Source organism: Maritimimonas sp. 2210JD6-3 (assembly GCF_056591795.1).
This window is the reverse complement of record NZ_JBWQOJ010000022.1, coordinates 1-56926: the sequence shown is the minus strand read 5'-3', so window position 1 is coordinate 56926 and position 56926 is coordinate 1. Positions and strand designations below refer to the sequence as shown.

The following is a 56926-nucleotide window of genomic DNA, read 5'->3' as shown; positions in this document are numbered from 1 at the left end:
ATTAACTTAGTTATTTGAATAAAAAATTGCTTCTAAAAATTGTATATGAAAAATGCAACTAAAAAAATTCGGTTAGAACGATTAAAAAAAGGGTATTCTCAAGAATTTATAGCCAACGAAATTGGTACAAGTCAACGTGCAATACAGTAAACTAGAAAATAATCATACAGAACTTACTTTAAATAGACTCAATGCTATTTGTAAAGTTTTAGATCTAGCTATTGTAGATTTAATAACTTAAAAGTAAGATTGTTTCACTAAGTTCCCAATAAGATTTTAATTCTCAATTTTTATATGCAACTCCTCCCACTCCTCCATCAACTTCTCTATCTTATCTTTTTTAGCCTGATATTTGGTAAAAAAATCGGGATCTGAAGTGAGTTCTTCATATTTTGTAGCATCTAATAAGTCAATATCTAATTGTTTTACTTCTTTCTCTAAATCTGAAATTTGTGTTTCAAGTTTCGTTAATTTATTTTGAAGTTTCTTCTGTTGTTTTTCATCTTGATATGACAACTTACTGTCTATTTCTTTCACCGCTTTCTTAACCTCAGTTTTTGATCGTTTTTCAACTTCTCGTAAATTCTCAAGATTATGCTCTTCTAGGTAATAATCGATATCGCCTAAATATTCTTTTATTCGGCTATCTTTAAACTCATAGACAGTCTTCGACAATCCTTGTAAAAAATCTCTATCGTGCGATACTAATATTAAGGTACCTTCAAAATTATTAAGGGCTTCTTTTAATACATTTTTTGAAGCGATATCTAAATGATTTGTAGGTTCATCCATCACTAATACATTAAAAGGAGACAGCAGCATTTTACATAAAGCCAATCGATTACGTTCACCTCCTGACAATACTTTAACTTTCTTTTCAACATCACTGCCGCTAAATAAAAATCCGCCTAACATATCACGTACTTTTATACGATTGCTATCGTTAGAAGCATCTTCCATAGTTTGGAGTAAAGTCTTATTTCCGTCAAGGTATTCAGCTTGATTTTGAGCGAAATATCCTATTTGCACATTGTGCCCTAACTTTAAACTTCCTTCATATTCAATTTCACCGACTATAATCTTAGCCAATGTTGATTTTCCCTGTCCATTTTGTCCTACAAAAGCTATTTTACTTCCTCGCTCAATCAATAGATCAACATTATGCAATACCTGATTATCTCCATAATTTTTGGCAAGATCGTCAGCTTCAATCACAACCTTTCCAGGATTCACTGACATAGGAAATCGAACTTTCATTACCGAAGTATCTTCTACATCTACTTCAATACGCTCAACTTTATTCAATTTTTTAATAAGTGACTGCGCCATCGAAGCTTTATTGGCCTTTGCTCTAAATTTCTCGATCAACTGCTCCGTATGTTTAATCTCCTTCTCCTGATTTTTAAAGGCTTGCAACTGCTTTTCACGTAATTCGTTACGTTGTACCAAATATTTAGAATATGGATACTTGTAATCATAGATTTTACCTAAAGAAATTTCTATGGTTCTATTCGTAACATTATCGAGAAACATCTTATCGTGTGATACTAACATAATAATACCCCCATAACTCTTTAAAAAAGATTCTAACCAAATAATAGATTCAATATCAAGGTGGTTTGTCGGCTCATCAAGTAACAAAATATCATTATTTTGTAATAGTAGCTTAGCCAATTCGATACGCATACGCCAACCACCTGAAAAGGTATCGGTAAGTTTTTCAAAATCTACACGCTTAAACCCTAAACCTTGTAAGATTTTCTCGGTATCACCTTGATAATTATAACCTCCCAAAATCTCATATTGATGCGTGTAGTCGTTTAGATCTATAATAAGTTGATTATATGATTCACTTTCATAATCGGTACGCTCAGCTAGCTGCTTATTAACTTTTTCAAGTTTTCGTTCTAGCTCTTTTATCTCTGTAAATGCTTCATAAGCCTCTTCTAAAACAGTTCTTCCTTTTACAAAATCAATATCCTGTTTTAAAAAACCAATTCGAACATTTTTTTCGAGTGCTAATGTACCTCCATCAATTTCTTGTTCTTTGGCAATTATCTTTAACAATGTTGATTTGCCCGCTCCATTCTTACCCACCAATCCTACTCTATTTCCGGCATCTAATTTAAAAGTGATCCCAGAAAACAAGTCTTCTCCTGCAAAAGAAACCGTAATATTATGTGCGTTTAGCATGCTTTATAATCTATAATATATAACTTTGCAAAACTAGCGTAATTTTAAGAATTAGATGTTTAAAAAAGGAACGAAAGCATATAGCATTTTTAACAATAAATGTCCAAAATGTCAAGAAGGCGATTTTTTTGAAGACAGTAACCCATTACATTTAAAAAAAGTTCTAAAGATGCACGAAAATTGCGCTAACTGTGGTTTTAAATATCAGATAGAACCTTCTTTTTTTTATGGTGCTATGTATGTGTCTTATGGGTTAAGTGTTGGTATATCGATTGCCACTTTTATCGTTCTTTATCTTTTAGGACTGGATTTGATCAAAATATTTATAGGAATATTTGTAACCTTGCTGCTTTTTACTCCTTTTACATTACGATTAGCAAGACTTATTTACATCAATATTTTTGTGGGGTATGACCCGATGTATAAAAACGAAGACTATTTAAACAAAATCAACTCCTAAGATTATACAAATCTATCTATTGCTACTTCCTCTGGTAAGGATTTATTGATTTCTAAATGATCATATAACAATCTTGCCATCTTTGGGGCTAATAAAACGCCTCTTGTACCAAACCCGTTTAGAATAGCTAGTTGCTTGTGCGTATGATGTGTACCCAATAATGGTCGACGATCTTTAACCGTTGGTCTAATACCTGCCCAGTGACCAACAATGTCATAGGGTACCTTTATAATTTTTTCTAATTTTTCTTTGAGTTCTTGTTTGCCTTCTAGTGTCGGATTGGATGTTTTATCTTTCCAATTAAAAGTTGCACCAACGCGGTAGTAATTATTACCCAAGGGTAATACAAAAACTGAGCCTTTAAGTATCGAATTTATTTGTAATTGAGGAGCATGTATAGTAAGCAATTCACCTTTCGTACCTTCTAGCGGCAACTCTCTGAAATATGGATTATTTTTAACCCCAAATCCTTCACAAAAAACAATTTTTTTGGCTTGATAGTTATTGTACTTTGCACCATCTTCCAAAAATTCAAGAGCATTATAATCAAAAGTTTGATTTATCAGTTTATCCTCATTTAGTAGGTAATTTTCATACTCTGAAAGTAGTTTTTTAGTGTCGATTTTACCAGTTTGTACTACTTTCCCAAATCCAAAGGGGGCAATTACGGCCGTATTTTCATTTTTTAAAATTTTTGGTTGCAAATAGTTCTTTAAAACAGGTTTATCACAGGCTTCAAACCAGTTATTTTGTTCTTCTACCGAATTAAAAATTCTATAAATATCGAGTTGATAGTCATATGTAGCCTTTAATTTTTTTTCTACGTTTTTATAGAAAGGAATGGCTATTCGTAACTTGTCATCAACGTCCCAAACTGGTGTAAATCGTTTTAAAACTACTGGATTATAAACACCCGCGGCTACTTTAGAAGATTGTTGCGAGTCATCATTAAAAACCACAAACGATTTACCATGGTTTTCTAATATTTCCGCGAAAGCTAATCCGGCAAGGCCTAATCCTACAATTATATAATCTACTTGCATGTGGCAAAGGTAGAAATTCTAGTTTTCATATTTTAGTCACTACATTAAAGTTTTGGTGAGATAAAATAGCGAGAATAAGTAGTTTTTATTTAATGGATTCCGCATCAAGTGCGGAATGACAAAGTTATACTAAGAAGTATTGTGTCATTTCGAACGAGGAACGAGGAGAAATCTCTTATTATGGAGATGTCTCGTCATTTGTAAACTCATTCTGTCGAGATGACATTAATCACATCAATTTTATTCCGCTCGCAATGATGTTGTGTCTTGAAGTTTTAAGCATAAAAAAGCCCCTACCAAATTGGGTAGGAGCTTTTCACTTATAATCAACTAGAAACTTAGTAGTTCCACATGTCTAATTCTTTATTTCTGATATTCTCTTTAAGTCTATCAGCTTCAAGAACCTGGAACAATGCGTTTCCTTTTATATAATCTGCAACATCTCTGTTACCATATATATTTTCTTCTCTATAAATACTAGCTACAAAACGCCTAGCATTTAGTAAATGATCATATGACAATGGAAATGCCGAATTCTGATTGTTGAATACTTTCATATTATGCGTAGTTTCACGAGCACCTGGATACCATACCCAAAACATTTCTACTAGTTCACTAGCATCACCACCTTGGCCTCCTTGTCCCATAAAATTAACATCTGGTGCTACAGGAGCTATACCTAATAAACGGTATTTTAATTCACCTTGTCTCTTGTCAAAGTACCACACACCTTTAATTTTAAGACCCATGATATCTCCAGAAGTTAAATCTATTCTATCAACATATTCATCAGTTAACTCAGAACCTTCATTTAATAATTCATATCCTGCGTCTGAAGTATCAACTCTAGACATACGACCTTGAATTTCATTTAAGGTCAGTTTATTCTCGAAATAAGAATCATCATATACGTCTATAATCTCACCTGTTTTAATTCCTCTTAACAAAGTATCATAAAGAGATCTTCTATTAGAACTTATATTACTTGTATCAACTGGGTAGTAGAAAGGTAGATTGATCTTTTCGTTCAAATCTATATATTCCCATACTACTTTTGACCATAATATATCTCTATCATCAATATATCCATAAGGCAACGGTTTGTCATTATCTGCTGCTAACTGTTCTGCAGTTTTTACTCCTACTTCTTCAGGAATAGTTGCATTTAATAAGTTGGCTTGCGCACTAATACTATTTGTAGCTAGAACTATAGCGCATATTGCTAAAAAACCTCTCCAATTCATAATACTTATGTTATTAAATTTTATTAATTTTTATTGAATTTCAACACTTAAAGTACCTACCTTCTTAAGATAGTAACCAGAGTTACCTACTATAGAAGCTTTTACATCAAATATAGTAATCACATCTCCTTTACGAGCCTTATTTAAAGCTCTGATAGCAGCTCCATTGAACTTTCTACCTTTTACTTTTACTGTTGGTGAGCCAGGTATTTTTATACTAAATCCAGAGATACCTAAATTTAAATCGAATACAAAATCTGGTAATGCAGCACCAATAGTAACTTTTTGTAAAGTAGTTTTTGGCATTTTAATATATCCTGATTGTCCTCTCGCTGTTGCTACAGGCGCAGGAATATCTTTAATTCTAAATGTTTGTGCAGAAGTTATAGGTGTACCATCAGGTAATTTAGCAGACACATTGATCTTAACTGTTTTACCTTTACCAGGACTCATCATGTATTTACCAATACCTTTAGCTTTACGTAAACCAGGTGCGTTTGCTTTTACAGCATTATCAGCAACACCGGGCATAGAAATTGTAATTGGGTTTTGAACACCTCTATATACAACATTCATTTTATCTGCCGAAATTACAGCACTGTTAGGCTTCGCAACAACCGCATACGTTTGGTTAATTGGTAAACTAACTAAAGAATCTCCTTCTTTAAAAACAAACTCACCTTTAATTTCATTCTCACCAGGGTTACCTGCTGGGAAATCTAATACAGCTCCTCCATCTTGAATGTTCGTAATTTCTTTACCATTGATAATTACTTTATGAGGTTTTAAGGTTGCATCATATTTACCTAATACAACTTTACCTTTAAAGTTATTACCTTGTAATGTAGCTGGTGTTTCAGGCACTAAGATCGTCGTATAATTACGCATAGATACATCGCTCTCTAACTGACCTTGAACCATCGCTGTAAGCATTTCGTTCTCAGTAGATTTAATATCAGCTTGCATCTGTGTTAGATTCGTAATCGTCGAAATTAAAGGAAAACCTTCATAACGATTGTTAATCCATGGTTGCGTACCATCTTCAGTTTTTTGATCTGACGTGTCAAAACGTTTATCAACACTTTCTTTGATACTCTTATACTTCTCATCATCTAAAAGTTCAGAAACTTTTGTACGATAATTGTTAATTTTATCTAAAAATGCTTTACCGTTTTCAGTTACATTCTCACCTTCAAAAAAGTACGTATTTACTGCATCTTCACTATCCATTGACTCATAGTTCGTAGGATCTTCAATACCCTCTAATAAAGCTTCTTTCATTTTCTCAATGTGTGCATTGAAATCTATTGACAAAGCCTGTACTTGTTGCGCTTTCTCATTATACGCTTTATACTTCTCAGGTTGATCTGATGCCTTCGTTGCTAAACTTGCATACGTAGCAACGTTCCTTGTCTCTGACGTCGCATTCGCATCAGTTATCTTTTCGTTCATGAAACCAAATGCAGAAAGAACTTGTTTTGACATATTCATTGCTAACATCGCAATGAAAACTAAATACATCAAGTTAATCATTCTCTGCCTTGGTGATAGTTTACCTCCTGCCATCTCTAATAGTTTTTAGGGTTTAGTTTGGTTAGACTTAAATTAAGACCTGTTATTAGACATTGCAGATAACATACCTCCATATACTCCATTTAATGAAGAAAGGTTTGTTGCAAGAGACTCCATTTGCTCTTTTAATCTTTCAGTATTTTCAGCAACAGCGTTACTCATATTAGCTTGACGCTCAGCGCTATCATACTGTACTTTATATAAACTGTTTAATGATTCCATTTGTGTTGCAGCTAAAGAAAGTTGCTCGCTATATTTATTCGTAGCAGCCACTGAATTTGCAGCAGGCTCTATATTTGCAGCCGCATCAGCAAAACTTTCGATACTAGTCGCTAAACGACCCATTTTTTCTGAATCTAAATTAGCTTCTGCTAACATTGTATCTAACTTATCTGATAATCCTTCGCCATTTGCAGCGTTTCTAGCAGCAGCTTCTCCACCAGATAATTCTGGATATACTAATGACCAGTCTAATTCTTCTTCTACTGGTTCGAAAGCAGAAACGAAGAAAATAAATGCTTCTGTTAAAAGACCGACTGTTAACATAAATCCACCGGTTAATGGTCCGATACTAAAGTGTAAGATTTTGAATAATGCTCCGATTAATACTACAGACGCTCCTAGTCCGTAGATCATATTCATAATTTTCTTTTTTTTGTGTGATTGTGCCATAATAGTTTTAATTTAAAATGTTTAGGTTAATGGTTTAATAATTGTTGTTTTAATTTAGGGTTATTTAGTTATTTGACTTTATAACTCTGAAATCTCTTTTTTATTATACTGTTTGTAGAACAATTTATTGACAAATTTTCCTACCAATTGTTAATTACTTTTTCTTGTTTGTTTTCGTACCTAAGTAATCTTGTACTGTTCTGAAGCCTATATAACTTCTTGCAGAATCTGCATACTCATAATCACGTGTACTAACTTCTAAGAAATATGCCACATCTTTCCAAGATCCTCCACGTATAACTTTACGTTGATTTGATTCGTCATTTACATTTGGGTTCATTGTAGAACCTAAGTAATATGATGATGGATTGTAGGCTGTGTTCGTCCACTCAGAAACATTACCCGCCATATTATATAGACCGTAGTCATTCGGTGCATACGATTTTGCTTCCATAGTATATAAAGCACCATCTACTGCATAGTCACCCCGCTCTGGTTTGAAATTTGCCAAGAAGCATCCTTGATCACTATACGTATAAGGACCACCCCATGGATATTTTGCATATTCTAGACCTCCGCGAGCAGCATACTCCCACTCAGCCTCAGTTGGTAATCTAAACGCAGGTACTTTCCCTCTATTCTTTTTAGCAGTAGCTAAAAATTTATTTTTCTTTTGTGTTCTGTAATCACAAAAAGCTTTTGCTTGCGCCCAAGTAATACCTACAACAGGATAATCATTATATGCCTGATGCCAAAAATAATCTTGGTGCATTGGGTCATTATAAGAATAATTAAAGTCTTTTACCCATACCGTGGTATCAGGATACACTTCAACCATATTCTGTCTTATAAAATCTTTTCTGTTACCGCCTCTTTTTCTAGCGGCAGCTTCTCTATCAAAAGTAAAGTATAAGTATTTTAATTTTTTGGTATTAATGGTTCTTCTACCATCATAAGATTCTGAAATTGGTGCATATAAGCTATCCATCGCTTCAGCATAGTAAGCATCTGGATATTGGCCAGCATCCCAAACCAAATCTACTTCCCAATTCAGTGCTTTACCCTCAGTAGGTGAGTTTAGATCTCCTAAACTACCGTAATTGTCCATCATATATTTATAATATACATTGGCAGTATCTGCAGGCTCAGCAAATTTATATTTTTGAATACCGTCGTCTCCACTTGATTGTGCTCCACCATCTACATCAGCACTTTCAGCACCAAAACCTTGTTCTTCAGCAAGTAATGCTAACTGTGTTCTCAATACAGAATCACGAACTCTTTCTACAAACTCTCTATACTCAGCGTTTGTAATTTCTGTTTCATCCATATAAAAAGGATTTACAGTTACAGTTCGTGTTGGCGAATTTAATGCTCCTGCAACATCTTCATCTTCTTTACCCATTGTAAAAGCACCACCTGGAATTAAGGTCATACCTAATGGTCTTTCTGGATAAAACTTTTTAGTAGATCGAGAACCTACTAATTCACCTTTATCATTGCTTTTTGATGATTTACAACTTGATACTAAAACTGTTACTGCTAGTAAAAAGTAAACGGCTAATTTCTTCATAAATCTTAATTTATAATCCCGATTAGGGGGAACTACTGTTGTTTCGTTTTTATAAAACCTATTAATTTAGTTGTACTTGATCTAGGTCAAGACACTTTAAGAACGTCAAAAAATTGGCTTTAGTGTATAACTAGTTTAATTTTCTGAAAGTTTTCCACCATCTTTCTGGAAATACTTGTTTACTGGCTCTCAAGTAGTCTTGATAGGTACACGGTATTAACGTGCGTTTTGTAGTTTTATTATTTTGCTCGTGGTGTACTTCCATCCACCAGCGATCACTCTTATTACTTTTGAAGAAGTTAATCGTAGTATCTTCTATAGGAACGATATACTTTTTGTAGTCTTGTTTAGAAGTAAAAGGATATTCATTAATTCTAAAATTATATCCTTCTATAAAATACCAGATTATTTGTGCTATTAATTGTGAGGTTTGATTTTGCTCATCATATTTGGCATTGTATTCATAAATACCAAATGATGACACCTTATCACTAATACCTGCATAACGTGCAATGGCACAAATGGGTTCACCATAAAAACCATTAGGAACTGCATTATTATTTGCAGGTGCTTCATTTCTTCGAATGGCACCAATATCTATACTCACAATATCTGCATCACGCATGATTGGCTCAACAATTTTTACATTGGTTGCAACCTCACCCAAACGATACGTATCGAAATGTAACTTATCTAATAATTCTATTTCCTCTTGCGAGTTAAAATAGGTTTGATAGCCAACGTTACTATAATTGAAGAGATTATTGGGTTTTTCCATCACAATCTTACTCAGATACGATTCTGATGTAATATCATCATCTAGCGATCCTAAATCGAATTTATTGTCAACCACCGTAAGGTTCACAGTTTGTTCTAACTTGTCATAAGCGCGATAGTTCGCATAGGTAAGGTCTTGCCCACCTCCTATTATAATAGGTATAATACCTTTTTTTATTAATACTGTTAAAATTTCTTGCAGCGCGAAATACGTATCTTCTACAGTATTGCCTTTATATATAGTACCTAGATCCGCAATTTTTGCATGCCAGTTACCTAAATATAATTTATATAGTTCTTTTCTAATTTCACTTAGATCATTACCGCTGCCAATATTATCAACTGTATTTCTGTCTTCTTGAACTCCTAGAATAGCTAGCTGAATCTTCTCAATTTCAGGAAGTCCATTTTTTTTTGAATGAATTTCTATAACACTACCAATAGACTTCTCTTTTTGCAAAGTGGCATGTGCTATTAGCTTTTCATCAACTGGTTGTAAAATTTCGAAACTCATTAATACGTCAACAATAGAATTTTAACAAAACTAAAATAATTAACTCTTGAAACTATTTTTTAGCTGTAGTTTTTCTTTTCGTAGTTTTCTTTTTTGGAGCATTCTTTTCTATAAGCTCCTTCACTTCTTCTAAAGTTAGTGATTGCGCATCTGTAGTTTTAGGTAATTCAATTTTAGTTTTACCTTTTATGATATTGAAACGACCCCAACGTGCTTTTTCTACACGAATACCTTCTTCTTCCCAATGATGAATAAGCTTGTCTTTTTCTTTTTGGATTTTATCTTCGATCAATTCTACAATATCATTTTGTGAAAGATTATCAAAATCATATTTTCTATTTACGTTGATGAACATAGCATTCCATTTTATAAAAGGACCAAAACGACCTTTCCCTTTTTGTACAGGTAGGTTTTGATATTCAGCAATTGGAGCATCTGCTGCTTGTTTAGCTTTTATTAATTCTATAGCTCTATCTAAATCTACAGACATAGGGTTATCGTCTTTTTCAAGAGAAATAAATTTTTTACCAAATCTAATATATGGACCGTAACGACCAACAGCAACTGTTACTTCTTCATCTTTGTAAATTCCTAAAGTCTTAGGTAGTTTAAACAGATCCATTGCTTCTTCAAAGGTGATACTATCTATAGTCTGTTCTCCTTGAAGGCTTGCAAATTTTGGTTTCTCTTCATCGGTTGCCTCACCGATTTGAACCATGGCACCAAAGCGTCCTAAACGAACATATACATTTTTACTAGTTTCAGGGTCAACTCCTAATAGTCGTTGTCCGCTAGCACGTTCAGCATTTTCCGCAACATCTTCAACTGTAGGGTGAAAATCGGTATAAAAATCTTTAATCATTTCTGTCCAATTTTCTTTACCTTCAGCTATATTATCAAACTCTTCTTCTACTTTCGCCGTAAAACCATAATCTAAAATAGAAGTGAAATTATCTACCAAAAAATCATTAACTATTTTACCTATATCTGTAGGTACTAATTTTCCTTTATCAGAGCCTACTTTTTCCGTTAAAGTTTTATTAGTTATAGTTCCCTTTTGTAATTTTAATTGAAGATAATCTCTCTCAACTCCTTCTATAATTCCTTTGGCCACGTAATCTCTTCGCTGAATCGTAGAGATCGTAGGCGCATATGTAGAAGGTCTTCCTATACCTAATTCTTCTAACTGTTTTACCAACGACGCTTCGGTAAATCTAGCTGGCGGACGCGTATATCTTTCTGTGGCTGTGATATACTTATTTTCTACCACTTCATTAACAGTAAGTTTTGGTAACATTCCTTCTTGCTCTTCATCTTCATTATCATTTCCTTCAAGATATACTTTTAGGAATCCATCAAACATAATAACCTCACCATTTGCTGTTAAAACTTCACTATTTTTATTATTGGCAATTCTAACGTTGGTGCGTTCTAATTGTGCTTCACTCATTTGAGAAGCAATCGTACGTTTCCAAATAAGATCATATAATCTATTTTGATCATAATCTACCGAAACACTAGATCTACTTAAATTGGTTGGACGAATAGCTTCGTGAGCCTCTTGAGCTCCTTTAGCTTTTGATTTATAATTACGAGGATGGCTATATGCGGCTCCAAACGATGACGTAATTTCTTCTTGTGCTGCATTCTTAGCATCATCTGACAAATTCACGCTATCAGTTCTCATGTAGGTAATTAAACCTGCTTCATATAAACGCTGTGCCATTAACATCGTTTTCGCTACTGGAAATGATAATTTACGTGATGCTTCTTGTTGTAAAGTCGATGTGGTAAAAGGCGCCGCTGGTGATTTCTTTGCTGGTTTTTTTTGTAAATCACTTATGTTAAAAGTAGCATCAGCACATGAATTTAAAAAAGTTTCAGCAGCTTCTCTCGTTTCAAAATTCTTAGGCAACTTGGCTTTGAATTTTTTTCCATTTTCATTGATGAACTCTGCATCAATTCTATAAGAAGCCTTTGCTTTAAAAGTATCTATTTCTCGTTCGCGCTCTACAATTAGTCGAACCGCAACAGATTGTACGCGACCCGCAGATAGTCCTCCTTTAATTTTACGCCACAGTACAGGTGATAATTCATATCCTACCAATCTATCTAAAACGCGACGAGCTTGCTGCGCATTTACCAAATTATAATCAATACTTCTCGGATTCGCTACAGCCTTTTTAATAGCCTTTTCAGTAATCTCATGAAACACGATTCTTTTTGTTTTAGCACTCTCTAATTTCAACTGCTCATATAAATGCCAAGCAATTGCTTCCCCTTCGCGATCCTCATCAGATGCCAACCAAACCATTTCCGCTTTTTTTGCCAAATCTTTTAGTTTTTTTACGACTGCTTTTTTATCTGATGAAACCTTATATTTTGGCATAAAATCTCCATCCACATTGATTCCTAACTCCTTTGAAGGTAAGTCTGCTATATGACCAAAACTAGATTCAACTTGATAATCTTTTCCTAAAAACTTCTCTATAGTTTTAGCCTTAGCTGGTGACTCTACAATTACTAAATTTTTTGCCATTTAATTCTCTTAAAAGTGATATTCGTTGATACTAACCAACAATAAATTAGACCGCAAAAGTATATAGAATTTTTTTATTTGATTAACTCCTTGTATTTCTGGATAAGAAACACATCTATAATTTAACAAAAAATTACGCTGTCATTTTGTCAGATATTTTGCTTTTTGGTTGTATATTTGCATCCCAATTAGAATTAATGAACGGAGAAAAAATCATAGAAGAAAAAAAGCAAGGGAAAGCACTAATCACCCAACAATTAGAAGGTAACCATAAAAAACTTTTTATAGAAAGTTACGGATGCCAAATGAATATGAATGATAGTGAAATAGTTGCTTCTATATTAGCAAAAGAAGGTTTTAATACTACACAACAACTTGAGGATGCCGATTTAGTATTAGTAAATACATGCTCTATACGTGATAAGGCTGAGCAAACGGTTAGAAAACGTTTACAATATTACAACAAGGTTAAAGATATTAATCCTGATATGAAAGTTGGTGTTTTGGGTTGTATGGCAGAGCGATTAAAAGCAAAATTTTTAGAAGAGGAAAAGATTGTTGATTTGGTCGTTGGTCCTGATGCCTATCGTGACCTACCCAATCTCGTACAAGAAGTTGAAGCGGGTCGTGATGCCGTAAATGTATTACTTTCTAAAGATGAAACCTATGGAGATGTATCTCCTGTCAGATTAAACTCGAATGGAGTATCTGCTTTTGTCTCCATCACCAGAGGATGCGATAATATGTGTACCTTCTGTGTTGTGCCTTTTACACGTGGTCGTGAACGCAGTCGTGATCCAAAAAGTATTCTACAAGAAATTCAAGAATTAAAAGATAAAAACTTTAAGGAGGTTACACTTTTGGGGCAAAATGTAGATAGCTATTTATGGTATGGTGGTGGTCTAAAAAAAGATTTTAGCAAGGCATCAGAAATAGCAAAAGCCACGGCAGTTAATTTTGCGCAGTTGCTTGACATGTGTGCTATAAAATTTCCTAAAATGCGTTTTCGCTTTTCTACTTCGAATCCACAAGATATGACACTTGATGTAATTCATGTAATGGCGAAGCATAAAAACATTTGTAAATACATTCACTTACCTATACAGAGTGGTAGTAATAGTATTCTTAAAAAAATGAATCGTCAGCATACGCGTGAGGAATATATGGAGTTAGTAAAAAACATCTATGAAATTATACCAGAAATGGCTTTAAGTCAAGATATGATTTCAGGGTTCTGTGGTGAAACTGAACAAGATCATCAAGATACTTTATCATTAATGGAATTTGTAAAGTATGATTTCGGATTTATGTTCGCTTATTCTGAGCGCCCCGGAACTTTAGCAGCTAAAAAGTTTGAAGATGATATTCCGTTAGCCATAAAAAAGAGACGTTTAGCAGAAATTATTGCTTTGCAACAGGAACATTCGCATTATAGAACTCAACAACATGTAGGAAAAATTGAAGAGGTACTAATTGAAGGTACTTCAAAAAAGTCTGATGCACATTGGAAAGGTCGTAATACACAAAACACAGTTGCAGTTTTTCCAAAAGAAAATTACAAATTAGGTGATTTTGTAAATGTAAAAATCGAAGATTGCACCTCAGCTACTCTTATCGGAACTGCTGTGGGGTATTCTGATAATAATTAAAAAAGACCCAAGAAAAAAGAACCAAGAGAAAAGACCATCTCATAATCTTGATTCTAATAGTCTTAACTCAAAGAATATATGGAGAATTTACAAACCATAAAACAACGATTTGGCATTATTGGTAACGATCCAATTCTCAACCGTGCTTTAGAAAAAGCCGTGCGAGTTGCTCCTACCGATATTTCTGTATTAGTTACGGGTGAAAGTGGTGTAGGTAAAGAAAATATTCCTAAAATAATACATCAGCTTTCACATAGAAAACACGCTAAATATATTGCTGTTAACTGTGGAGCCATACCCGAAGGGACCATAGATAGTGAACTCTTCGGGCATGAAAAAGGTGCTTTTACCGGAGCTACACAAACCCGTAGTGGTTATTTTGAAGTTGCTGATGGCGGAACTATTTTTTTAGATGAAGTAGGAGAATTACCATTAACTACACAAGTGCGTTTATTACGCGTTTTAGAAAATGGTGAGTTTATAAAAGTAGGGTCAAGCAAAGTGCAAAAAACCAATGTACGTATTGTGGCTGCTACTAATATACATATGATAGATGCCATCCAAAAAGGTAAATTTCGTGAAGATCTTTATTATCGTTTAAGTACCGTTGAGATTCATCTTCCTGCGTTGAGGAAACGTAAAGAAGATATCCATTTATTATTTAGAAAGTTTGCTTCAGATTTTGCTCAAAAATACAATATGCCAACCATTCGCTTAGAGGCAGAAGCAATTACTATATTATTAAATTATGCTTGGCGCGGAAATATACGTCAGCTTCGAAATATTACTGAACAAATTTCTGTTATTGAACAAAATAGGTCGATTAATGCCGAAACATTAAAAAATTATCTACCTGAATATGGTGGGAATTTCCCAGCTTTGATAGGCTCTCATGCCAAAACTTCGACGAGTGATTTTGCAAACGAACGTGAAATTTTATACAAGGTATTATTTGATATGAAAAATGATATCAATGATCTAAAAAAACTCACGCTAGAGTTGATGGAAAATGGCAATTCGGTTCAGGTTAAAGAGGATAATCAACCATTAATTCAGAAAATATATGGTTCAAAAGAAGATGAACAAAATTTAGTAGAAATTATACCTGCACAAAAGGATAATGGTTACCGTGCTCAAGAAGATATCTATGATCATATTGAAGATGTAGAAGAAAGTCTTTCTTTGCAAGAGAAAGAATTTGAAATGATTAAAAAAGCTCTAGAGCGAAATAACAATAAACGTAAGCTTGCTGCTAAAGAATTAGGAATATCAGAACGCACACTTTATAGAAAAATTAAGCAATTCGATTTGTAAATAACTAAGTTTAATTGTTTATTTGTTGACCACCATATTTTGATGAAGAAATTTACCTACATACTATCTTTTATTATCCTGTTTTCTACTATAACAGGATGTGGTATATATTCTTTCACTGGTGGGAGTACTGGAGATGCAAAAACAATTCAGATAGATTTTTTCCCAAATAATGCACCCCTTGTTGAACCTGTGGCAAGTCAAAAATTTACACAAGCGCTACAAGATTTATTTAATAGACAAACAAGTTTAGATTTGGTTTCTTCAAATGGAGATTTACATTTAGAAGGCGAAATAACAGAGTTTAGAATTATTCCCATCAGTGCTACGGCTGAGCAAACTGCCGCTCAAAACAGATTAAATATGAGCATTCGCGTACGTTTCTACAATAAGCTTGTACCCGAAGATGATTTTGACAAAAGTTTTTCGTTCTTTGCTGATTTTGATGCGAATGCTCAATTAACAGGAAGTATCTTAGATGAAGCATTAAATACAATCTACGATCGGATCACCCAAGATATTTTTAACGCTTCTGTAGCCAAATGGTAATATGAAGACTTCAGATTTCACAGCGTTGCTTAAAGAACCTTGCTCAATTACCAACGAGCAACTAAAATCTGTTGAAGATATTATCGAGACGTATCCTTATTTTCAGGCCGCTCATGTGTTACATTTAAAAGGATTAAAAAATCAAAATAGTTATAAATACAATGCAGCCTTAAAAAAAGCAGCTGCCTATACCACTAACCGAACTGTTTTATTTGATTTTATTACTTCAGATGCTCTAAATACTGAAAAAAAAGAAACACAAGAAGCAAAAGCATTATTAGAGAACGAAATTGTTGATTTAGAAGTAATAGTACCAGAAAAAATTACACCAACAGAAGCGCTAGTTAAAGAACAGTTAGAAATAGGCAAACCGCTTCAATTTGATAAAAGTGAAAAGCACTCGTTCAATGAGTGGCTGCAGCTTGCTACGCTAAAACCAATAGAAAGAAAGAAAGAAATTGGTATTGAAAAAACAGCGGAAAAAAAGGTTAGGGCTGAAGAATCAAGAAGTTTTGAACTTATTGATCAATTTTTAGAAACAAAACCTAAAATAGCGCCTTCAAAATCTGTAGAGCTTATCGATATTTCATATGAAAGTATTTCAGAAAATGAAAGCTTAATGACCGAAACTTTAGCTAGGGTATATTTAGAGCAAAAAAAGTACAAAAAAGCCATTCAGGCATTTAAAATATTAAGTTTGAAATATCCAGAAAAAAGTGGTTTCTTTGCAGACCGAATTAAAGCAGTAGAGTTTTTACAAAAGAATAATTCATAATTATGTCATACACATTATTTCTAATATTAATAGTAGTCGTTGCAATTTTGCTTATCTTAATTATAATGGTACAAAATCCTAAAGGTGGCGGATTGTCATCTTCATTTGGTGGTCAAGGCTCTCAAAGTTTTGGTGGTGGAGTTCAGAATACAACAAACTTCTTAGATAGAAGTACTTGGACATTGGCAATAGCATTGTTTTCGCTTATTTTATTATCAAATTTTGCAATACCTAGACCAGATTCTGTGACTAATGAATCACAACTTAAGGAAACCTTAGATGACAGACAAGTAACTGATGAAGTTCCTACTGTTAATGATGTACAAAATGATTCTTTAAATCAATAGTTTTAAAATTCATAAAACAAAAAATGCCAACGTAAAATGACACGTTGGCATTTTTTGTTTTTGACTAATTACAAAATGTCACTTTTTAACGAATGGCATACTTTTAGTAAAATAATCTTCGATTAAATCTTATAAAAAATTCATAAAAATGAGCAAAATAAAAATCAAACCATTAGCAGATAGAGTGGTCATAGAACCCTTAGCTGCTGAGACTAAAACGGCTTCAGGTATTTACATTCCTGATTCTGCAAAAGAGAAACCTCAACAGGGTAAAGTTGTCGCTGTGGGTAAAGGTACTAAAGATGAACCTACAACCGTAAAAGTAGGTGACACAGTACTTTACGGTAAGTATGCAGGCACAGAACTAAAACTAGACGGTGGTGATTATTTAATCATGAGAGAAAGCGACATTTTCGCAATTCTTTAATGCTGTAAGCTGTAGGCTACAAGCCCGTTGCAAATGAGAAATTTTAAAAATCACGAAATTTGGGAGTTAAGTCATAAGTTTACTTTAGCAATATATGCTTTGACAGCAGGTTTTCCTAAGAAAGAAATATATACTTTAACTAGTCAACTTCGTAGAGCTTCATTATCAATTCCAACGAATATTGCTGAAAGGTGTGGAAGAGATAGTGATTCAGAATTTAATAGATTTCTTACTATAGCATTAGGCTCAGCATCAGAGGTTGAATATTTAATTCTAGTTTCAAAAGATTTAGACTATATAAACCAAAAGAAATTCGAAAAATTAAATGATTCTATCAACACAATTAAAAAGAAAATTTACACTTTAAAACAAAAATTAATACAACGCTAAAAGCCTATGGCTTAAAGCATAAAGCATAATTATTATGGCAAAAGATATAAAATTTGATATAGAGGCACGTGACGGATTGAAACGTGGTGTTGATGCATTAGCAAATGCAGTAAAAGTAACTTTAGGCCCGAAAGGTCGTAACGTAGTAATTGGTAAAGCTTTTGGAGGACCAGCCATTACTAAAGATGGTGTCTCAGTTGCTAAAGAAATAGAGCTAGAAGACCCATTAGAAAACATGGGGGCACAAATGGTAAAAGAAGTAGCTTCTAAAACTAATGACCTTGCTGGTGATGGTACTACTACTGCAACGGTATTAGCGCAAGCTATTGTAAAAGAAGGTTTAAAAAATGTGGCTGCAGGCGCAAATCCAATGGATTTGAAACGTGGTATTGATAAAGCTGTAGAAGCGATTGTTGCTGATTTAGCAAAACAATCACAAGTTGTTGGTAATAAAATAGATAAGATAAAGCAAGTAGCTTCTATTTCTGCAAATAACGACGGTAGTGTAGGTGATTTAATTGCTGAAGCATTTGAAAAAGTAGGTAAAGAAGGTGTAATTACTGTAGAAGAAGCTAAGGGTACCGATACTTACGTTGATATCGTTGAAGGTATGCAATTTGATAGAGGTTATTTATCTCCATACTTTGTAACAGATTCTGAAAAAATGATTACAGATCTTGAGAGCCCATATATTTTATTATATGACAAAAAGATCTCATCTATGAAAGATCTTTTACCTGTTCTTGAACCAGTAGCTCAAACTGGCAAACCGCTCTTAATTATTGCTGAAGATGTAGAAGGTGAAGCATTAGCTACTTTAGTAGTAAATAAATTACGTGGTGCCTTAAAAATCGCTGCTGTAAAAGCTCCTGGTTTTGGCGATAGACGCAAGGCTATGTTAGAAGATATTGCAATTCTTACTGGAGGTACAGTAATCGCTGAAGAAAGAGGTTTTACCTTAGAGAACGCTACAATCGATATGTTAGGTACTGCTGAGCGTGTAACTATTGACAAAGACAATACCACTGTTGTAAATGGTAATGGTAAAAAAGCTGATATCACTGGAAGAGTAAATCAAATCAAGTCTCAAATCGAAACTACTACTTCAGACTATGACAGAGAAAAATTGCAAGAGCGTTTAGCGAAGCTTGCTGGAGGAGTTGCAGTATTATACGTTGGCGCTGCATCAGAGGTAGAAATGAAAGAAAAGAAAGATCGTGTAGATGATGCCTTACATGCAACGCGTGCTGCTGTAGAAGAAGGTATTGTAGCTGGTGGTGGTGTTGCTTTAGTAAGAGCAAAAGATACCTTAGCTAAAATAAAAGCTGATAATGCCGACGAAGCTACTGGTGTAAGTATTGTTGAAAAAGCAATTGAATCGCCTTTAAGAACTATTGTTGAAAATGCTGGTGGTGAAGGATCAGTAGTTGTAGCCAAAGTAATCGATGGTAAAAAAGATTTTGGTTTCAACGCCAAAACAGATGAGTATGTAAACATGCTTAAAGAAGGTATCATTGACCCAACAAAGGTAACACGCATCGCTTTAGAAAATGCAGCTTCTGTTGCAGGTATGATCTTAACTACCGAATGTGCTTTAGTAGATATTAAAGAAGATTCACCAGCGGGTGCTATGCCTCCAATGGGTGGTGGTATGCCAGGAATGATGTAAGTAAGTCGAAAGCTTCGACAAAAAAACGCCGCTTTTTCGCGGCGTTTTTATTTTCTTCAACTTTAAAATTTCTAATAAATATATCTATTTTTTAATTAACAGTGACTTCTTAATGATCATGACCATCTCCTTCTTTATGCTCACCCTCTACATCTACTTTCTTTTCTTTAAGATCCATTTTACATTTCGGACATTTACCCGCTTCTGTGTAGCTTTTACCCTTTTCACAATCCATCGGGCATTGATATAAAACATCATTTGAAGCAAGTACTTCTTTCGCCTCTTGCTTTACTTCATCTTTTACTTCAACTTCGGTTTTTACTTCTTCTTTCTTTTCTTTCTTACAAGATGTAAATGTAAACGCCGTTATACTAACAAACGCTAATAACAAAACTAATTTTCTCATTGGTGTTAAATTTTAATAGGTAATTAATGTTTTTCTAATTCTCTGTATCTGCAACAGTCATCAAGCTTATTATAGGCTTCGTCTGTAGCCTTAAACTCTTTCGTATCATGACCTGCTGCTGCTATTTTTTTCTTAATAGCTAACTCAGAGGTTTTCTTGTTATTAAAGATGCAATATAACTCTTTCGTATCTACATTCCAAGAAGCAAACTTTACACCTTTTGTTAATAAAACTGTTTTTTCAATTCGGTCTTTACACATTTGGCAAACACCATCTACTTCAAATCTTACTTTTGATGTTTTAGATTGCGCTTCCGCAGTAAGCGAAAAAGACATCATTGCAATCATTATTATTAAAATTGTTCTCATATTGTTAATTCTGTCGATTTATATTATTATCGATTACATTATTTTACCGTAAATCGTAAACCTGCATAATACATACTTTTTAAAATGGGCGCATAGACTATACTAGTATCAAAATATGGACCAAATGGTGCATTGCTTGCTAAAATAGGATTTTCTTGCGTATATCCTGTTAAATTTTCTACACCTGCATAAATTTCAAACTTATTTGAAAATACTTTGGCTATTTGAGCATTCATCAAACCATAACTTGGCGAAAATTCTGCTAATTGATATTGCTCAGGATTTGTTTGTGTAAACGGTAATCGTTGTTCACTTAGCCAATTAAATGTATAGTCAAACCTCCATTGTGCGCCATTTGTTTTTTTAAGTGTTTCATACGATATATTCGCAAAAAAACGATGCTCTGGTATTAATGGCTTTTGTAACGTTCCTTTTAAATAATCGGTTTTCACATCATAATATTTATACGCAAATCTTAACTCGGTTCTATTCGCAATTTGATAATTTAGTTGGGCTTGAAAGCTATTTGCATAAGAATCTCCCTCAAGGTTATAAAATAGTACTTGCTGTGGGCTCTGATCTATATCTACCACTACCTGATTGTCAAAGATAGTACTATAGTAGTCTAACGTTATGTCAGCTTTTTTACCAAAAAGATTAAATCCTTGTAAAAAGCTAACGCCATAATTCCATGCTATTTCAGGTGCTAATCCATAAATTTCTCCATCTGTGTTTAAAATATTCATTGTACGAGAAGTTCCAAGTAATTGCTGATTTTCTGCAAATATATTAGCACTTCTTTTTCCTCTACCAACTGAAGCTCTTAACACTCCTTTCTCCCAAGGTGCATACCGCACGTGTAATCGTGGTGTAAAAAATGTTCCTAATAAATTATGAACATCTATTCTTGCCCCTGCAACGATACTCACATCATCTAAGTTATCATATGAATACTCAAAAAACGCTCCAAAATCATTTTCGGTTCTTGCAAAAATATTCGAATTACTTTGCACATTGACAAATTCGTCGTACGCATCGTATGTAAAGCTAAACCCTGCTTTAAACTTGTGTAAGGTGCTTCCTAAAATAGAATTAAAAATAGCGTTTGAATACAAACTTCTATGAGTTATGTTGTACTCGTTGATTCCAAAATATGATTGCTGATCATGATCACTATACGAAACTTGAAAACCTAAACTATTGTAAGGAGTGTCTGGAAACACATATCCTAATTTAGCGGCTACATCAAAACGTTCTGTATCAATTTCTGAACCGTATAACGTTGTTGTTAATCGTTGTGTATCTGGATCATAATCTTTATCACCCGTTTGCTTATCATCTTTTAAATACCTGAAGTTGATAAAACTAACCAATCCTTTTTTGGCATTCGTATATTGCCAACGATTCATCACATTTATTTGCTTGGCTAACGGAATATCAAGAAAACTATCATTATTATTATCAACCTCTGCCATACGTTGATTACCATGTATAAATAGGCTCGTATTCCATTTATCAGAAATCTTCTGTTTGAACTGCGTATTGAGCTCTAATCTCCCGTTGAGAGATGCATAGGCATTTATAAATACACGTTCATCTGTTAAGGGCTTCTTTAATTCTGTATTAATTTGCCCTGCAATGCTTTCAAAACCATTCACTACAGATCCAGCTCCTTTCGTAATCTGTATACTCTCTACCCACGTTCCAGGTGTATAGGTGAGTCCAAAAGTTTGAGAAGCTCCGCGAACACTCGGTATGTTCTCTTGCGTAATTAAGATATAAGGACTCGTAAGACCTAACATTTTAATTTGTTTTGTTCCAGTTAATGCATCAGAAAAATTTACATCTATAGAAGGGTTTGTTTCAAAACTTTCTGATAAATTACAACATGCGGCTTTCAACAACTCTCCTTCATTAATAGTTTGAACATTTGCTGGTTGTAAATAAGATACAGCTGTACTCCTTTTTTCTGCATTTACTTCAACCTCTTCTAGTTCATTTTCAGATTCTAAAATCTGATGTATTTCTTTTTGCTCTAGTACATCAACAACTACAGTTTTATAACCAACAAAACTGAATACTAATTTTTTATACTCTGGTTTATATGCTATGGTAAACCATCCTTTTTCGTTGGTTGTAGTACCTATATTTGTGTTTTGCCAATATATACTAGCTCCTGCTAGTCCTTCTATTTTACCTTGATCATTTTTGACCATAGCCATCCCCTTTAGAACATCTTGACTAATGGCTAAGACTGGTAGTAAAAAAACAACTAATTTAACTATGATTTTCATCTAATTTTAATTTATAATTATTGTAAAAATTATTCCAACAAAATTGGAATGAACTACTATAAAAAATTAAAAATCAGATCAAAAAAGTTTCGTGAAGTAGGTTAAAATCTTTAGCAATGAATGGTGGCGAGTACTTGGTATTATAAACTCTTTTTATCGGATTATCGATAAATAAATTATAATAGGATAGGTAAAAAACAGCCGCAAAATCTATTGTATCTGTTGATGCTATCTTATCAAGCTTTAAGGTAGTATTATTACTTTCTATAAGTTTAACCACATTAGAACAGCAAGAAGTCTTTTTTATAGATTCTGAATCTGTACTACTTGGCACAGGCATTTCACAATCTTTAGCTTTTGCAAAGAATGACACATCTATAACTTCTCCCATACAGAAATGCTTCTCTACAGCAAAAGACAATGTAGAGCACAAAACTAAAAGTGCTAGTATAACTGATACTATATTATGAAAGACTTTTTTCACAGTGCAAAAATAATGAAATATTTTTGGCTATCATACAAACAAAAAGTTAAAAATATTATTGTAACTTTATATAAACAATCATTTTATGAGTACAAAAAAAGAAATAGTAAGCAAGATTCGTATCGTATTAACAAATCACTTTGACACCCCTGAAGATGCCTTTAGTTTTTTTGATAAAAACAGTGATGGTGGTCTATCTAAAAAAGAAATAGTAAAACTTTTAAAACAAGCTGAAGTGAGCGGATTTTTACGAGGCATCGTTGCTTCGAAACTTGTTAATGGCTATGATTTTTCTAATGATAAAAAAGTAGATTGGAAAGAATTTAGAAAGGCCTTAAAAGAAATGAGTTAATTCTTCAATAACATTATTAAAGCCATTAGCAACATCACAGAATTTTCAATAAAAGTTGCTTTGGTCATTGGTAATTTTAATGCCGTACCTAAACAAGCACATTGAATACTTTTTTTATTTAAAAGAACTCTTATAACACCTATAGTGGTACTACCTAAAATAATAATCGTTATGACTAAAGCCAAAGTAATTTGAGTTCTTGTTAAAAAAAGCAGTCCTAATATTAATTCTATAAAAGGATATATCCAGCCATAAATAGGAAACACTTTTGCTAAAGGATCATACATTTTAAATGAATCGGGAAATCCTTTCAAATCTAAAAACTTAAAAAAACTAAATACTACATAAAACAACCCCATAAAATCGAGCATAAAACCTGATAAAAATTCTGGTCGCTGATAATTTAATAAGGTTGATGCTACTATCAAGTATCCAAAAATTAGAAATAAGGGAAATAATTGTTGTATATCACTTTTAGTTCCAACTTCTTTTACCAACTGTCTATTTTCATGCTGACTCTCAGAAATTGTATATTTAGTTGGTAAATTATTCTGTAATTCTAAAGTTGATATAGGTTTTGACATTGTAATAATTGCCTCAGCTTTTTCTAAATTTACTTTAACCGTTTCTACACCACCAATTTGACTTAATTTTTCTTCTACAGAAGCTTTACAACCTCCGCAAGTCATCCCTTTAACATTATATATATGGGTCATGCTCTATTTTTTTGGTTTATACCTACGAATGATTAATCGGTTTCCTTTATCATAAGAAAAATAACTTCCCATCCAGTTTAATCCTACTCGAAGCTTATTTTTAAAACCACTAATAGACATCAAATGCACTGTTGACCAAATGAGCCAAGCAAAAAATCCACGAAAGTGTAATGTACCTAAATCAGCTACTGCTCTTTTCTTACCGATAGTTGCTAAAGAACCTTTATCAAAATATGTAAAAGGTTTCCATTCTTTTTTATCATTCAATAAGTTCTTTGCCAAATGTTCACCTTGCTGAATCGCTGTGGGCGCAACCATAGGATGCCCATTAGGATACGCTTCTGTTTTCATAAATGCCACGTCACCAATAGCAAAAATATTTTCTTGTCCAGTAATTCGGTTAAAACCATCTACCTCTATTCTATTTCCTCTTACAATTAAATCTTTATTTATTCCTTCAGGAAACTGTCCACGTACACCTGCTGTCCAAATCAATGAGGTTGATAAAAGATGAGTCCCATTCGATAATTCAACTGTATTGCCGTCATATGATTTTACCGCAGTATTTAAATGCACCTGTATGCCTAATCTCTCTAAATCTTTGAGTGTATCTCTTGATGACTTCTCAGTCATGGCAGATAATACTTTTGAACCAGCCTCGACTATATGAATATCAATAGGAAAATTGGTTAATTCGGGATAGTCTTTATCGTAGATATATTTCTTAAACTCAGCAATTGCCCCTGCCATTTCTACACCTGCAGGACCAGCTCCTACTATAACAACGGTAGTATTTTTTTTTCTGGTTTCGTTATCTGTAGCCTCTACTGCCTTTTCTATATTCTGTAAAATATTACTGCGAATATCTAATGACTCGCGAATCGATTTTAAACCTATACTATGAGCCTCAACATCTTTCATTCCGTAAAAATTATTAGTACTACCCGTTGCTAACACCAAATGATTAAAAGATATTTCACCTATATCTGTTTTAACAATATTTTGAGTTGCATCAATTTGCAAAACATCAGCCATTCTAAAAACAAAATTTTTATAACCTCTAAAGATCTTTCGCACTGGGAAAACAATAGCATCTGGCTCTAAACCACTGGTAGCTACTTGGTAAAATAAAGGTTGAAATTGATGAAAGTTATTTTTATCTAACAAAACAACTTGAAAAGGTTTATTCTTTAATGCTTTTGCTAAATAGATACCTGCAAAGCCTGCACCAATTATCACTATTCTTGGGTGTTTACTTTCAGGAATAAAAACATCATCTTGTTTATTCATACACACATCTTTATAACCTCACAATTAGTCGAAATAGATGGTCTAAAATTACGATTTTAAAGAAGATCTTATTAATTTTCTTTGATAATAAAATGCTGGTAATAATATCAGTAAAAAAATAGGATGAATAAGAAATCTACGTACATAGAAACCTAATAAATATCCGTTATTAAATCCTGTTTTTAGCAATAGGTAATACAAGATGATCAGCACAAAAAAACCTGCTAAGTAAAACTTCATAGAAAAAATAACGAGTGTTCTTTTTTGAAAAGCTAAATAGATAATACCTAGAGATATAATCATATTAATAACGTATCTTAAAAAAGTATTTATAAATAACTTAAATGTATCATACTCTGGTATTGGTAATCTGAGGTAGTCATTCTCGAAATATAGAATAAAAGGATCATAAAATAATTTTGTGCTAAAAGCTCTTACAGCAATTAATAAAATTATAAGAATAAAAATAAGCGGGATTCTAACTCTTTTTTTCATCCTTTTTCTTTTTTAAGTACGAAAATTTATTGACCCAAATTATCCATAGTATCAGTACTGTTCCATAAATTATTGTTGGAAATAAGAGATCATGCAAAAAATAATCATACTCTGGATGGCTCTTTGTTAATACAGAAATCACAACTAAGCGAACCAAATTCATAAAATAAATAATCAAACTACCAACAAATGCATATATAATGGTAGCAGATATACTTCCTGAGAAAGCAATGATAAAAGCAATAAATAAAATAATGACACTTACTGAATTACAACCTTCAATAAGTCTAAACGAATAATGATCTCCTAAAAAGAACTTCATAGAAAGTTCACTTTCATGTTGATATACGGTTGCATTATATCCGAAAAAATTAGCTAATTTTTGAGTGTGATAAGCAACTGTCTTTGTAATAGGTGCACATGAAAAAGCATCGCCCTTTTGCTGTGTTCTATCTAAGTAAAAATTATAAAGTAGTACTAGTAAGAAATAACTAATAAAGAATTTTGCTAAAAAATTTACAATTGTTTTGCGTCTCTTCAACTGAAAGTATTTTAAATTTGTACGACCAAAAAAGTTGAGTTGTTCAAATTTACACATTGCATATGCAGATAACTATTCTTAAAAAAGAAATTATTAACATATTAGATAACAATATAACTGTTGATCTAAAATTACAAGATATTTGTAATCACTTACAAGATACAATAGCTCATTATGATTGGGTTGGTTTTTATTTTAAAAATGGCAACAAAAAAGAATTAAAATTAGCACAATTTGCAGGAGAACCTACTGAGCATACTATTATACCCTTTGGTAAAGGTATTTGTGGTCAAGTGGCGATAAGCAATGAGAATTTTATTGTTCAAGATGTATCAGAACAAGATAATTATATTTCTTGTGGTTTTAAAGTAAAAAGCGAAGTAGTAATTCCAATTTTTGTAAATGGTGAAAATGTTGGTCAAATAGATATTGATTCGCATACTATAAACCCATTTACAGAAAAAGATACTGAGTTATTAGAATTTATTTGTCAAGAAGTGGCTAACTTAGATATAACCTCTATTTATAATCAGCCTGCATGATAGATTCACTTACACATCTTTTTGCTAGAGATTTAGAACACCTTAAAAATGAGGTGATTGCTTATAAAAGTGATGAATCATTTTGGAAAACTAAAGGTGAAGTTTTAAACTCTGGTGGTAATCTTACGATACATCTTATCGGAAACCTAAATCATTTCATAGGATATGGATTAGGAAACACAGATTATGTTAGAGATCGTGAAGGTGAATTTAATAATAAGAATATTTCAAGAGAAACAATTTTACAACAAATTGATGATTTAAAAATAGTAATTGATTCGATATTTATTAAGTTATCTCTTGAAGACTTACGAAAAAAATATCCTAAAGAACTTCGAAATGAAGATATAAGTATAGAGAAATTTCTACTCCATTTATATGCACATTTTAATTACCATTTAGGGCAAATAAACTACCACAGACGACTAGTTGATTACTGTTAACAATCTGTTATTAATTATCTGCATTTTTTCGTTGTGAAAGCTTCGCCGTTTAGTAGCTTTGCGAGAAACATCAACACAACAATATTAATGAGTACTATAAAAAAAGCGACATCTGCTTTACTATCCGTTTATCACAAAGATGGTTTAGCTCCAATTGCTAAAAAACTAAATGAATTAGGTATAACTATTTATTCAACTGGCGGTACCGAAAAATTCATCAATGAATTAGGAATACAAGTGCATCGCGTTGAAGATTTAACCTCATACCCTTCTATTCTTGGCGGACGCGTAAAAACGTTGCATCCAAAAGTATTCGGTGGGATTTTATCGCGACGTGAAAACGATGGTGATGTGGCACAAATAGCCGAATATGAAATTCCAGAAATGGATATTGTAATTGTTGATTTGTATCCTTTTGAAAAAACAGTAGCCTCAGGAGCATCTGAACAAGATATTATTGAAAAGATAGATATTGGTGGTATTTCTTTAATAAGAGCTGCCGCAAAAAATTTTAAAGATGTAATCTGTGTTTCTTCTATAGAACAATATGAAGAGTTCTTAGATATTCTAGATAATAATGACGGAAAAACGACATTAGCGCAACGTAAAGATTTTGCTGCGAAAGCATTTAATATTTCTTCACATTATGATACTGCTATCTTTAATTATTTTAATGCTAATCATAATATAGCTTCTCTTAAAATCAGTGAAACTAACGGACACATTTTACGCTATGGGGAGAATCCGCACCAAAGAGGATTTTTCTTTGGTAATTTCGATGAAATGTTTACCAAATTGAACGGTAAAGAGCTAAGTTACAATAATATATTAGATGTAGATGCTGCGGTAAATTTAATGAACGAATTTAAAGGAGAAGCACCCACATTTGCTATTTTAAAGCATAACAATGCCTGCGGTTTAGCGCAAAGAGAAACTATACTTCAAGCGTACGAAGATGCATTAGCCGGCGATCCTGTCTCTGCATTTGGAGGTGTTTTAATAGCAAACACCAATATAGATAAAGTTACTGCAGAAGAAATTCATAAGCTATTTTGTGAAGTGATCATTGCGCCCTCTTTTGATGAAGATGCTTTAACTATCTTAAAAGGGAAGAAGAATAGAATTTTATTAATACTTAACGATATAGAATTACCAAAAACTATTACGCGAAGTTGTTTAAATGGTGCTTTAGTTCAAGATCGCGATAATAAGACAGATCAAAAGAGTGATTTAAAAAATGCTACAGAAAAAGCTCCGAATGAAAGAGAGATAGACGATTTACTATTTGCATCTAAAATATGCAAGCATACAAAATCAAATACCATTGTGCTTGCCAAGAACAAACAACTATGCGCTAGCGGTACTGGACAAACCTCTAGAGTTGATGCTTTAAATCAAGCAATTGTAAAGGCAGGAGCATTTAATTTTGATTTAAACGGAGCCGTCATGGCAAGTGATGCTTTTTTTCCTTTTCCAGATTGTGTAGAAATTGCTAATATGTCGGGAATTAAAGCCGTGATACAACCAGGAGGATCAATAAAAGACCAATTATCAATCGATTATTGTAATGAAAATGGAATGGCGATGGTATTTACAGGAACTCGTCATTTTAAACACTAACATATTAAGTTTATTTTATTAAATTTGGCAATTCGCAAAAATTTACCTAATCCAAATTAAATAACTCTATGGGATTTTTCGATTTCATGACCGAAGATGTAGCTATTGATCTCGGCACTGCTAATACACTTATCATACACAATGGTAAAGTTGTGATTGACAGTCCTTCAATTGTTGCAAAAGATAGAACTACCAATAAGATTATAGCTATCGGTCAGAAAGCCAACCTCATGCAAGGTAAGACGCATGAAAATATTAAGACCATAAGACCTCTTAAGGATGGTGTAATTGCAGATTTCGAAGCTTCTGAACAGATGATTCGTGAGTTTATTAAGCAAATTCCTTCTATTAAAAAGAAGTTCTTTCTATCACCTTCTCTAAGAATGGTGATATGCATACCTTCTGGTATTACCGAAGTTGAAAAACGTGCTGTACGTGATTCTGCTGAGCACATGAATGCTAAGGAAATCTATTTAATTCATGAGCCTATGGCTGCTTCAATTGGTATTGGTATTGATATTATGCAACCTAAAGGAAACATGATTATTGACATAGGAGGTGGTACTACAGAAATTGCAGTTATCGCCTTAGGTGGAATTGTATGTGATAAATCTATAAAAGTTGCTGGTGATGTATTTACCAACGATATTGCGTATTATATGCGTACACAGCACAATTTATATGTTGGTGAAACCACTGCTGAAAAAATCAAAATAGATGTTGGTGCAGCAACAGAAGATATCGAAAATCCACCAGAAGATATTTTGGTGCAAGGTAGAGATCTTTTAAGTGGTAAACCAAAGCAAATAAAAATATCGTACAGAGAAATATCAAAAGCATTAGATAAATCTATTTTACGTATTGAAGACGCTGTAATGGAAACGCTCTCGCAAACACCTCCAGAATTAGCTGCAGATATTTACAACACAGGAATTTATCTAGCAGGTGGCGGATCAATGTTACGTGGCCTAGACAAACGTTTATCTAGAAAAACAGATCTACCTGTGTATGTTGCAGAAGATCCATTAAGAGCAGTTGTAAGAGGTACTGGTATTGCTCTTAAAGACTTAGAAAAATATAAAAGCGTGTTGATGAAATAGGTTTAGATAGACTATGCAGCAAATTGTAAACTTTATTATAAAGTACAAGTACTTTCTATTTTTTTTGTTGCTAGAGTTTATAGCGCTTTCGCTCACCATTAAAAATCATTCTTATCATCGTAGTAAATTTATTAATTCTGCTAATGCCATAACTGGTGGTATTTTTGATAGAATAAACTACTTTAAAGAATATTCAAATTTAGACGAGTATAATCAACAGTTACTCGAAGAGAATACTCGGTTAAAAAATATTATCGCGCAACAAAATATAGATACCACAGTAGAAATTAAAAGCATTGCTGACTCCGTAAAGTACCACCAACGATATTTATACCTTTCAGCTAGAGTTATTGATAACCAATATAATAGACGGTATAATTATTTGACTATTAATAAAGGAGAGAAAGATGGTATTCTATTCGATCAAGCTGTTATTAACAGTAAAGGAATTGTTGGGATTACGCAAACCGTTTCAGAAAATTTTGCCACAGTGCAATCAATTTTGAATGAGAACTCAAAAATCAATGTTCGACTAACAAAAAACTTACACTTTGGTTCTTTAGAATGGAATGGTAACGATTATAATATCATGCAACTTGCTGATTTACCTGTACAAGCAAATGTTCAAAAAGGTGATACTGTAATTACAGGTGGAAAATCTATCATTTTTCCAGAAGGAATACCCGTTGGTATTGTTCAAGATTTTCAAATTGAGAATAATGATTATCGTTTTGTAAATATTAAGCTTTTTAATGACATGAGTGCCATAGGACCTGTTAATGTTGTTGTTAGTCTTTACAAAGAAGAAATAGAAAATTTGAAAGAAAAATCTGATGAATAGTAATATACTACAAAGCATATTATTGTTTTTTGGGTTACTCATACTTCAGGTAACAATACTAAACAATGTTTTATTTAGAGGTTATATCAACCCATTTTTATATATATTGTTTGTGGTAATCTTTCCTTACCGAAAAGATCGTGGAGTTTTTCTTTTTTTGTGTTTTTTATTAGGGCTATCAATCGATTTCTTTTTAAATTCTGGAGGTATAAATGCAGCAGCAACATTGTTTGTAGGCTATATTAGATTACCGCTACTTAAACGAATTTTACGTAAACAAGAAATTGATTTTCCTGTATTTGATATTACCAAACTACCCTTTTTAAAAATACTCTCATTCGTATCTATTTTAGTCTTTATTCATAGCCTATTAATATTTAGTTTAGAATATTTTCAAGTAGGGCATTTTAAAACTATTCTATCTCGAACTTTTTTAACAAGTATATTTACAATAATTTTAACCCTATTTAGCGTTATACTATTAACAAGAAAGAAGTAAATGGATAGAAAGTATTGGGCATATTTTTCGATTATAGCAATAAGTATCTTATATATTTTTCGGCTCTTTTATTTACAAGTAGTTGATGATACTTATAGAGCTTCTCCATTAAACAATGCAGCAGTTAAAATAAAATATGACTATCCGCAACGAGGTTATATCTATGATAGAAAAGGAAAACTATTAGTTGCCAATCAGCCTACCTACGATATCATGATCATCCCTAAAGATGTAAGAGCGATAGATACTACCGAATTTTGTAACCTTTTACAAATTAGCAAGGAAGATTACATTAAAAAAATTAAAAGAGCCACTACATATTCTAGACGTATTCCTTCCGTATTTTTAGCACAAGTTTCTAAAGAAAACTATGCGTTTCTTCAAGAGAAAATGTATCACTACAAAGGATTTTATATTCAGAAAAGATCCTTACGTGAATACCCTGTGAAAAGCGCTCCTAATGTTTTAGGATATATCGGTGAAGCTAATGAGTCTTTTCTTGAAAAGAATCCTTATTATCAATTAGGAGAATATATTGGTGTAAATGGCATAGAGAAAGAGTACGAAGAAATTCTAAGAGGTGTAAAAGGCGTTAAGTATATTCAAAAAGATAGATTTAACAAAGATATTGGTCCTTATAAAGATGGTATTTATGATACTGTAGCCATTGTTGGTAAAGATTTAACACTTACACTTGATATTGATTTACAACGATATGGTGAAGCTTTAATGACTAATAAGCGTGGCGGAATTGTTGCCATTGAACCTTCTTCTGGCGAAATTTTATCGCTTATATCTACTCCAACTTTTGATCCTAATTTAATGGTAGGTAGAAAACGAAGAGTAAATTCTACTTTATTATTAAATGATTCTGTTAACAAACCTATGTATGATAGAAGTTTGTTAGCGCAATATCCTCCAGGTTCTCCATTTAAAATTATCACAGGCCTTATCGGATTACAAGAGGGAGTTATAGATACGCAAACGCCATTCTATTGCTATGGCGGCTATAAATATGGACGTGCAGCCAGTAATTTTATGGGATGTCATTGTGGTGTTTATGGAGCTCCAATTCGTTTAAATAAAGGTATTTATAAATCATGTAATTCCTATTTTGCGAATGTTTTTAGACGAAGTATAGAAAAATACGATACAGCAGCCGAAGGAACCGATATCTGGAATAAACATGCTGAGAGTTTTGGCTTAGGAAATTTTTTAGGATATGATCTACCTACAGGAAAAAGAGGATTAATTCCCGACGCCAAATTTTACGATCGCTATTATCCTAGCGGAAGTTGGAGAGCTCCTACTATCATATCGAATGCTATTGGCCAAGGTGAAATATTAACTACGCCTATTCAACTTGCAAACATGACAGCTACTATTGCCAATAGAGGATTCTACTATACACCACATATCTTAAAGAAAATAGATGGTAAACCTATTCAAATAGAAAAATTTACAAAACCAAAAAGAACAACAATCGATTCAAAACATTTTGAACCTGTTATAGAAGGTATGTTTAACGTTGTTGAAAATCCTGGAGGTACGGCAAGATGGTCAAAAGTAAAAGACATAGAAATTTGTGGTAAAACTGGAACGGCCGAAAATTTTGTAAGCTACAAAGGTATTAGAGAACAACTTAAAGATCACTCCGTATTTATTGCCTTTGCACCTAAAGATAATCCCAAAATAGCCATCGCAGTGTTTGTTGAAAACGGTTATTGGGGCTCTCGATGGGCAGGACCTATTGCTACATTAATGATAGAAAAATATATTAAAGGCGAAATTACAAGACCTTGGGAAGAAAAACGAATGTTAGAGGGCAGTATTCAAGATGAATACGATAGAAATATTCAAATTCAAAAACAGCTTCGAGAAGAATATCTAAGACAACAAGAACTAAAAAGCCAGCAGGAATTAAAAAAGCAGCAAGAAACTATAAAGTCATAATTCGTTGAGAAAAAGAAAGAGTAACATATTTGCTGGTGTTGATGTTGTATTGGTCTTACTTTTCTTAGTCTTAGTACTATTTGGATGGATCAGTATCTATGCTGCCACCGTTGGTCAAAACGATACTTCAATTATAGATTTCTCTACGTTAGCTGGCAAACATTTGCAAAAGATGTTATTCGGTTTAGTACTTATTATTCTCACGCTTTCTATAGATGCTAAGTTTTATGAACGTTTTGCGGGTATAATTTATTTGGGCACTTTAGTGCTACTTATTGGACTATTCTTATTTGGGGCAAATATTAATGGTGCCACATCATGGTATAACTTTGGCGGTATTAGTTTACAGCCTTCAGAATTTGCAAAAGTTGGAGCAGCATTAGCGTTATCGAATTTTTTATCTGAACCAAATAATGACCTTAAAAACTTTAGAATGCAGTTAAGAGCATTTGCTATTTTAGCCGTACCATCCATTTTAATCATTTTACAACCAGATGCAGGATCTGCATTGATATTTTTTTCGCTTGTTTTTGTGATGTATAGAGAAGGTCTTCCTACATATTATATGGGTATTGGCCTAACTGCCATCATCTTATTTGTAGTAACTCTAGTATTAGGTTTAAAGTATTCTTTAAGTATTGTATTATCTCTTGTTACCCTTTTCTTTATTTATCTAGCGAGATCGAATAGTAATATATTTAAACGTGAGTGGATCAAATTTTTAATGGTTTATATTGCGATTGCCCTCTTTATTTTTAGTGTTAGTTATGTTTATAATAATGTATTTGAGCAACGCCATAGAGATCGATTTGCGATCGTTTTAGGAAAAACTTCAGATACACAAGGTATTGGCTATAATACCAATCAATCTATGGTTACAATTGGTTCTGGCGGTCTTACTGGAAAAGGTTTTTTAGAAGGTGATAGAACCCAAGGTAACTTCGTACCAGAGCAACATACTGATTATATTTTTAGTACTGTTGGAGAAGAATGGGGATTTTTAGGTACCACAGCAATCATATTAATTTTTACTGCCTTTATTTTACGTATCATTCAATTAGCAGAACGACAAAAATCAAAATTCAGTCGTATTTTTGGCTATTGCGTAGCAACTATATTCTTCTTTCACTTTATGATTAATGTTGGTATGGTAATAGGACTTATACCAACTATCGGGATTCCACTTCCATTTTTTAGTTATGGAGGCTCATCACTTTGGGGCTTTACATTATTGCTATTTATATTTATCCGCCTAGATGCAGATAGAACCTATGATTGGTAGTTAAGAATTAAAAAACCTGTATATAAAGTTATTTTTTTTCTGCTTTACACTTTTTTCCTTTTCGGAAATATGTCTTCTTAATTCTAGGAAATCTTCTTTAGAGATTTCTATAAAATCATCCCACTCTTTAGAGTCGTTAACAAACTTTTTAATACTACTGTATGCTCCTACCCTAAAAAGTACCTCTTTAGTGCTTTTAAGTGTATTTACAGATGTTTTGTAAAGCATGATGGCTTCCTTACCCATTAAGACGTAGGTAATATCGCTAGTATCAAGTTCTCTTTTCATCATTCAACATTTCAAATAGAACACTCGTAACAGAGAAAGTCCTACCCAAACATATTGAATAACAATTTTATCAAAACAAAAAAGACAGCAAATAAGCTGTCTTTTTAAATATTTTAAAATCTTTAAAATTAAAGAGCTGCTACATATCTAGTTAACTTAGATTTTAAATTAGCTGCTTTATTCTTATGAATAACATTCTTTTTTGCTAATTTATCAATCATAGCTACTACCAATGGTAACTGTGTTTCAGCGTCTTTTTTCTTTGTTTCGGCGCGTAAATTTCTTATAGCATTTCTCGTTGTTTTATGCTGAAATTTATTTCGTAAGCGCTTCGTTTCGCTGTTTCTAATTCTCTTTAATGCTGACTTATGATTTGCCATCTTATTTTGTTTATTTGTTTAACCGTTTAATCGTTTAGTTTTCTTCTTTGCTAAGCGAATAAACAAATACACGATTTAACTTTTCAATTTGTAGCCCGTAGGGGAATCGAACCCCTGTTACCAGGATGAAAACCTGGCGTCCTAACCCCTAGACGAACGGGCCATTATGTTGCTTTAACTTTATTAAGCGAGTGCAAAAATAAAACATTTTTTATTCTCTGCAAGTACTTTTTAAAAAAATTTAATACGCCTTCGCAAAAAGTACTCTTCTTATAGATTTATTGCCCGAAAAAACACAATTTCCATCTTCTTCTTTAGTATCTAAAGGGATACAGCGTATGGTTGCCTTAGTTAATTCTTTAATCTTTTCTTCAGTTTCAGAAGTTCCATCCCAATGCGCAGAAACAAAACCTCCTTTATTTTCAATTACATTTTTAAATTCTTCAAATGAATTCACCTCTTCAATATGTTCATCTCTATAATTTAATGCTCTTTTATAAAGACTTTCTTGAATTTCCTTTAAAAGTGAATCTACGGTAGCAGTAATATCTTCTTGAGCGATTGTTTCTTTTGTTAATGTATCTCTACGAGCCAATTCAACTGTCCCATTTTCTAAATCGCGTTGCCCCATCGCTATACGTAATGGCACACCTTTCAATTCATATTCTGCAAATTTCCATCCTGGTTTATGCGTATCTCGATTATCAAACTTTACCGTAATTCCTTTCGCTCTTAATTCACGCATTATGATATCAGCTTTGGCAGAGATCGCTTCTAGCTGTTCCGTTCCCTTATAAATGGGCACAATTACCACCTGAATAGGTGCTAATTTTGGAGGTAGTACTAATCCATGATCATCAGAATGTGTCATAATAAGTGCCCCCATTAATCGTGTAGAAACACCCCAAGATGTAGCCCAAACATACTCTTGTTTTCCTTCTTTCGATGCAAACTTTACATCAAATGCTTTCGCGAAATTCTGTCCTAAAAAATGAGAGGTACCCGCTTGTAAGGCCTTACCATCTTGCATTAATGCTTCAATTGTGTAGGTCTCTAATGCTCCAGCAAAACGTTCACTTTCGGTTTTTGTTCCTTTAATCACAGGTACAGCCATAAAGTTTTCTACAAAATCAGCATAAACACCTTGCATTTGCTCTGCTTCTTTTATAGCCTCCTTTTCTGTAGCATGCGCCGTATGACCTTCCTGCCAAAGAAATTCAGAGGTTCTTAAAAACAATCGAGTTCTCATTTCCCAACGAACAACATTTGCCCATTGATTCACTAAAATGGGTAAATCTCTATACGATTGCACCCATTTTCTATAGGTATCCCAGATGATCGTCTCTGAAGTAGGTCGCACAATAAGCTCCTCCTCTAGTTTTGCAGTCTCATCAACTACAATTCCTTTACCATCTTCAGCATTCTTTAGTCTATAATGTGTAACAACTGCACATTCCTTTGCAAAACCATCAACATGACTTGCTTCTTTACTAAAATAAGATTTAGGTATAAACAACGGAAAATAGGCATTCTGATGACCTGTTTCTTTAAACATTCTATCTAATTCTGCTTGCATTTTCTCCCAAATCGCAAATCCATAAGGTTTGATTACCATACAACCTCTTACTCCTGAATTTTCAGCCAAATCAGCTTTCACCACTAATTCGTTATACCATTTAGAATAATCTTCGCTTCTTTTCGTTAAATTTTTACCCATATTGTATGTTTGGCACAGATATTGTGTTAAATAAATCACAAATTAATCGCCTACAAAGCTAAATATAATTTGTAATTTACAATAAGAAAAAGCCATTGGATATGAAATTAAATAATTACACCATTAGAAAACCCCTATTCTTAACTTTATTAGGTCTTATCCTATTAAGTTCTACCACATCATGTATTGTATATAGAGAAGCATCAACCGCAACTGAAGATGACGGAATTTACGCATCAGAAGATAAAAAAGTAGTTGTGGTAAACAATGAAAATTCATCAGCTTATCAAGATTATTTTAAAAGAGAAGCTGAGCGTTATGCTGATATTACAGAAGATGATGTTTTTACTGATGTAGATTCAATTTACTATGACGAAGAAAATCAAAACGGTGCTTGGGAGCACACAGATCAAGTCGTTATAAGTATTAATTCTGGTTTTAACAACGGTTGGAACAACTGGGGTTGGGGTTGGAATGATCCTTGGTTATATGGTAACAGATGGGGCTGGGGCTGGAACAACTGGGGTTACGGCGGATTTTATGACCCATGGTGGGGTGGTAGCTTCGGTATAGGCTATGGAGGCTTCTGGGGTAACCCATACAGATATAACAGATGGTGGAACCGCCCATTTTATGGAGGTAGATATTATGGTGGATTTTATGGAAATAGATTTTACGGTAATAGGTATAATTACGGAAGACGTTATGCATATAATGCTACTAACCGTTTAGGAACTTCTGTTAATAGAAGAAATAGTGCTAGAACGAGTTCAAGAACTATTGCAAATAGAAATAGAAATTCAAATACATATAGACGTGGCAGTACTAGTGGTGTTCGTAGAAGCACATCATCTACTAGAAGATCTTCAATAACAAGAAATCCTGTTTCGAGACAAGATTTTAGAGTACGAAATTCTTCTCCTGGTGTAAGACGATCATCAACATCTGCAAGGAGAAGTAGCTCACAAGTAAGGCGCTCAACAAGCCCAACTAGATCTAATAGTATTAGAAGAAATTCTGGAACAAGAACATCGTCTTCTATCTATAGACCAAGAACTTCACAGAGAAGCATATCACCAAGAAGTTCAAGTAGTAGAACAAGAACCTACAACTCGAGATCGAGAAGTAACTCTTATAGAAGCAATCGATCATCGAAAACTCCTAGTAGAAGCTATAGATCTTCACCGAGTAGAAGCTCAAGTAGCAGATCTTCTGCAACTAGAAGTTCTTCTTCAAGAAGTAGTTCATCTCGATCAGCAACCAGATCTTCAAGTTCAAGAAGACAATAACCGAGAAAATTTAAATACGAATGAAAAAATTTATTTTCCTTATAGGAGGATTACTATCCTCTTGGGCAATTACTGCTCAAAATATAGAGAATCAAGCCCTAAGTTATAGTGATGCTGCTATTTTATTCTCAAATACTATAGATAATGGCACAGCACGATTTAATGCTATGGGAGGAGCCTTCGGTGCACTAGGTGGTGATTTATCAGCAATAGGCATCAATCCTGCGGGAACAGCGGTTTTCAAAAATTCGGAATTCGGAATTTCTTTTGGTGTGAGAGGTACAGATATTAAAACTTCTTTCTATGGAAATACCTTATTAAATGAAGATACGTATTCTAATCTCACTCAAGGTGGAGGAGTTTTAGTATTTGATGCTAATAGACGCTCAAACTGGACTAAATTTGCCATAGGCTTTAATTACAGTTTAGCTAATGATTTTGAAAATAATTGGATTATTCAAGGAACTAGTCCTTTTACTCCATTAACAGATTTTTATGACTCCGATGTAGTTTTTGAAAATGCCGAAGAACAGTTATTTACCAATCAAAGCAATGGTGAAAATGGAAAGTTCACCTTATCATTTGCATCAGAGTTAGAAAATAAATTATATATAGGTGCTGCCATTAATACACATACTATTGATTTTGTGCAATTCGCTCAAGCTGAAGAATTAAATAGTGATATAGATGGTAATACTTTTGATGTATTAGCTACACAAAGATTACTCACATCTGGTAGCGGTGTATCCTTTAGTGCTGGTATTATAGCAAAACCATCACAAGAAGTTCGATTGGGTATCTCTGTACAGTCACCTACGTGGTATAGCCTTACAGAAATATTAGGTGAAAATGACCAAGTAACATTTTTTAATCGTGAAGAAGAAACTTTTAACCCTTTAGACTTATCTGAATTAGATTATAATATCACGACACCAGCAAAATTAACAGGTAGTTTGGCCTATATTTTTGGTAAACAAGGTCTCATTAGTTTTGATTATACTTATAAAGATTATGCAAATATTAAAATAAGACCTAGTGTGGACTTTAATGGAGAAAATCAAGATGTAAGAGCAAGTTTAAAAGGTGCTTCAGAATTTAGATTAGGAGGCGAGTTTAGATTTGATAATGTGAGTTTAAGAGGTGGTTATAGCTTTGCTGAAAGTCCATTTAAACAATCTCCAAACAACACTATTAAAAGAAGTTATGGTGATGTAACTGGATATTCTTTTGGTGTTGGTTTTAAATTTGGAAGTAATACGCGTTTAGATTTATCATACCAAAACTCAGAAACTTCAGATCAATTTAAATTTCAAGATATTGCAACTGCAGATCCTGCAAATCTAGATATTAACAATGATCGATTTACTGCTACATTGGTTTTCGGATTATAAAAAGAAACTATACAGAATAAAACAAAAGCCTAAGTAATTTTGTACTTAGGCTTTTACTTTACTAAAAACATCCCTAAGAATACAGCAGCAAATCCTACTATAAAACTACCCACTGCATACAAAAAGAAATTCAGAAAATCTCCTGATTTTAAAAACACATGATTTTCATAAGCGAAGGTAGAAAATGTAGTAAAACCACCGCAGAAACCCGTCGCTAATAACAGCAATTGATTTTGAGAAAGTGTATCGTTCTTAGCAGCAAATCCTAAAATCAATCCTATTAAGAAACTTCCTAAAACATTGGCAAAAAATGTTCCATAAGGAATGCCTGAAGTTTCACTATTAAAGTATTTAGATACTAAAAATCTGGCAATACTACCAAAGCCACCGCCAACAAAAACAAGCAATAATTGCTTCATAGTTAGAACTTTACTTTTTCAATATCATTAGCATTCCATTTGCCTGTAATAGTACCTTTACTAATAGTTACAATACCTGGATTTGCTCGAATCATTGTTTTTATAGTTGTCTCGTCACAAAAAAGTTGTTCAAAATTAAAACCATATTCTTCTTTTAAAACGTCAAACTCTTCTTTTGGAGAAGCCGAAAAAGCAAAAACTTCATACCCTTCTTGCATAGCAATATTTGAGAGTTCTTTGATTGCTGTTAAATTCTCTGTATCTGTCTTTGAAATATTATACATAACCATCAACATTAATTTATCTAATTTCATGAGGCGCTGCGTCAAATCTTCACCCTCTTTTTCCATGGTAAAATCATGAATAGGTGGCTCGTATCCTTTTTCTAAAAGTTTTGTTTTTCTATCTACAAAAGTAGCTCCTTCTAGTTCCCAAGGTTTTTCTTCGGTAGTAAACTCTTTCTCTTCTCCATTTACATTGTAGATCCAAGTGTCTTCATATTTATCTTTCTTTGCCCCATCGGGTACAGTCATACCCTCTGGAATATTTTTACCAACAGCATATGCTCTAAAATCGATAATTGGCAGATGTATCAATACATGATAGACAATATATAAAAAGGAAGCAAAACTTAAAATTGTTACTAATTTGGTGATCTTTTCACTGACAAAAGGTGTGATTAGTTTATTTTTAAATACTAAAAAAGCTATTAAAACAATTAAAAGTATGTTCTTATAGAAGGTCTCCCAAGGTGTTAATGTTATCGCGTCACCAAAACAACCACAGTCTGTTACCTTATTATAATAGGCAGAATACCACGTAAGAAATAGAAATACCAATGTTAATACAAATAAACTCCATACTGTAATTTTAGATTTAAAACCAATTAACAGCATCACACCTAACATAATCTCTGCAAGTATAAGCAGTATAGAGAAAGGTAACGCATACGGAATCAAAAACTCTAAATTTAATACCCCAGCACTAAAATATTCTTCAAATTTATATTGAGAACCAATTGGGTCAACAAGTTTTACAAAACCAGAAAAAATAAAAGTTATTGCAACAAAAACACGAACAATTTGAACTAAAATTTTCATCTATATATTCATTAAAATTAATGCAAAAACGGCATAATTAATCATATCTTGATAATTCGCATCAATCCCTTCAGAAACCAATGTCTTTCCTTTATTATCTTCTATTTGTTTTACTCGTAAAAGTTTTTGAAGAATCAAATCAGTTAATGAACTAATGCGCATATCACGCCAAGCTTCGCCGTAATCATGATTTTTATCTTGCATTAAACTCTTGGTAACGCTAATGTGCTTATCATATAATTGAGTTGCTTCAGCTACATTTAAATCAGGTTGTTCAACCACTCCCTTTTCTAACTGTATGAGTGCCATCACAGCATAATTAATAATACCCATAAACTCAGGCTTTTCATCTTCATCGACTTTACGTGTTTTATTTTCTTGCAATTGCCTTATACGCTGTGCTTTGATAAAAATTTGATCGGTTAATGATGGAAGCCTCAGTATTCTCCAAGCACTTCCATAATCTTTCATTTTATTGATAAACAGCGTTCTACACGTAGCTACTATTTCGTCATACTGCTCAATTGTCTCTTGCATGAAGCTTTTGTTAAATTATCGAACGAATTTATAAAAAACTACGCATATATTGTTTTTCAAATATGTATTTTTACTTGACTAACACTAGTACTATTTGTAAATAAAAAAGGCTGCTTTACAGCAGCCTTAACAATTATATGTCGCTAAACATTTATAATACCTCTCGAAGATTTGAGAGAATACACAAATATAATATATATTTTTGTCTTTTTTGTTAAAAAAAATCAAAAAAATGCTCAAAAAACAGCATTTCAGAAACTTAAAATAAAAGTCAAAATTCGTTAAATAACAATGTCTCTGTATATAAATTGTAAGGGAAAATTAATAGACTTATCCATTCCAAGAGTAATGGGTATCTTAAATATTACTCCAGATTCTTTTTATGACGGAGGTAAGTATAAAACAGATAAAGCCATACTAATTCAAGTTGAACAAATGCTGTTAGAAGGCGCCACATTTATAGATATAGGTGGTTATTCATCAAGACCAGGCGCTAAACATGTTGAAGAAGATGAAGAACGTAAACGTATTTTACCTATCATTGAGTTATTATTAAAGAACTTTCCCGAGGCATTAGTATCTATAGATACCTTTAGGAGCACTATTGCAAAGCAATCTATAGAATATGGTGCTGCTATTATTAATGACATTTCTGCGGGTTCATATGATAGCAATATGTTTAATACGGTTGCAGCGCTCAATGTTCCTTATATCTTAATGCACATGCAAGGCACTCCTCAAAACATGCAGCAAAATCCTCATTACAAAGATATTACCCAAGATATACTATTATTTTTTTCAGAAAAGGTAAAACAGTTACGAGATCTAAAAGTAAATGACATTATTATTGATGTAGGGTTTGGTTTCGGAAAAACTTTAGCACATAATTTTGAATTACTTAATAAGCTAGCTCTTTTCAAAATGCTTGAATTACCCATATTAACGGGTTTATCAAGAAAATCAATGCTTTATAAATTATTAGATACTTCTGCACAAGAAGCGTTAAACGCAACGACTTCTGCTAATACAATTGCACTATTAAAAGGAAGCTCCATTTTGCGTGTTCATGATGTAAAAGAAGCTATAGAGGCTATAAAAATTGTTGAAGCCTTAAAACAATAGTTTACGATAGTTGCTCGGCATTATTTTTGTGGTTTTAAAGAGAACATCTTAACACCTATTATTATGAGCAATTATGAATCTCCTCAAATCAATGCAGGATCTATGGCAGATATTGCATTTTTATTATTGATCTTTTTTCTAGTAAGTACTACAATGGATAATGACATCGGTATTCTAAAGCAATTACCAGACAAAGAATCGAACGTTAATATCACCTTAAACGAACGAAATGTTTTTGAAATTTTTATCAATCAGAATAATGAAATTCTTATTGAAGGTACAGAAAAAACAGCGCTGGGTGATATTCAGTTAAACGTAATTGAATTTATTGACAATGCTGGCGGTAAAGATCAAAACGGAAACATTTGTGATTGGTGCAGTGGCACAAAAAAGAAGCATCTATCTGACCATCCTGCAAAAGCTATTATAGAATTGGTAGCGAGTAGAAAATCTTCTTATGGGACCTATATTGCTGTTCAAAATGAACTAAATGCTGCGTATTATCAATTGCGAAATAAACTTTCTTTATCGCTTTATGGAAAAAGCTTTAAAGAGATCGAAACCAATTATAGAAAAGATAAAAGTAATTTGATACTAAAGGAAAAATTTGAAAATATTAGGAGTAAATATCCTATATTAATTTCTGAAAAACAATCTCAAATACAATCTTAATAAATCTGTCAATAGTAAAAATATCATTTTTGTAAAGTAGTATAAATAATTGTTACATTTACAAAAACCTTATGATCGCTTGGACGCACTTGACTTCGTAAATTTTCGATTTTTAGACATTTTAGATATTGTTTTAGTAGCACTACTACTCTACTATGTTTACAAGTTAATTAGAGATACCGTAGCTATCAATATTTTTTTAGGGATCGCCATTATTTATCTCATCTGGAAACTTACTGAAGTACTTAAAATGGAACTGCTCAGCGATATTTTGGGTAAGTTTTTAGGAGTAGGTTTTATTGCAATGATCATAGTATTTCAACAAGAAATTCGAAAGTTTCTTCTTGTTATTGGCTCGACCAATCTTGCTTCGAGAAAAGGGCTTCTTAAAAAACTAAGCTTTTTAAAATCTGATGAATTTATAACAACCGATGTTAATACGCTTGTGAAAGCTTGTGAGGAAATGGCTCAAACCAAAACTGGTGCTTTGATTGTGATTGAACGAAACAGCAATTTAGATTTTGTAAAGCAGTCGGGTGACAAAATGAATGCCGAACTTAATAAACCTTTATTAAAGAGTATTTTTTATAAGAACAGCCCATTGCATGATGGTGCCATTGTTGTAGAAGATAATATTATAACGGCTACCAGAGTGGTATTACCCATCGATAACAATTTACAAATACCTGCTCGTTTTGGTCTCAGACATAGGGCAGCTATTAGTATTACCATGCGCTCAGATGCTGTTGCTTTAATAGTGTCTGAAGAAACCGGACAGATATCTTATGTGAAAAATGGTGAATTTATCTTATTTGAAGATACGCAGAAATTGATTGATATTTTACGTGAGGATCTTGAGTAGTAGTAATTAGCTCGCTAAAGCAGTAGCAAATTGAATTTCATATAATTTACTATAATACCCTTTTTGTTTTAATAGTTCTTTATGAGTTCCTTGCTCAACAATTTCTCCTTTTTCCATTACTATAATTCGATCTGCTTTTTTAATGGTGGCTAATCGATGTGCAATAACTATCGAAGTGCGTCCTTTCGTAATTTTATTCGTTGCTTTTTGAATCAGTTTTTCAGATTGAGAATCTATAGAAGAAGTAGCTTCATCTAATACCAATATTCTCGGGTTACTAACATATGCCCTTAAAAAAGCAATTAATTGCCGTTGACCTGCCGAAAGCATTACCCCTCTTTCTTTTACATTATAGTGATAGTTATTTGGTAAGCTCATAATAAAATCATGTACCCCAATGATTTTGGCAGCTTCTTTAACGTCTTCTAATGTGATGGAGTTATCATTTAGCGTTATATTGTTATAGATTGTATCTGAGAATAAGAAAACATCTTGCAATACCACCGCAATCTCATCACGTAAAGAATGAAGTTCAAATTCGTTTATAGGAATAGTATCAATACATATTGTACCAGAATCAATATTATAAAAGCGGTTTAATAAATTTATAATTGTAGATTTTCCTGCCCCAGTAGCACCAACCACAGCAATCGTCTCTCCTTCTTCCACCTTAAACGATATTCCTTTTAATACAGGTTCCTCTTTTATATAGCTAAAGTGTACATCTTTAAACTCAATACTACCTTTTATACTATTTGCCAACTGTTTACCATTGTCAATCTCTTGATCTTTAGTATCTAGTAGTTTAAAAACTCTATCTGCGGCTACCATTCCCATTTGTAATGTATTGAACTTATCAGCTATTTGACGTAGCGGTCTGAACAACCCTTGACACATCATAATAAAAGCAATAATCTCGCCAGCTGTTACTGAAGAATCAATTGCAGCTCTCAACCCACCAAACCAAACAATTAAACCTACAACTATAGAAGGAATTATTTCGGCAATAGGAAAAAATATAGAATTGTACCATACCGTTCGTATCCATGCTTTTTTATGATTGTTATTAATTGCCTTAAACGCTTCATACTCTACTTTTTCTCGTGTAAAAAGCTGAACTATTTTCATGCCCGTAACTCGCTCTTGAACGAAAGTATTCAAATTAGAAACCTGATTACGCACATCGATAAAAGCAGATTTCATTGCTTTTTGAAAAATTTTTGTAGCATACACTAGTATAGGCAAAGCAACGAAAGCTATGATCGCTAGTTTCCAATTCATCCAAAGCATAACACATGAAATTACGAGCATTGTAAGCAGATCACTAATAATCATAAAAAGACCTTGCGCAAAAATACTGGCTATGGTTTCTATATCAGATACAACCCTTGTTACTAATTTCCCAACAGGTGAAGTATTGAAAAATTGCATTTTAAAACGAAGCATATAATCAAATAGCTCTGTGCGTATATCTTTAATAATATGCTGCCCTAACCAATTCGCAAAATAGATAAACATAAACTGAAAAAGAACTTGCGAAATCAACACTAAAAGCATTAACAACGTATAATTCAATAATCCATTCGCATCTCTGTTCGATAAAAAATTATTGACAATCTCTTTTAATAAAATTGGATTTGCAGCAGCGAGAAATGCTCCAGTAATTACAGAAAAAGCGGCTATTATAAAATAAAGACGATACTTTCTAACATACGAAAGTATCCTTTTAAATAATTTTACATCAAAAACTTTTCCAGTTACTTTACTTGCCATTCGCTATAAAAATATCTCTTTAAGGTATGAAACTTTAGTTAAAAATAATCCTTGTGCTGGAACAGAAAAACCAGCTTTTGTTCTATCTCTACTTTCAATAATATTTGTAAAATCAGTTATCGTTATTTTTCCCAAACCTACATCAATTAAAGTACCCACTATGGCGCGAACCATATTTCTTAAAAATCGATCAGCGGTTATGTAAAATATTAGTTCATTTTTTTTCTGTTTCCAAAACGCCTCAGTAATTTTACAATTATATGTTTTTACATCTGTTTTAGATTTTGAAAAGCACTTAAAATCTGTATATTCTTTTAAAATCGATGCAGCATCATTCATCGCCTCAATATCTAAGTTATGTTCATACAACTGCCACCTTGTATCAACCAAAAACGGATTTCTACCTAACCAGATTCTGTACTCATAACTTCTACTTACAGCATCAAACCTTGCATGTGCATCTTTTTTTACTGAGATAATATCTTTAATCACAATAGCATCTGGCAAAAAGGCATTCATTCTTTTTGTAAGCTCGATGCGATCTATATCTTCATCAAAATCAAAATGGGCAAACAATTGTTCTGCATGTACCCCAGCATCTGTTCTACCCGCTCCTATTACATTGATCTCTTTGCGCACTAACGTAGAAATTGCTTTGTTAACCTCTTCTTGAATTGAACTTGCATTAGGCTGTAATTGCCAACCATGATAATTTTTCCCATTATAAGAAAGCTCAATAAAGTATCTCAAGAAGTTCTATTTTTGTAACTAGCAAAGATATAAAAACACAAAGTTCTAATTCTTAATTCATTCATAAAATTGACACGTATTTTACTTTTATCTGACACGCATAGCTATATAGATGCCCAAATACTAAAATTCGTAAATCAAGCAGATGAAGTATGGCATGCAGGTGATATTGGTGATTTAAAAGTAACAGATGCTATTAAAAGCATAAAACCCTTACGCGCTGTTTATGGAAACATAGATAACAAGACAATTCGAAATGAATTTCCGTTAGACAGTATTTTTAAGGTAGAAGATGTTTCTGTAGTTATAACGCATATTGGAGGCTATCCCGAAAAATATTATCAAAGAGTAAAAACACTATTGTTAGCACATAAACCCAATCTTTATATATGTGGCCATTCACATATTTTAAAGGTTATGAGAGATCACAAACTAAACCTACTACATATGAATCCTGGGGCTGCAGGTAAACATGGTTTTCATAATGTACGAACTATGTTACGTTTTACAATCGATAAAAAAGAGGTTAAAGACCTTGAAGTAATTGAATTAGGACAAAGAGCTTAGACTATCTGCTCTTTAAACTTAATAGGTACTGAAATAAAAATATTGGTACCATTTTCTTTTGAAGAAATGATATTAAAAACACCTTTCATCACTTTTATTCGTGCTTCTATATGACTCAACCCAAGACCATCTTTACCTCGTACTGTCTTAGGATTAAACCCAATACCATCGTCACTAACACGTACACTCAGCATATCATTATTTCGATGCGCCAACATAATAGTAGCATTTGATGCCTTACTATGTTTTAAAATATTATTGACGAGTTCTTCAACAATATTGTGAATTTTTATTTCAAAATCTGGGTCATAACGTTTTATACCATCATCATCACTATGTAAGGTAATTTCTGAGTTTGAATATTTCTGGCACATATCGTGCACGGCAAAAGCCAACCCGAACTTTAATAGCACCGAAGAAATAAGTTCATGAGAGAGGTCTCTAATTTTTACCGATGCCTCATTTACAATAGCTTGTGCCTTGGTAATTTCTTGAGGCGCTTCTTTTTTTAATTGTGCTTTCGTTGCTTGTAAATGCAGATTTGCAGAGGAAAGTAATGCACTTACACTATCATGTAAGGTTTCAGCAATCGCTTTACGTTCTTTTTCTTTAGCATCTACCGTTGCATTGATAATTTTGGTTTGCGATTCGTTTTCTAAGTGTTCTAACTTGTTTTGTTGTTTTAAACGATAGTTGCGATAGAAAATATAAGATAAGACTAATAAAGAAAGGAAGGCGAAGGCTGCACCGTAAAAACGTAATTGTGCGTTTTCTCTTTTTTGTTTCTCTTCTTTTGCTATACTCTCTTGTTTTTCGTAATTAAACCTAGCTCCGATTTCTGAAATATTTTTAGAGATTGCTTTTTGAGTAAGACTATCATATAAATCCGTAGCTTTTTCTAGATAGTAATAAGCTTGCTCAAATTGATCTAACTCTTCATTTACATAGGCTAAATTATATAACAACAGATTCTTTGTCTCTAGACCATTTATACTTGAATCGTTTTTAATCAAATCTAAAGCATTTATATACAACTCCTTTGATTTCTTAAATTCTTTTTTACCATAATAAATACCACCTAAATTTAAAAAAGCACTAGCAGTTAAAACCGGATCATTTTGGCTTTTTCTAATCTCTAAAAATTTTTGACCGAATTTCTCTGAGGTATCAAAATCTCCCTTATCGCTTGCAATAACACCCAAATTATTATATGCTTTGGCTATTAAATCTTTATCACTTGTTTCAGAAGAAAGTTCAGTAATTTTTGTAAAGTAATAATTCGCAGTATCTAAATTTTCTAAATTATAATAGACTCTACCAATATTTAAATAACTATTTAAAAGACTGATTGAGTCATTAACCAAAATTGATCTTTGAGAACTTAAGTTAAAATATTGTAAAGCCTTATCAAAATTTCTTTCTTCTTCAAATAACTCTCCTAAATAAGTAGTGTACTTAATGAAATACTTATTCAAACCCTCACCTTTAATTCTATTCAGATTTTCTAGAAGTATTGAAACTCCCATTTCTTGTTGGCTGTTATCAATATAAATTTCGGCAAGCTTTAAATTTAATTCTAAACTATTTTCTAGTTCTTGAAATAGGTGAGTCTCTTTTAATCTTTGAACAATGTCAATAGCCTGTTCATAATCTTTTGCATTAATTGCACTTTCTATTTTATTATAAGCTATTACTTTCTCTAAATTTACTTGCTGACATACAACTACATCTAGAGAAAAAACAAGCATTATCAAAAAATAAAATAACGTCCATTTAGAGTTATAACTTAAAGTTCTAGTGAACATTGAATTAAATATTTATTCGATCATCCATTAACCAACTAAATTATACTATTTGATTTTTCATAGCAAAAATAGCCAAACCAACGCTATTTTTTACATTAACTTTACGGATCAAGTTTTTGCGATGAGTTTCCACCGTACTTTCACTAATATGTAGGGCTTCACTAATTTCTCGTGTAGTATATTGCTGCGCAATGAGTTTTAATATTTGAAATTCTCTTCTAGTTAAGGAATTGATCAACACGCCTTCTGGATTTTTTTGATCACCCATGGGCTTACCAATTAAGGTTTTCATCATTTTTTCCTTGATATCATCACTAAAGTACTGTTCCCCATTGAAGACTTTTCGAATAGCCTTTACGATATGTTCACCTGCTGACTTTTTAGGAACAAAACCCTTAGCGCCCATCCCCAACACCTCTTTTACCAATTTGATATCATCATAACTTGATAAAATAATAACATGCGGTACATCATCAAACGTAGCAAACTTCTTTAATACTTCAATACCATCTAATTCAGGCATATTAATATCCAACACCAATACATCGGCACTATGCTCATGAAACCAATCCAACACTTGATTTCCATTTAAAGAATACCCAACTACCTCGATATCTTGTTCTAATTCTAATACTGCCATCACGCCATCAATTAGTATTTGATGATCATCAGCTATATGTACTGCAATTTTATCGTCTAAAAGACTGTCCATTTTTTAACATCGTTTAGTTAATCATATAAACACAAAAGCAGTGCTTATATTGTGTAAAAAACAAAAAATCCGATGCAAATTTGCATCGGATTTATTTTTAAAATATTAATTGAAATTTAGAAAACCTTTTTTTTAGGTTTCTTTGACACTAATAATTTAGAATTAGCTTCTACAATTGAGGCCACGTCAAAACTACCTTCAAAATAACTATCAAAACTTAAAGAGCCATTACCCTTAATAGATAGGATATATTCTTTACTTTGTTTTGAATCACCATTTTCAATTAAGTATATTTTAAATTCACCATCAACCAATGCTGAACTCACTGTAGTATTCGCATCGACAGTAAATGTTATTGTCTTTGCTTCATTATCTATCACCGCGTACGATTCTAGTAAGGTTCCGTCAATGTCTTTTAAGATTTCTTTTGGGTTTTCTATATTTGTAAAAGATGCAAATACAAAAGCCATAGCACAAACAAGTAGTACTTTTTTCATGATAAAGGGAGTTTAAGAGTTATTATAAAAAGTCTGACTAATCCTGAGTTAGTTTAGAGTTATGTTTAGCATGTGTCAGACATTTCAAATGTATTGGCGATTAAACTTCAAAACAATAGTGAAAACAATGATTTTTAAAAATACCCAGAAACCATGAGTTTCTACCCAGAAACCATGAGTTTTAGTATTCAAAACGCGCAAATAAAACTAAATTTTGTTGATAACTACAAATAAATGTTAATAATTTTTACATCATAAGTATTTAAAATACTGTATTTCAGTTTTTTATGATTTTTTAATTTTTTTGATATTATTAATCATCACAACCAATATTTTATTACTTTAGTCAACGAGGTAGGAATCTCCTAAATTTTATTAAATAGAGATATATTTAAATGTATGTTTTTATTTATCCCCTTCCTGTCTCCCCTTATTACTGCAAGGAGTATATTTTAATGTTTAGCGACAATCTCTAATTACTCCAAGTTTGTATTGCAAAAATATACTCGACGCAAGTTGAGTTTTGCAAAAAAATGAGCCCAGAGAATTTAAATTCTCTGGGCTTTTTTATATACAGAAATAAAAAAGGCTATTAAATAATAACAGCCTTTACACACAATATAACTAAGATGTTAGAATTATCGTAATCTATCTACAGATTTTACGAGATTTTCATCCTTTTGTATTGCTCTATTAGCAAACACCAATAGCAACACATTTAGAATAGGTAAGAAAAGCCCAATACCCTTCTCTGAGATATTATTCATCTCTCCAGATAAACTTAGTACATAGTATAACAATATTCCTAGTAAAAAAAGATTAATCAAAATATTAAATCGATTCAGTATAAATTGAAGCTTTCTATTGCGAAACATGAATAGAGAAAACAGCGATACTAATGCTACAACAATAAAAAAAACTGGAACCATTTTTAAGAATACGTCTTTATTATTTAACAAGTTAAAAGCATACACAACGGCATCGTTCTGTTTCCATAAATTGAAAACAAAAATTAATCCCGCAGATAAAATAGCTACCAATAATAAATATACGCTCTGTATTCTTTGTATCATTTTTTAAAATAATAAGCGCAAAAATACATGAATCTTTTTAAGAAATAAAGTTTGTAAGTAAAAATAAATTTGTATAATTGCAGCGTTAATGTAGGTATTACTTCTCTACAAAAGCGTCATACTTATCAAATCATTGTTATAATTTATTATAAAACTCGCAAAGGAATATTCCTTTTATATCTAAACCTTATTTACATATACAGACTCTAATGTTTGAAATTGAATCATTAAAAGAAAAAAAGCTTGTTGAATTACAAGAAATAGCAGAAAAAATTGGTGTATCAAAGTTTCGTCAATTAAAAAAACTAGATCTAGTTTATCAAATTCTAGAAGTACAAGCTGCTAACCCTCCTGTACAGAATACAACAGAAAGAAAGCCAAAACCGCAACGTAAAAGAGTTTCTAGACCAAGAAATGAGAAACCTACTGAAGGCACTAAATCCGAAACCATTTCAAAAGAAAGTCCTTTAAATCCCCAATCACAAGAAACTAAAAGTACTCCCGTAGCTGCGAAAAAAGAACCTAGTATTGAAGAGGATAAAGCAAAGGATACTGAAGCAGAAAAACAAAACAGGCCTAAACCTGAACAACGTAGAGAAAATAAGGCTAGAAATAACAACAACGCAAAAAATCAACATCAAAAAGGGAATAAGCGTCATGGAAAATACCGTGATCCCGATTTTGAATTTGATGGTATTATAGAAAGTGAAGGTGTTTTAGAGATCATGCCTGATGGATATGGATTTTTACGTTCTTCTGATTATAATTATTTAAGTTCTCCGGATGATATTTATGTATCACAATCTCAAATAAAATTATTTGGCTTAAAAACTGGAGACACCGTAAGAGGAAATGTAAGACCTCCTAAAGAAGGAGAAAAGTACTTTCCATTAATTCGTGTTTCGTTAATCAATGGATTAGACCCTAGTATTGTAAGAGATCGTGTTGCTTTTGAACACTTAACGCCTCTATTTCCAAAAGAAAAATTTAATCTCGCTGAAAAAGGGAGTTCTACTTCGACCAGAATAATTGACTTATTCTCACCTATAGGAAAAGGACAACGTGGTATGATCGTTTCACAACCTAAAACTGGTAAAACAATGTTACTTAAGGATATTGCAAATGCAATTGCAGCAAATCATCCTGAAGTGTATCAAATAGTACTATTAATAGATGAACGACCAGAAGAAGTTACCGACATGCAGCGTAACGTAAAAGGAGAAGTTGTTGCTTCCACTTTTGATGAACCTGCTGATAAACATGTAAGAGTAGCTAATATTGTTCTTGAAAAAGCCAAACGCTTGGTAGAGTGTGGACATGATGTTGTTATCTTATTAGATTCAATAACACGTTTAGCTAGAGCATATAACACGGTTGCCCCTGCTTCTGGAAAGATTCTTTCTGGTGGTATTGATGCAAATGCACTACACAAGCCAAAACGTTTCTTTGGCGCTGCTCGTAAAATAGAAAATGGTGGTTCTTTATCTATAATTGCTACTGCCTTAACTGATACTGGTTCTAAAATGGACGAAGTAATCTTCGAGGAATTTAAAGGTACTGGTAATATGGAATTACAGTTAGATAGAAATATATCTAACAGAAGAATTTACCCAGCAGTTGACCTTGTGAAATCTAGTACGCGTAGAGATGACTTACTATTAGACGAAACGACTGTTCAGCGTATGTGGGTAATGCGTAAATACCTTGCAGATATGAATCCTGTTGAAGCTATGGAATTCATTAGCGAAAAGATTAAATTCACTCAAAATAATCAAGAGTTTTTGATCTCAATGAATGGCTAACCATTAAAATTTACTAATTCAAATGATTGAAAGTCAAACACTCACTGTGTTTGGCTTTCTTTTTTATAAAAATACTTGCAAATAACTATGAAATATATGTATCTTTGCCGTCCACATCGCGGGATAGAGCAGTATCCTTCGACTACGCTCAGGATAAAGTACCTACTTTAGTTTTGAGACAAAACAACAAAACAATCAAGTATGAATAACTTGATTTTAAAATATAAATCGCGGGATAGAGCAGTAGGTAGCTCGTCGGGCTCATAACCCGAAGGTCACTGGTTCGAGTCCAGTTCCCGCTACTAGCAATGACAAGGGTTTCAAGAAATTGAGACCCTTTTTTGTTTCACTATGTGAAATATTTCCTCCATAAAACTAGCTTAATCTTGGTTTAAATACTCTTTTTCTTTCAGTAAAACATTAATCTTTTTGATAATTTCTCTATGCTTTTTTTGAGTGTCATTATCGTCAAGTAATCTTGTCAATGGTGTAAAAATTGGAATTATCGCTAATATGGTAGTTATAATAAACTGAACATTTTGAGGAATTGAACTTAGAAAGACATTTTTAAATATTCCGTTTTCACTCTTTTCAGCTAAAAATTGAAACAAAATAGGGAGAGAAAAATATAATATCATGAAAAGAACTAATGAAAAAAGTAAATAGTTTAAAGCTGTTTTCCATTTTGCTTTATTCTCTTTATCGATAATAATTGAACTTTCTTTTTTCTTTTCTAATAAGCCTACCCTATTCAATTGTTCTAAATCATTACTAATATTTATATTTATATCTCTCCCAACTTTTATATTTTTATTTTTATCAAACATTCATTACAAGTTGTAATTAATACTGCGGGCGAATTTAGAAAGATTTTCGATGAACTGTGAGCAAGCTAATCAAATACCTTTAGATACTACTTTAAAAAAATGGGATATACTGCTCTTAATAAACATTCAGGTGGTTCTGAACAGTGGTATGAAAACCCTTTACAAACAGAACGAACCCCAAGTTTTTCAGTCAATGATCAAAAAAATGTATGGCAGGATTTCGGCACTGGTGTGTTACATCATATCCTTTTTTGAAAATACATCCAAATCTTTTTAAAACACTAACAGCTGCAAATAAATAATTATTTTGCATCAAGGTTATGTTTAAAAACTGTTGTATCTATTTCTCTTGTCTGACAAGTATCTGGTGTAAACACTCTGAAAAATACCTAAATCATTTTCTATGGCTTCTAATTTAATATAACGATCAATAGCGCATGCTATAACTGGTAAACCAAGATAATCTTGATGATCACCAAACAAACAAATTCTACCTGGAGCTACCGAAGTAATTTTATTAGAAATATGATTTAATCTTTTCATAATCAAACAGAGTATATTACTAATTAATGAGTGAATTGGGTTCATTTTGTAACACAAAAGCCATTCTTTCTATTGGCCTTCTAACAAAAGATTCAACTTTATATCCTCTTTTTATGGCTTCTTCCTTTAAGTGAGATTGAAGCATATACCCTATTGTACCCACAAAATGTAAAGGAACTCTTTTTAACTCTTGATGGTATGCATCTATTAGGTTGTTGAACAGGTCATTAATTCCCTGATTTATTATTGTTTTTAAGTAATTATCATCTTGATTTTCAATCAAAAAAGAAGCGAAAGATGCCAGATACGCGCTTGGGTTATTTTTAGTGTACAAGCCATTCATAACCATCTTCTCACTCAAATTAAAAGACTCGAAAAAAATTTGTTGAATTTTTTCTGGCATTTTCCCGTAATAGTAGCTCCTGAGTAATTTTTTTCCAAAGTAATTACCACTACAATCATCCATAAGGCTATACCCAAATGCGGGTATTTTTTTTATGATTTCTGTACCATTAAAATAACAGCAGTTAGAACCAGTACCTAAAATACAAACTACCCCAGCCTTATTTGTAGTACCGTAAACGGCTATATATAGATCTTCTTCTATTTTGATCTTGGATTTAGGAAAATATTGTGTTAATGCTTTTTTTAATAATTCTTTTGGCTCATCTTCGGTACATCCGGCTCCACAAAAAAGAACTTCAGTAATCTTATTTTTATATGTACAAAGTTCTTTTGCTGTACTTATATTATAAACTATCTTATTAAAATCAAGAAGTAATGGATTGATGCCATGCGTCCTTTCTTTTAATATCCGATTGCCGTTCTCATCAATTAACACCCAATCACATTTCGTAGAGCCACTATCTGCTATAATCTTCATAAAACTAACTAATTTAATTTTGATGTTTATTAATTTCTTTTATTAATTTGTTAAAACATTTTTTTGAAATAAATTCATCATTCACATTGTACTCAAATTCATTAATACTTATCTCTACAAAAGGAAGAGAGAGATAGTGTTGTTTTGACATGAACATTTTGTCAAGTGGCCCCCTCATATCTAAAGAGTTTAATACAATAACCCCATCCACACTACCATCTGCAATAGATTCGAAACATTGCGCTTGTCTATGTTCACAATAAAAAGATTCAAGTATAATAACTCGGTACTCCTTATCAAATGCTTTTTTTTGAATTTTTGATAGGATATCCGAATAAAGAATGGTATTTATTTTTGGAACGATAAGAGCTATTATTCGAGTCTTTTTCTTTTTTAAAGCCTTTGCAATGGTATTTGGTCTATAATTTAAATCTTTGGCAACAGAAGTTATTTTTTCTTTGGTCTTATTGCTTATTTCATAACTGTTATTCAATGCTTTTGAAACAGTAGAAATAGAAAATCCTGTTATATTCGATAAGTGTTTTATTGTTATAGACGCAGACATTTATTTAATTTTTACAACTATAGCATTCATGAACGCTATGAAACAACTCAGAAGCCTTTTGAAAATATTCTAGACAGGTTTTTTTTGATCTATTGACAACTTTTAATTCAAATTCAATTCTCTTCGAACTTTCCTTCTTTCTAAGCGCATGAAACCACCCATTTGGAGTATGGATAATTACCCCCTCAGGAAGCTCCTCATATAAATGCAAATCATACTCACCCAATAACCAGTTTACATATTTCAAGAATAAATTTTCGTTACAAAACTTATTGTCAGAGATTAGTTCATAGTAAGGCTCATTATATAACATTTTGTTTGCCATCAAATTCCTAAACTAAAAATGATATCTTACAAAAGCTTCCATAGCAGCATAATCAGCTAGTCCTAAGGCGTTATATTTCTGTGCTGTAGCTCTG

59 protein-coding genes and 2 tRNA genes are annotated in these 56926 nt (G+C 32.6%); 28 read left to right on the top strand and 33 right to left on the bottom strand.

Annotated elements, in window-relative coordinates:
* Window positions 1-136 precede the first annotated feature (136 nt).
* Window positions 137-241, top strand: a complete 105-nt coding sequence (locus AC1EUY_RS10420) for a helix-turn-helix domain-containing protein (protein WP_480195471.1) — start codon at window positions 137-139, stop codon at window positions 239-241.
* Between the two features lie 35 nt (window positions 242-276).
* On the opposite strand, the gene AC1EUY_RS10415 is transcribed toward AC1EUY_RS10420, so the two are convergent.
* On the bottom strand, window positions 277-2193 hold the full coding sequence (locus AC1EUY_RS10415) for an ABC-F family ATP-binding cassette domain-containing protein (protein WP_480195470.1): 1917 nt from the start codon (window positions 2191-2193) through the stop codon (window positions 277-279).
* Window positions 2194-2248: 55 nt separating this feature from the next.
* Between AC1EUY_RS10415 and AC1EUY_RS10410 the strand changes: the two genes are divergently transcribed.
* On the top strand, window positions 2249-2653 hold the full coding sequence (locus AC1EUY_RS10410; protein WP_480195469.1) for a DUF983 domain-containing protein: 405 nt from the start codon (window positions 2249-2251) through the stop codon (window positions 2651-2653).
* A 2-nt stretch (window positions 2654-2655) separates the two neighbouring features.
* Here AC1EUY_RS10410 and AC1EUY_RS10405 read toward each other — a convergent pair whose 3' ends face one another.
* The 7 genes from AC1EUY_RS10405 to topA form a co-directional block, all read right to left on the bottom strand.
* A complete protein-coding gene (locus AC1EUY_RS10405; protein WP_480195468.1) occupies window positions 2656-3696 on the bottom strand; it encodes an NAD(P)/FAD-dependent oxidoreductase in 1041 nt (346 codons plus the stop codon).
* A 338-nt stretch (window positions 3697-4034) separates the two neighbouring features.
* Window positions 4035-4940, bottom strand: a complete 906-nt coding sequence (gene porN, locus AC1EUY_RS10400) for a type IX secretion system ring subunit PorN/GldN (protein WP_480195467.1) — start codon at window positions 4938-4940, stop codon at window positions 4035-4037.
* Between the two features lie 30 nt (window positions 4941-4970).
* Entirely contained in the window at window positions 4971-6506 is a 1536-nt protein-coding gene (gene porM / locus AC1EUY_RS10395) for a type IX secretion system motor protein PorM/GldM (RefSeq protein WP_480195466.1), read from the bottom strand.
* Window positions 6507-6545: 39 nt separating this feature from the next.
* Window positions 6546-7184, bottom strand: a complete 639-nt coding sequence (porL, locus tag AC1EUY_RS10390; protein WP_480195465.1) for a type IX secretion system motor protein PorL/GldL — start codon at window positions 7182-7184, stop codon at window positions 6546-6548.
* A 154-nt stretch (window positions 7185-7338) separates the two neighbouring features.
* Window positions 7339-8757: a T9SS ring complex lipoprotein PorK/GldK gene (gene porK / locus AC1EUY_RS10385; protein WP_480195464.1), complete on the bottom strand. Its 1419-nt coding sequence runs from the start codon at window positions 8755-8757 to the stop codon at window positions 7339-7341.
* A gap of 130 nt (window positions 8758-8887) precedes the next feature.
* A complete protein-coding gene (locus AC1EUY_RS10380) occupies window positions 8888-10048 on the bottom strand; it encodes a formimidoylglutamase (RefSeq protein WP_480195463.1) in 1161 nt (386 codons plus the stop codon).
* Window positions 10049-10100: 52 nt separating this feature from the next.
* Window positions 10101-12587 (bottom strand): type I DNA topoisomerase, encoded by a 2487-nt coding sequence (topA, locus tag AC1EUY_RS10375; protein ID WP_480195462.1) that lies wholly within the window; start codon window positions 12585-12587, stop codon window positions 10101-10103.
* 197 nt (window positions 12588-12784) lie between these two features.
* Here topA and miaB point away from each other — a divergent pair, with 197 nt between their 5' ends.
* From miaB to groL, 8 genes are all read left to right on the top strand, one after another.
* The gene (miaB, locus tag AC1EUY_RS10370; RefSeq protein ID WP_480195461.1) at window positions 12785-14236 is read left to right on the top strand and encodes a tRNA (N6-isopentenyl adenosine(37)-C2)-methylthiotransferase MiaB; all 1452 of its coding nucleotides are present in this window, start codon (window positions 12785-12787) and stop codon (window positions 14234-14236) included.
* Between the two features lie 78 nt (window positions 14237-14314).
* Window positions 14315-15550, top strand: a complete 1236-nt coding sequence (locus AC1EUY_RS10365; RefSeq protein ID WP_480195460.1) for a sigma-54 interaction domain-containing protein — start codon at window positions 14315-14317, stop codon at window positions 15548-15550.
* A 42-nt stretch (window positions 15551-15592) separates the two neighbouring features.
* Entirely contained in the window at window positions 15593-16099 is a 507-nt protein-coding gene (locus AC1EUY_RS10360) for an LptE family protein (RefSeq protein WP_480195459.1), read from the top strand.
* 1 nt (window position 16100) lies between these two features.
* A complete protein-coding gene (locus tag AC1EUY_RS10355) occupies window positions 16101-16874 on the top strand; it encodes a tetratricopeptide repeat protein (RefSeq protein ID WP_480195458.1) in 774 nt (257 codons plus the stop codon).
* Between the two features lie 2 nt (window positions 16875-16876).
* Window positions 16877-17221: a preprotein translocase subunit SecG gene (secG, locus tag AC1EUY_RS10350; protein ID WP_480195457.1), complete on the top strand. Its 345-nt coding sequence runs from the start codon at window positions 16877-16879 to the stop codon at window positions 17219-17221.
* 148 nt (window positions 17222-17369) lie between these two features.
* Window positions 17370-17648, top strand: coding sequence for a co-chaperone GroES (locus AC1EUY_RS10345; protein ID WP_480195456.1), 279 nt, complete (start codon window positions 17370-17372; stop codon window positions 17646-17648).
* A 33-nt stretch (window positions 17649-17681) separates the two neighbouring features.
* Window positions 17682-18038 (top strand): four helix bundle protein, encoded by a 357-nt coding sequence (locus AC1EUY_RS10340; RefSeq protein ID WP_480195455.1) that lies wholly within the window; start codon window positions 17682-17684, stop codon window positions 18036-18038.
* Between the two features lie 34 nt (window positions 18039-18072).
* On the top strand, window positions 18073-19707 hold the full coding sequence (groL, locus tag AC1EUY_RS10335) for a chaperonin GroEL (protein ID WP_480195454.1): 1635 nt from the start codon (window positions 18073-18075) through the stop codon (window positions 19705-19707).
* 109 nt (window positions 19708-19816) lie between these two features.
* Here groL and AC1EUY_RS10330 read toward each other — a convergent pair whose 3' ends face one another.
* The 4 genes from AC1EUY_RS10330 to AC1EUY_RS10315 all read right to left on the bottom strand — a co-directional run bounded on the left by AC1EUY_RS10330 (window position 19817) and on the right by AC1EUY_RS10315 (window position 23259).
* Entirely contained in the window at window positions 19817-20113 is a 297-nt protein-coding gene (locus AC1EUY_RS10330) for a heavy metal-binding domain-containing protein (RefSeq protein WP_480195453.1), read from the bottom strand.
* Between the two features lie 23 nt (window positions 20114-20136).
* Window positions 20137-20481: a heavy-metal-associated domain-containing protein gene (locus tag AC1EUY_RS10325; protein WP_480195452.1), complete on the bottom strand. Its 345-nt coding sequence runs from the start codon at window positions 20479-20481 to the stop codon at window positions 20137-20139.
* A gap of 38 nt (window positions 20482-20519) precedes the next feature.
* Window positions 20520-22775 (bottom strand): TonB-dependent receptor, encoded by a 2256-nt coding sequence (locus AC1EUY_RS10320; RefSeq protein WP_480195451.1) that lies wholly within the window; start codon window positions 22773-22775, stop codon window positions 20520-20522.
* Window positions 22776-22848: 73 nt separating this feature from the next.
* Window positions 22849-23259: an HYC_CC_PP family protein gene (locus tag AC1EUY_RS10315; RefSeq protein ID WP_480195450.1), complete on the bottom strand. Its 411-nt coding sequence runs from the start codon at window positions 23257-23259 to the stop codon at window positions 22849-22851.
* Window positions 23260-23344: 85 nt separating this feature from the next.
* Here AC1EUY_RS10315 and AC1EUY_RS10310 point away from each other — a divergent pair, with 85 nt between their 5' ends.
* Window positions 23345-23611 (top strand): EF-hand domain-containing protein, encoded by a 267-nt coding sequence (locus AC1EUY_RS10310; protein WP_480195449.1) that lies wholly within the window; start codon window positions 23345-23347, stop codon window positions 23609-23611.
* Here AC1EUY_RS10310 and AC1EUY_RS10305 read toward each other — a convergent pair.
* Genes AC1EUY_RS10305 through xrtF form a run of 4 tightly spaced genes read right to left on the bottom strand, consistent with a single transcriptional unit; the run spans window position 23608 to window position 26653 of the window.
* Complete coding sequence (locus AC1EUY_RS10305) at window positions 23608-24327, bottom strand: heavy-metal-associated domain-containing protein (RefSeq protein WP_480195448.1); 720 nt, start codon at window positions 24325-24327, stop codon at window positions 23608-23610. The two genes, AC1EUY_RS10310 and AC1EUY_RS10305, sit on opposite strands and share 4 nt — an antisense overlap.
* A gap of 3 nt (window positions 24328-24330) precedes the next feature.
* Entirely contained in the window at window positions 24331-25617 is a 1287-nt protein-coding gene (locus AC1EUY_RS10300; protein WP_480195447.1) for an NAD(P)/FAD-dependent oxidoreductase, read from the bottom strand.
* Between the two features lie 48 nt (window positions 25618-25665).
* The gene (locus AC1EUY_RS10295) at window positions 25666-26112 is read right to left on the bottom strand and encodes an exosortase F system-associated membrane protein (protein WP_480195446.1); all 447 of its coding nucleotides are present in this window, start codon (window positions 26110-26112) and stop codon (window positions 25666-25668) included.
* Window positions 26096-26653 (bottom strand): exosortase family protein XrtF, encoded by a 558-nt coding sequence (gene xrtF, locus AC1EUY_RS10290; RefSeq protein WP_480195445.1) that lies wholly within the window; start codon window positions 26651-26653, stop codon window positions 26096-26098. Before xrtF ends, AC1EUY_RS10295 begins: the two co-directional genes overlap by 17 nt.
* A 62-nt stretch (window positions 26654-26715) precedes the next feature.
* Between xrtF and AC1EUY_RS10285 the strand changes: the two genes are divergently transcribed.
* The 8 genes from AC1EUY_RS10285 to rodA all read left to right on the top strand — a co-directional run bounded on the left by AC1EUY_RS10285 (window position 26716) and on the right by rodA (window position 34933).
* A complete protein-coding gene (locus tag AC1EUY_RS10285; protein ID WP_480195444.1) occupies window positions 26716-27195 on the top strand; it encodes a GAF domain-containing protein in 480 nt (159 codons plus the stop codon).
* A complete protein-coding gene (locus tag AC1EUY_RS10280) occupies window positions 27192-27638 on the top strand; it encodes a DUF1572 family protein (RefSeq protein WP_480195443.1) in 447 nt (148 codons plus the stop codon). Before AC1EUY_RS10285 ends, AC1EUY_RS10280 begins: the two co-directional genes overlap by 4 nt.
* A gap of 87 nt (window positions 27639-27725) precedes the next feature.
* Complete coding sequence (purH, locus tag AC1EUY_RS10275) at window positions 27726-29258, top strand: bifunctional phosphoribosylaminoimidazolecarboxamide formyltransferase/IMP cyclohydrolase (RefSeq protein WP_480195442.1); 1533 nt, start codon at window positions 27726-27728, stop codon at window positions 29256-29258.
* A 68-nt stretch (window positions 29259-29326) separates the two neighbouring features.
* On the top strand, window positions 29327-30358 hold the full coding sequence (locus AC1EUY_RS10270; protein ID WP_480195441.1) for a rod shape-determining protein: 1032 nt from the start codon (window positions 29327-29329) through the stop codon (window positions 30356-30358).
* A 67-nt stretch (window positions 30359-30425) separates the two neighbouring features.
* Window positions 30426-31199, top strand: a complete 774-nt coding sequence (mreC, locus tag AC1EUY_RS10265) for a rod shape-determining protein MreC (protein ID WP_480195440.1) — start codon at window positions 30426-30428, stop codon at window positions 31197-31199.
* Window positions 31192-31698, top strand: a complete 507-nt coding sequence (gene mreD / locus AC1EUY_RS10260) for a rod shape-determining protein MreD (RefSeq protein ID WP_480195439.1) — start codon at window positions 31192-31194, stop codon at window positions 31696-31698. Before mreC ends, mreD begins: the two co-directional genes overlap by 8 nt.
* Window positions 31699-33651, top strand: coding sequence for a penicillin-binding protein 2 (mrdA, locus tag AC1EUY_RS10255; RefSeq protein ID WP_480195438.1), 1953 nt, complete (start codon window positions 31699-31701; stop codon window positions 33649-33651). It begins immediately after the preceding gene.
* Window positions 33652-33655: 4 nt separating this feature from the next.
* Window positions 33656-34933, top strand: a complete 1278-nt coding sequence (rodA, locus tag AC1EUY_RS10250; protein WP_480195437.1) for a rod shape-determining protein RodA — start codon at window positions 33656-33658, stop codon at window positions 34931-34933.
* Here the strand turns inward: rodA and AC1EUY_RS10245 are convergent, their stop codons facing one another.
* From AC1EUY_RS10245 to proS, 4 genes are all read right to left on the bottom strand, one after another.
* Window positions 34934-35221 (bottom strand): hypothetical protein, encoded by a 288-nt coding sequence (locus tag AC1EUY_RS10245; protein ID WP_480195436.1) that lies wholly within the window; start codon window positions 35219-35221, stop codon window positions 34934-34936.
* A 128-nt stretch (window positions 35222-35349) separates the two neighbouring features.
* Window positions 35350-35601 carry a 30S ribosomal protein S20 gene (rpsT, locus tag AC1EUY_RS10240; protein WP_480195435.1) on the bottom strand — a complete coding sequence of 84 codons (252 nt, stop codon included), beginning with the start codon at window positions 35599-35601 and terminating at the stop codon, window positions 35350-35352.
* 91 nt (window positions 35602-35692) lie between these two features.
* Window positions 35693-35764: transfer RNA gene (locus AC1EUY_RS10235), tRNA-Glu, on the bottom strand.
* 78 nt (window positions 35765-35842) lie between these two features.
* Window positions 35843-37318 carry a proline--tRNA ligase gene (proS, locus tag AC1EUY_RS10230; RefSeq protein WP_480195434.1) on the bottom strand — a complete coding sequence of 492 codons (1476 nt, stop codon included), beginning with the start codon at window positions 37316-37318 and terminating at the stop codon, window positions 35843-35845.
* Between the two features lie 101 nt (window positions 37319-37419).
* On the opposite strand from proS, the gene AC1EUY_RS10225 reads away from it, so the two are divergent.
* Together AC1EUY_RS10225 and AC1EUY_RS10220 are read left to right on the top strand one after the other, a co-directional pair.
* Window positions 37420-38607, top strand: coding sequence for a hypothetical protein (locus tag AC1EUY_RS10225; protein ID WP_480195433.1), 1188 nt, complete (start codon window positions 37420-37422; stop codon window positions 38605-38607).
* Window positions 38608-38627: 20 nt separating this feature from the next.
* Window positions 38628-39998 carry an OmpP1/FadL family transporter gene (locus AC1EUY_RS10220; protein ID WP_480195432.1) on the top strand — a complete coding sequence of 457 codons (1371 nt, stop codon included), beginning with the start codon at window positions 38628-38630 and terminating at the stop codon, window positions 39996-39998.
* A gap of 53 nt (window positions 39999-40051) precedes the next feature.
* Here the strand turns inward: AC1EUY_RS10220 and crcB are convergent, their stop codons facing one another.
* Genes crcB through AC1EUY_RS10205 form a run of 3 tightly spaced genes read right to left on the bottom strand, consistent with a single transcriptional unit; the run spans window position 40052 to window position 42054 of the window.
* Window positions 40052-40417 carry a fluoride efflux transporter CrcB gene (gene crcB, locus AC1EUY_RS10215; RefSeq protein WP_480195431.1) on the bottom strand — a complete coding sequence of 122 codons (366 nt, stop codon included), beginning with the start codon at window positions 40415-40417 and terminating at the stop codon, window positions 40052-40054.
* A gap of 2 nt (window positions 40418-40419) precedes the next feature.
* Entirely contained in the window at window positions 40420-41517 is a 1098-nt protein-coding gene (locus AC1EUY_RS10210) for a BT_3928 family protein (RefSeq protein ID WP_480195430.1), read from the bottom strand.
* Complete coding sequence (locus tag AC1EUY_RS10205; RefSeq protein WP_480195429.1) at window positions 41518-42054, bottom strand: DUF1599 domain-containing protein; 537 nt, start codon at window positions 42052-42054, stop codon at window positions 41518-41520.
* A 297-nt stretch (window positions 42055-42351) separates the two neighbouring features.
* Between AC1EUY_RS10205 and folP the strand changes: the two genes are divergently transcribed.
* The 3 genes from folP to AC1EUY_RS10190 all read left to right on the top strand — a co-directional run bounded on the left by folP (window position 42352) and on the right by AC1EUY_RS10190 (window position 44710).
* Complete coding sequence (gene folP, locus AC1EUY_RS10200; RefSeq protein WP_480195472.1) at window positions 42352-43176, top strand: dihydropteroate synthase; 825 nt, start codon at window positions 42352-42354, stop codon at window positions 43174-43176.
* A 63-nt stretch (window positions 43177-43239) separates the two neighbouring features.
* Window positions 43240-43848 carry an ExbD/TolR family protein gene (locus AC1EUY_RS10195; protein ID WP_480195428.1) on the top strand — a complete coding sequence of 203 codons (609 nt, stop codon included), beginning with the start codon at window positions 43240-43242 and terminating at the stop codon, window positions 43846-43848.
* 49 nt (window positions 43849-43897) lie between these two features.
* Window positions 43898-44710: a diadenylate cyclase gene (locus AC1EUY_RS10190; RefSeq protein ID WP_480195427.1), complete on the top strand. Its 813-nt coding sequence runs from the start codon at window positions 43898-43900 to the stop codon at window positions 44708-44710.
* A gap of 6 nt (window positions 44711-44716) precedes the next feature.
* Here AC1EUY_RS10190 and AC1EUY_RS10185 read toward each other — a convergent pair whose 3' ends face one another.
* Complete coding sequence (locus tag AC1EUY_RS10185) at window positions 44717-46483, bottom strand: ABC transporter ATP-binding protein (RefSeq protein WP_480195426.1); 1767 nt, start codon at window positions 46481-46483, stop codon at window positions 44717-44719.
* Window positions 46484-46486: 3 nt separating this feature from the next.
* Window positions 46487-47233 carry a tRNA pseudouridine(38-40) synthase TruA gene (truA, locus tag AC1EUY_RS10180; RefSeq protein ID WP_480195425.1) on the bottom strand — a complete coding sequence of 249 codons (747 nt, stop codon included), beginning with the start codon at window positions 47231-47233 and terminating at the stop codon, window positions 46487-46489.
* A 69-nt stretch (window positions 47234-47302) separates the two neighbouring features.
* Here truA and AC1EUY_RS10175 point away from each other — a divergent pair, with 69 nt between their 5' ends.
* Window positions 47303-47800 (top strand): metallophosphoesterase family protein, encoded by a 498-nt coding sequence (locus tag AC1EUY_RS10175; RefSeq protein ID WP_480195424.1) that lies wholly within the window; start codon window positions 47303-47305, stop codon window positions 47798-47800.
* Here AC1EUY_RS10175 and AC1EUY_RS10170 read toward each other — a convergent pair.
* The 4 genes from AC1EUY_RS10170 to AC1EUY_RS10155 form a co-directional block, all read right to left on the bottom strand.
* Window positions 47797-49548 carry a tetratricopeptide repeat-containing sensor histidine kinase gene (locus tag AC1EUY_RS10170; protein WP_480195423.1) on the bottom strand — a complete coding sequence of 584 codons (1752 nt, stop codon included), beginning with the start codon at window positions 49546-49548 and terminating at the stop codon, window positions 47797-47799. The two genes, AC1EUY_RS10175 and AC1EUY_RS10170, sit on opposite strands and share 4 nt — an antisense overlap.
* A 97-nt stretch (window positions 49549-49645) precedes the next feature.
* Window positions 49646-50317, bottom strand: coding sequence for a response regulator (locus AC1EUY_RS10165; protein ID WP_480195422.1), 672 nt, complete (start codon window positions 50315-50317; stop codon window positions 49646-49648).
* Between the two features lie 116 nt (window positions 50318-50433).
* Window positions 50434-50814, bottom strand: coding sequence for an Ig-like domain-containing protein (locus tag AC1EUY_RS10160; protein WP_480195421.1), 381 nt, complete (start codon window positions 50812-50814; stop codon window positions 50434-50436).
* Between the two features lie 638 nt (window positions 50815-51452).
* The gene (locus AC1EUY_RS10155) at window positions 51453-51887 is read right to left on the bottom strand and encodes a DUF4293 domain-containing protein (RefSeq protein ID WP_480195420.1); all 435 of its coding nucleotides are present in this window, start codon (window positions 51885-51887) and stop codon (window positions 51453-51455) included.
* A gap of 209 nt (window positions 51888-52096) precedes the next feature.
* On the opposite strand from AC1EUY_RS10155, the gene rho reads away from it, so the two are divergent.
* Both rho and AC1EUY_RS10145 read left to right on the top strand, forming a co-directional pair.
* Window positions 52097-53689: a transcription termination factor Rho gene (rho, locus tag AC1EUY_RS10150; RefSeq protein ID WP_480195419.1), complete on the top strand. Its 1593-nt coding sequence runs from the start codon at window positions 52097-52099 to the stop codon at window positions 53687-53689.
* A gap of 229 nt (window positions 53690-53918) precedes the next feature.
* Window positions 53919-53991: transfer RNA gene (locus AC1EUY_RS10145), tRNA-Met, on the top strand.
* Window positions 53992-54069: 78 nt separating this feature from the next.
* On the opposite strand, the gene AC1EUY_RS10140 is transcribed toward AC1EUY_RS10145, so the two are convergent.
* Window positions 54070-54516: a hypothetical protein gene (locus AC1EUY_RS10140; protein WP_480195418.1), complete on the bottom strand. Its 447-nt coding sequence runs from the start codon at window positions 54514-54516 to the stop codon at window positions 54070-54072.
* A 99-nt stretch (window positions 54517-54615) separates the two neighbouring features.
* Between AC1EUY_RS10140 and AC1EUY_RS10135 the strand changes: the two genes are divergently transcribed.
* Window positions 54616-54771, top strand: coding sequence for a hypothetical protein (locus AC1EUY_RS10135; RefSeq protein WP_480195417.1), 156 nt, complete (start codon window positions 54616-54618; stop codon window positions 54769-54771).
* A 69-nt stretch (window positions 54772-54840) separates the two neighbouring features.
* On the opposite strand, the gene AC1EUY_RS10130 is transcribed toward AC1EUY_RS10135, so the two are convergent.
* Genes AC1EUY_RS10130 through AC1EUY_RS10120 form a run of 3 tightly spaced genes read right to left on the bottom strand, consistent with a single transcriptional unit; the run spans window position 54841 to window position 56507 of the window.
* On the bottom strand, window positions 54841-55059 hold the full coding sequence (locus tag AC1EUY_RS10130; RefSeq protein ID WP_480195416.1) for a galactokinase family protein: 219 nt from the start codon (window positions 55057-55059) through the stop codon (window positions 54841-54843).
* Window positions 55060-55078: 19 nt separating this feature from the next.
* Complete coding sequence (locus tag AC1EUY_RS10125; protein ID WP_480195415.1) at window positions 55079-55942, bottom strand: N-acetylglucosamine kinase; 864 nt, start codon at window positions 55940-55942, stop codon at window positions 55079-55081.
* 13 nt (window positions 55943-55955) lie between these two features.
* Complete coding sequence (locus AC1EUY_RS10120; RefSeq protein WP_480195414.1) at window positions 55956-56507, bottom strand: LacI family DNA-binding transcriptional regulator; 552 nt, start codon at window positions 56505-56507, stop codon at window positions 55956-55958.
* Between the last annotated feature and the right edge of the window lie 419 nt (window positions 56508-56926).

Bases quoted from the DNA above. Each gene is read 5' to 3' on its own strand.
- AC1EUY_RS10415 (WP_480195470.1), bottom strand. From the start codon at position 2,193: ATGCTAAACGCACATAATATTACGGTTTCTTTTGCAGGAGAAGACTTG.
- AC1EUY_RS10410 (WP_480195469.1), top strand. From the start codon at position 2,249: ATGTTTAAAAAAGGAACGAAAGCATATAGCATTTTTAACAATAAATGT.
- AC1EUY_RS10405 (WP_480195468.1), bottom strand. From the start codon at position 3,696: ATGCAAGTAGATTATATAATTGTAGGATTAGGCCTTGCCGGATTAGCT.
- porN (WP_480195467.1), bottom strand. From the start codon at position 4,940: ATGAATTGGAGAGGTTTTTTAGCAATATGCGCTATAGTTCTAGCTACA.
- porM (WP_480195466.1), bottom strand. From the start codon at position 6,506: ATGGCAGGAGGTAAACTATCACCAAGGCAGAGAATGATTAACTTGATG.
- porL (WP_480195465.1), bottom strand. From the start codon at position 7,184: ATGGCACAATCACACAAAAAAAAGAAAATTATGAATATGATCTACGGA.
- porK (WP_480195464.1), bottom strand. From the start codon at position 8,757: ATGAAGAAATTAGCCGTTTACTTTTTACTAGCAGTAACAGTTTTAGTA.
- AC1EUY_RS10380 (WP_480195463.1), bottom strand. From the start codon at position 10,048: ATGAGTTTCGAAATTTTACAACCAGTTGATGAAAAGCTAATAGCACAT.
- topA (WP_480195462.1), bottom strand. From the start codon at position 12,587: ATGGCAAAAAATTTAGTAATTGTAGAGTCACCAGCTAAGGCTAAAACT.
- miaB (WP_480195461.1), top strand. From the start codon at position 12,785: ATGAACGGAGAAAAAATCATAGAAGAAAAAAAGCAAGGGAAAGCACTA.
- AC1EUY_RS10365 (WP_480195460.1), top strand. From the start codon at position 14,315: ATGGAGAATTTACAAACCATAAAACAACGATTTGGCATTATTGGTAAC.
- AC1EUY_RS10360 (WP_480195459.1), top strand. From the start codon at position 15,593: ATGAAGAAATTTACCTACATACTATCTTTTATTATCCTGTTTTCTACT.
- AC1EUY_RS10355 (WP_480195458.1), top strand. From the start codon at position 16,101: ATGAAGACTTCAGATTTCACAGCGTTGCTTAAAGAACCTTGCTCAATT.
- secG (WP_480195457.1), top strand. From the start codon at position 16,877: ATGTCATACACATTATTTCTAATATTAATAGTAGTCGTTGCAATTTTG.
- AC1EUY_RS10345 (WP_480195456.1), top strand. From the start codon at position 17,370: ATGAGCAAAATAAAAATCAAACCATTAGCAGATAGAGTGGTCATAGAA.
- AC1EUY_RS10340 (WP_480195455.1), top strand. From the start codon at position 17,682: ATGAGAAATTTTAAAAATCACGAAATTTGGGAGTTAAGTCATAAGTTT.
- groL (WP_480195454.1), top strand. From the start codon at position 18,073: ATGGCAAAAGATATAAAATTTGATATAGAGGCACGTGACGGATTGAAA.
- AC1EUY_RS10330 (WP_480195453.1), bottom strand. From the start codon at position 20,113: ATGAGAAAATTAGTTTTGTTATTAGCGTTTGTTAGTATAACGGCGTTT.
- AC1EUY_RS10325 (WP_480195452.1), bottom strand. From the start codon at position 20,481: ATGAGAACAATTTTAATAATAATGATTGCAATGATGTCTTTTTCGCTT.
- AC1EUY_RS10320 (WP_480195451.1), bottom strand. From the start codon at position 22,775: ATGAAAATCATAGTTAAATTAGTTGTTTTTTTACTACCAGTCTTAGCC.
- AC1EUY_RS10310 (WP_480195449.1), top strand. From the start codon at position 23,345: ATGAGTACAAAAAAAGAAATAGTAAGCAAGATTCGTATCGTATTAACA.
- AC1EUY_RS10305 (WP_480195448.1), bottom strand. From the start codon at position 24,327: ATGACCCATATATATAATGTTAAAGGGATGACTTGCGGAGGTTGTAAA.
- AC1EUY_RS10300 (WP_480195447.1), bottom strand. From the start codon at position 25,617: ATGAATAAACAAGATGATGTTTTTATTCCTGAAAGTAAACACCCAAGA.
- AC1EUY_RS10295 (WP_480195446.1), bottom strand. From the start codon at position 26,112: ATGAAAAAAAGAGTTAGAATCCCGCTTATTTTTATTCTTATAATTTTA.
- AC1EUY_RS10285 (WP_480195444.1), top strand. From the start codon at position 26,716: ATGCAGATAACTATTCTTAAAAAAGAAATTATTAACATATTAGATAAC.
- AC1EUY_RS10280 (WP_480195443.1), top strand. From the start codon at position 27,192: ATGATAGATTCACTTACACATCTTTTTGCTAGAGATTTAGAACACCTT.
- purH (WP_480195442.1), top strand. From the start codon at position 27,726: ATGAGTACTATAAAAAAAGCGACATCTGCTTTACTATCCGTTTATCAC.
- AC1EUY_RS10270 (WP_480195441.1), top strand. From the start codon at position 29,327: ATGGGATTTTTCGATTTCATGACCGAAGATGTAGCTATTGATCTCGGC.
- mreD (WP_480195439.1), top strand. From the start codon at position 31,192: ATGAATAGTAATATACTACAAAGCATATTATTGTTTTTTGGGTTACTC.
- mrdA (WP_480195438.1), top strand. From the start codon at position 31,699: ATGGATAGAAAGTATTGGGCATATTTTTCGATTATAGCAATAAGTATC.
- AC1EUY_RS10245 (WP_480195436.1), bottom strand. From the start codon at position 35,221: ATGAAAAGAGAACTTGATACTAGCGATATTACCTACGTCTTAATGGGT.
- rpsT (WP_480195435.1), bottom strand. From the start codon at position 35,601: ATGGCAAATCATAAGTCAGCATTAAAGAGAATTAGAAACAGCGAAACG.
- proS (WP_480195434.1), bottom strand. From the start codon at position 37,318: ATGGGTAAAAATTTAACGAAAAGAAGCGAAGATTATTCTAAATGGTAT.
- AC1EUY_RS10225 (WP_480195433.1), top strand. From the start codon at position 37,420: ATGAAATTAAATAATTACACCATTAGAAAACCCCTATTCTTAACTTTA.
- AC1EUY_RS10220 (WP_480195432.1), top strand. From the start codon at position 38,628: ATGAAAAAATTTATTTTCCTTATAGGAGGATTACTATCCTCTTGGGCA.
- crcB (WP_480195431.1), bottom strand. From the start codon at position 40,417: ATGAAGCAATTATTGCTTGTTTTTGTTGGCGGTGGCTTTGGTAGTATT.
- AC1EUY_RS10210 (WP_480195430.1), bottom strand. From the start codon at position 41,517: ATGAAAATTTTAGTTCAAATTGTTCGTGTTTTTGTTGCAATAACTTTT.
- AC1EUY_RS10205 (WP_480195429.1), bottom strand. From the start codon at position 42,054: ATGCAAGAGACAATTGAGCAGTATGACGAAATAGTAGCTACGTGTAGA.
- AC1EUY_RS10195 (WP_480195428.1), top strand. From the start codon at position 43,240: ATGAGCAATTATGAATCTCCTCAAATCAATGCAGGATCTATGGCAGAT.
- AC1EUY_RS10185 (WP_480195426.1), bottom strand. From the start codon at position 46,483: ATGGCAAGTAAAGTAACTGGAAAAGTTTTTGATGTAAAATTATTTAAA.
- AC1EUY_RS10170 (WP_480195423.1), bottom strand. From the start codon at position 49,548: ATGCTTGTTTTTTCTCTAGATGTAGTTGTATGTCAGCAAGTAAATTTA.
- AC1EUY_RS10165 (WP_480195422.1), bottom strand. From the start codon at position 50,317: ATGGACAGTCTTTTAGACGATAAAATTGCAGTACATATAGCTGATGAT.
- AC1EUY_RS10160 (WP_480195421.1), bottom strand. From the start codon at position 50,814: ATGAAAAAAGTACTACTTGTTTGTGCTATGGCTTTTGTATTTGCATCT.
- AC1EUY_RS10155 (WP_480195420.1), bottom strand. From the start codon at position 51,887: ATGATACAAAGAATACAGAGCGTATATTTATTATTGGTAGCTATTTTA.
- rho (WP_480195419.1), top strand. From the start codon at position 52,097: ATGTTTGAAATTGAATCATTAAAAGAAAAAAAGCTTGTTGAATTACAA.
- AC1EUY_RS10140 (WP_480195418.1), bottom strand. From the start codon at position 54,516: ATGTTTGATAAAAATAAAAATATAAAAGTTGGGAGAGATATAAATATA.
- AC1EUY_RS10135 (WP_480195417.1), top strand. From the start codon at position 54,616: ATGGGATATACTGCTCTTAATAAACATTCAGGTGGTTCTGAACAGTGG.
- AC1EUY_RS10130 (WP_480195416.1), bottom strand. From the start codon at position 55,059: ATGAAAAGATTAAATCATATTTCTAATAAAATTACTTCGGTAGCTCCA.
- AC1EUY_RS10125 (WP_480195415.1), bottom strand. From the start codon at position 55,942: ATGAAGATTATAGCAGATAGTGGCTCTACGAAATGTGATTGGGTGTTA.
- AC1EUY_RS10120 (WP_480195414.1), bottom strand. From the start codon at position 56,507: ATGTCTGCGTCTATAACAATAAAACACTTATCGAATATAACAGGATTT.